General features: G+C 66.2%; 59 protein-coding genes (2 of these 59 running past the window's edge). 37 read left to right on the top strand and 22 right to left on the bottom strand.

Translation table 11 applies throughout. The annotated features are described in order from the left end of the window. From NF616_RS17665 to NF616_RS17655, 3 genes are all read left to right on the top strand, one after another. A protein-coding gene (locus NF616_RS17665; RefSeq protein ID WP_252274730.1) for an ATP-binding protein crosses the window boundary here: on the top strand, positions 1-411 show its final stretch. It extends 846 nt beyond the left edge of the window; the window shows 411 of its 1257 coding nt (coding positions 847-1257); its start codon lies off the left edge, out of view; the stop codon is at positions 409-411. Further along, positions 404-964 carry a response regulator transcription factor gene (locus tag NF616_RS17660; protein ID WP_252274728.1) on the top strand — a complete coding sequence of 187 codons (561 nt, stop codon included), beginning with the start codon at positions 404-406 and terminating at the stop codon, positions 962-964. The genes NF616_RS17665 and NF616_RS17660 overlap by 8 nt, the downstream gene beginning before the upstream one ends. Before the next feature lie 93 nt (positions 965-1057). Next, positions 1058-1999 (top strand): AEC family transporter, encoded by a 942-nt coding sequence (locus tag NF616_RS17655; protein WP_252274726.1) that lies wholly within the window; start codon positions 1058-1060, stop codon positions 1997-1999. 57 nt (positions 2000-2056) lie between these two features. Here the strand turns inward: NF616_RS17655 and NF616_RS17650 are convergent, their stop codons facing one another. From NF616_RS17650 to gatC, 6 genes are all read right to left on the bottom strand, one after another. Beyond that, positions 2057-2428 (bottom strand): carboxymuconolactone decarboxylase family protein, encoded by a 372-nt coding sequence (locus tag NF616_RS17650; RefSeq protein ID WP_252274725.1) that lies wholly within the window; start codon positions 2426-2428, stop codon positions 2057-2059. A 16-nt stretch (positions 2429-2444) separates the two neighbouring features. Beyond that, positions 2445-3530, bottom strand: coding sequence for a calcium/sodium antiporter (locus tag NF616_RS17645; RefSeq protein WP_252274723.1), 1086 nt, complete (start codon positions 3528-3530; stop codon positions 2445-2447). Positions 3531-3609: 79 nt separating this feature from the next. Further along, positions 3610-4056 carry a septal ring lytic transglycosylase RlpA family protein gene (locus NF616_RS17640; protein ID WP_252274721.1) on the bottom strand — a complete coding sequence of 149 codons (447 nt, stop codon included), beginning with the start codon at positions 4054-4056 and terminating at the stop codon, positions 3610-3612. A gap of 47 nt (positions 4057-4103) precedes the next feature. Beyond that, on the bottom strand, positions 4104-5552 hold the full coding sequence (gatB, locus tag NF616_RS17635; RefSeq protein WP_252274720.1) for an Asp-tRNA(Asn)/Glu-tRNA(Gln) amidotransferase subunit GatB: 1449 nt from the start codon (positions 5550-5552) through the stop codon (positions 4104-4106). Positions 5553-5644: 92 nt separating this feature from the next. After that, positions 5645-7096 (bottom strand): Asp-tRNA(Asn)/Glu-tRNA(Gln) amidotransferase subunit GatA, encoded by a 1452-nt coding sequence (gene gatA / locus NF616_RS17630; protein ID WP_252274717.1) that lies wholly within the window; start codon positions 7094-7096, stop codon positions 5645-5647. 16 nt (positions 7097-7112) lie between these two features. Next, positions 7113-7400, bottom strand: coding sequence for an Asp-tRNA(Asn)/Glu-tRNA(Gln) amidotransferase subunit GatC (gene gatC, locus NF616_RS17625; RefSeq protein ID WP_252274715.1), 288 nt, complete (start codon positions 7398-7400; stop codon positions 7113-7115). 219 nt (positions 7401-7619) lie between these two features. Here gatC and mreB point away from each other — a divergent pair, with 219 nt between their 5' ends. The 8 genes from mreB to tldD all read left to right on the top strand — a co-directional run bounded on the left by mreB (position 7620) and on the right by tldD (position 18586). Next, complete coding sequence (mreB, locus tag NF616_RS17620; RefSeq protein ID WP_021701292.1) at positions 7620-8657, top strand: rod shape-determining protein MreB; 1038 nt, start codon at positions 7620-7622, stop codon at positions 8655-8657. 128 nt (positions 8658-8785) lie between these two features. Further along, positions 8786-9751, top strand: coding sequence for a rod shape-determining protein MreC (gene mreC, locus NF616_RS17615; protein ID WP_252274714.1), 966 nt, complete (start codon positions 8786-8788; stop codon positions 9749-9751). Further along, a complete protein-coding gene (mreD, locus tag NF616_RS17610; protein ID WP_252275068.1) occupies positions 9751-10239 on the top strand; it encodes a rod shape-determining protein MreD in 489 nt (162 codons plus the stop codon). The genes mreC and mreD overlap by 1 nt, the downstream gene beginning before the upstream one ends. 41 nt (positions 10240-10280) lie before the next feature. Continuing rightward, positions 10281-10865 (top strand): Maf family protein, encoded by a 585-nt coding sequence (locus NF616_RS17605; protein WP_252274712.1) that lies wholly within the window; start codon positions 10281-10283, stop codon positions 10863-10865. 70 nt (positions 10866-10935) lie between these two features. Next, a complete protein-coding gene (rng, locus tag NF616_RS17600) occupies positions 10936-12393 on the top strand; it encodes a ribonuclease G (protein ID WP_252274710.1) in 1458 nt (485 codons plus the stop codon). Positions 12394-12406: 13 nt separating this feature from the next. After that, the gene (locus NF616_RS17595; protein ID WP_252274708.1) at positions 12407-16231 is read left to right on the top strand and encodes a YhdP family protein; all 3825 of its coding nucleotides are present in this window, start codon (positions 12407-12409) and stop codon (positions 16229-16231) included. A gap of 46 nt (positions 16232-16277) precedes the next feature. Further along, entirely contained in the window at positions 16278-17132 is an 855-nt protein-coding gene (locus NF616_RS17590) for a carbon-nitrogen hydrolase family protein (protein WP_252274707.1), read from the top strand. Then, positions 17129-18586, top strand: coding sequence for a metalloprotease TldD (tldD, locus tag NF616_RS17585; protein WP_252274705.1), 1458 nt, complete (start codon positions 17129-17131; stop codon positions 18584-18586). The genes NF616_RS17590 and tldD overlap by 4 nt, the downstream gene beginning before the upstream one ends. A gap of 45 nt (positions 18587-18631) precedes the next feature. Here the strand turns inward: tldD and yjgA are convergent, their stop codons facing one another. Then, positions 18632-19153: a ribosome biogenesis factor YjgA gene (gene yjgA / locus NF616_RS17580; protein WP_252274702.1), complete on the bottom strand. Its 522-nt coding sequence runs from the start codon at positions 19151-19153 to the stop codon at positions 18632-18634. A gap of 89 nt (positions 19154-19242) precedes the next feature. On the opposite strand from yjgA, the gene pmbA reads away from it, so the two are divergent. Beyond that, on the top strand, positions 19243-20589 hold the full coding sequence (pmbA, locus tag NF616_RS17575) for a metalloprotease PmbA (protein WP_252274699.1): 1347 nt from the start codon (positions 19243-19245) through the stop codon (positions 20587-20589). Positions 20590-20642: 53 nt separating this feature from the next. Here the strand turns inward: pmbA and NF616_RS17570 are convergent, their stop codons facing one another. From NF616_RS17570 to NF616_RS17525, 10 genes are all read right to left on the bottom strand, one after another. Beyond that, positions 20643-20915 carry an HPr family phosphocarrier protein gene (locus NF616_RS17570; protein ID WP_252274698.1) on the bottom strand — a complete coding sequence of 91 codons (273 nt, stop codon included), beginning with the start codon at positions 20913-20915 and terminating at the stop codon, positions 20643-20645. A gap of 8 nt (positions 20916-20923) precedes the next feature. Further along, positions 20924-21781: an RNase adapter RapZ gene (gene rapZ, locus NF616_RS17565; RefSeq protein ID WP_252274696.1), complete on the bottom strand. Its 858-nt coding sequence runs from the start codon at positions 21779-21781 to the stop codon at positions 20924-20926. A 13-nt stretch (positions 21782-21794) separates the two neighbouring features. After that, complete coding sequence (ptsN, locus tag NF616_RS17560) at positions 21795-22259, bottom strand: PTS IIA-like nitrogen regulatory protein PtsN (RefSeq protein WP_252274694.1); 465 nt, start codon at positions 22257-22259, stop codon at positions 21795-21797. A gap of 11 nt (positions 22260-22270) precedes the next feature. Then, entirely contained in the window at positions 22271-22579 is a 309-nt protein-coding gene (gene hpf, locus NF616_RS17555) for a ribosome hibernation-promoting factor, HPF/YfiA family (RefSeq protein ID WP_252274692.1), read from the bottom strand. Between the two features lie 157 nt (positions 22580-22736). Beyond that, the gene (locus NF616_RS17550; protein ID WP_252274690.1) at positions 22737-24239 is read right to left on the bottom strand and encodes an RNA polymerase factor sigma-54; all 1503 of its coding nucleotides are present in this window, start codon (positions 24237-24239) and stop codon (positions 22737-22739) included. Between the two features lie 140 nt (positions 24240-24379). Beyond that, entirely contained in the window at positions 24380-25105 is a 726-nt protein-coding gene (gene lptB / locus NF616_RS17545) for an LPS export ABC transporter ATP-binding protein (RefSeq protein WP_252274688.1), read from the bottom strand. Further along, a complete protein-coding gene (lptA, locus tag NF616_RS17540; RefSeq protein ID WP_252274686.1) occupies positions 25105-25650 on the bottom strand; it encodes a lipopolysaccharide transport periplasmic protein LptA in 546 nt (181 codons plus the stop codon). The genes lptB and lptA overlap by 1 nt, the downstream gene beginning before the upstream one ends. Then, complete coding sequence (gene lptC / locus NF616_RS17535) at positions 25637-26206, bottom strand: LPS export ABC transporter periplasmic protein LptC (RefSeq protein WP_252274684.1); 570 nt, start codon at positions 26204-26206, stop codon at positions 25637-25639. Before lptC ends, lptA begins: the two co-directional genes overlap by 14 nt. Positions 26207-26216: 10 nt before the next feature. Then, positions 26217-26741 carry a KdsC family phosphatase gene (locus NF616_RS17530; RefSeq protein ID WP_252274682.1) on the bottom strand — a complete coding sequence of 175 codons (525 nt, stop codon included), beginning with the start codon at positions 26739-26741 and terminating at the stop codon, positions 26217-26219. Then, the gene (locus tag NF616_RS17525) at positions 26742-27716 is read right to left on the bottom strand and encodes a KpsF/GutQ family sugar-phosphate isomerase (protein ID WP_286675105.1); all 975 of its coding nucleotides are present in this window, start codon (positions 27714-27716) and stop codon (positions 26742-26744) included. A 238-nt stretch (positions 27717-27954) separates the two neighbouring features. Here NF616_RS17525 and NF616_RS17520 point away from each other — a divergent pair, with 238 nt between their 5' ends. The 10 genes from NF616_RS17520 to hisC all read left to right on the top strand — a co-directional run bounded on the left by NF616_RS17520 (position 27955) and on the right by hisC (position 35926). Further along, positions 27955-28764, top strand: a complete 810-nt coding sequence (locus tag NF616_RS17520) for an ATP-binding cassette domain-containing protein (protein ID WP_252274680.1) — start codon at positions 27955-27957, stop codon at positions 28762-28764. Further along, positions 28764-29561 (top strand): lipid asymmetry maintenance ABC transporter permease subunit MlaE, encoded by a 798-nt coding sequence (gene mlaE / locus NF616_RS17515; RefSeq protein ID WP_252274679.1) that lies wholly within the window; start codon positions 28764-28766, stop codon positions 29559-29561. The genes NF616_RS17520 and mlaE overlap by 1 nt, the downstream gene beginning before the upstream one ends. Next, positions 29561-30028 carry an outer membrane lipid asymmetry maintenance protein MlaD gene (gene mlaD / locus NF616_RS17510; RefSeq protein WP_252274677.1) on the top strand — a complete coding sequence of 156 codons (468 nt, stop codon included), beginning with the start codon at positions 29561-29563 and terminating at the stop codon, positions 30026-30028. Before mlaE ends, mlaD begins: the two co-directional genes overlap by 1 nt. A gap of 2 nt (positions 30029-30030) precedes the next feature. Beyond that, complete coding sequence (locus NF616_RS17505) at positions 30031-30675, top strand: MlaC/ttg2D family ABC transporter substrate-binding protein (RefSeq protein ID WP_252275064.1); 645 nt, start codon at positions 30031-30033, stop codon at positions 30673-30675. Continuing rightward, on the top strand, positions 30672-30980 hold the full coding sequence (locus NF616_RS17500; RefSeq protein WP_252274675.1) for an STAS domain-containing protein: 309 nt from the start codon (positions 30672-30674) through the stop codon (positions 30978-30980). Before NF616_RS17505 ends, NF616_RS17500 begins: the two co-directional genes overlap by 4 nt. 175 nt (positions 30981-31155) lie before the next feature. After that, complete coding sequence (locus NF616_RS17495; RefSeq protein ID WP_137974937.1) at positions 31156-31395, top strand: BolA family protein; 240 nt, start codon at positions 31156-31158, stop codon at positions 31393-31395. Between the two features lie 13 nt (positions 31396-31408). Continuing rightward, the gene (gene murA / locus NF616_RS17490) at positions 31409-32674 is read left to right on the top strand and encodes a UDP-N-acetylglucosamine 1-carboxyvinyltransferase (protein WP_252274673.1); all 1266 of its coding nucleotides are present in this window, start codon (positions 31409-31411) and stop codon (positions 32672-32674) included. A 12-nt stretch (positions 32675-32686) separates the two neighbouring features. Further along, positions 32687-33322 carry an ATP phosphoribosyltransferase gene (hisG, locus tag NF616_RS17485; RefSeq protein ID WP_043309132.1) on the top strand — a complete coding sequence of 212 codons (636 nt, stop codon included), beginning with the start codon at positions 32687-32689 and terminating at the stop codon, positions 33320-33322. Between the two features lie 123 nt (positions 33323-33445). Then, positions 33446-34756, top strand: coding sequence for a histidinol dehydrogenase (gene hisD, locus NF616_RS17480; protein WP_252274672.1), 1311 nt, complete (start codon positions 33446-33448; stop codon positions 34754-34756). Between the two features lie 114 nt (positions 34757-34870). Further along, positions 34871-35926: a histidinol-phosphate transaminase gene (gene hisC / locus NF616_RS17475; RefSeq protein ID WP_252274670.1), complete on the top strand. Its 1056-nt coding sequence runs from the start codon at positions 34871-34873 to the stop codon at positions 35924-35926. Positions 35927-35963: 37 nt separating this feature from the next. Here hisC and algW read toward each other — a convergent pair whose 3' ends face one another. Next, positions 35964-37124: a Do family serine endopeptidase AlgW gene (gene algW, locus NF616_RS17470; protein ID WP_252274668.1), complete on the bottom strand. Its 1161-nt coding sequence runs from the start codon at positions 37122-37124 to the stop codon at positions 35964-35966. A 113-nt stretch (positions 37125-37237) separates the two neighbouring features. Between algW and NF616_RS17465 the strand changes: the two genes are divergently transcribed. The 3 genes from NF616_RS17465 to cysN all read left to right on the top strand — a co-directional run bounded on the left by NF616_RS17465 (position 37238) and on the right by cysN (position 41038). After that, positions 37238-37996: a Nif3-like dinuclear metal center hexameric protein gene (locus NF616_RS17465; RefSeq protein WP_252274667.1), complete on the top strand. Its 759-nt coding sequence runs from the start codon at positions 37238-37240 to the stop codon at positions 37994-37996. 219 nt (positions 37997-38215) lie between these two features. Then, the gene (gene cysD / locus NF616_RS17460) at positions 38216-39133 is read left to right on the top strand and encodes a sulfate adenylyltransferase subunit CysD (protein ID WP_252274665.1); all 918 of its coding nucleotides are present in this window, start codon (positions 38216-38218) and stop codon (positions 39131-39133) included. A gap of 12 nt (positions 39134-39145) precedes the next feature. Next, the gene (gene cysN / locus NF616_RS17455; RefSeq protein WP_252274664.1) at positions 39146-41038 is read left to right on the top strand and encodes a sulfate adenylyltransferase subunit CysN; all 1893 of its coding nucleotides are present in this window, start codon (positions 39146-39148) and stop codon (positions 41036-41038) included. 313 nt (positions 41039-41351) lie between these two features. On the opposite strand, the gene NF616_RS17450 is transcribed toward cysN, so the two are convergent. Further along, the gene (locus NF616_RS17450; RefSeq protein WP_252274662.1) at positions 41352-41786 is read right to left on the bottom strand and encodes a Z-ring associated ZapG family protein; all 435 of its coding nucleotides are present in this window, start codon (positions 41784-41786) and stop codon (positions 41352-41354) included. A gap of 131 nt (positions 41787-41917) precedes the next feature. Here NF616_RS17450 and NF616_RS17445 point away from each other — a divergent pair, with 131 nt between their 5' ends. The 3 genes from NF616_RS17445 to zapE all read left to right on the top strand — a co-directional run bounded on the left by NF616_RS17445 (position 41918) and on the right by zapE (position 45086). Beyond that, complete coding sequence (locus NF616_RS17445; protein ID WP_252275062.1) at positions 41918-42550, top strand: alpha/beta hydrolase; 633 nt, start codon at positions 41918-41920, stop codon at positions 42548-42550. A gap of 18 nt (positions 42551-42568) precedes the next feature. Further along, a complete protein-coding gene (locus NF616_RS17440) occupies positions 42569-43915 on the top strand; it encodes a tryptophan--tRNA ligase (protein ID WP_252274660.1) in 1347 nt (448 codons plus the stop codon). Positions 43916-43991: 76 nt separating this feature from the next. Further along, positions 43992-45086 carry a cell division protein ZapE gene (gene zapE / locus NF616_RS17435; protein WP_252274659.1) on the top strand — a complete coding sequence of 365 codons (1095 nt, stop codon included), beginning with the start codon at positions 43992-43994 and terminating at the stop codon, positions 45084-45086. A gap of 82 nt (positions 45087-45168) precedes the next feature. Here the strand turns inward: zapE and NF616_RS17430 are convergent, their stop codons facing one another. After that, the gene (locus NF616_RS17430; RefSeq protein ID WP_252275060.1) at positions 45169-46071 is read right to left on the bottom strand and encodes a GlxA family transcriptional regulator; all 903 of its coding nucleotides are present in this window, start codon (positions 46069-46071) and stop codon (positions 45169-45171) included. 219 nt (positions 46072-46290) lie between these two features. Between NF616_RS17430 and NF616_RS17425 the strand changes: the two genes are divergently transcribed. Both NF616_RS17425 and nfi read left to right on the top strand, forming a co-directional pair. Then, positions 46291-47427, top strand: a complete 1137-nt coding sequence (locus NF616_RS17425) for an acyl-CoA dehydrogenase family protein (RefSeq protein ID WP_252274657.1) — start codon at positions 46291-46293, stop codon at positions 47425-47427. 88 nt (positions 47428-47515) lie between these two features. Then, positions 47516-48220, top strand: coding sequence for a deoxyribonuclease V (gene nfi / locus NF616_RS17420; protein ID WP_252274655.1), 705 nt, complete (start codon positions 47516-47518; stop codon positions 48218-48220). Positions 48221-48223: 3 nt separating this feature from the next. Here the strand turns inward: nfi and NF616_RS17415 are convergent, their stop codons facing one another. After that, complete coding sequence (locus NF616_RS17415; protein ID WP_252274653.1) at positions 48224-49261, bottom strand: NADP(H)-dependent aldo-keto reductase; 1038 nt, start codon at positions 49259-49261, stop codon at positions 48224-48226. A 273-nt stretch (positions 49262-49534) separates the two neighbouring features. Here NF616_RS17415 and rplM point away from each other — a divergent pair, with 273 nt between their 5' ends. The 7 genes from rplM to NF616_RS17380 all read left to right on the top strand — a co-directional run bounded on the left by rplM (position 49535) and on the right by NF616_RS17380 (position 54336). Beyond that, a complete protein-coding gene (gene rplM / locus NF616_RS17410; protein ID WP_043309119.1) occupies positions 49535-49963 on the top strand; it encodes a 50S ribosomal protein L13 in 429 nt (142 codons plus the stop codon). 14 nt (positions 49964-49977) lie between these two features. Further along, a complete protein-coding gene (gene rpsI / locus NF616_RS17405) occupies positions 49978-50370 on the top strand; it encodes a 30S ribosomal protein S9 (protein WP_021701334.1) in 393 nt (130 codons plus the stop codon). A 251-nt stretch (positions 50371-50621) separates the two neighbouring features. Next, positions 50622-51215 (top strand): ubiquinol-cytochrome c reductase iron-sulfur subunit, encoded by a 594-nt coding sequence (gene petA, locus NF616_RS17400; protein ID WP_252274652.1) that lies wholly within the window; start codon positions 50622-50624, stop codon positions 51213-51215. Continuing rightward, complete coding sequence (locus NF616_RS17395) at positions 51215-52426, top strand: cytochrome b (RefSeq protein WP_252275058.1); 1212 nt, start codon at positions 51215-51217, stop codon at positions 52424-52426. Before petA ends, NF616_RS17395 begins: the two co-directional genes overlap by 1 nt. Next, positions 52426-53208 (top strand): cytochrome c1, encoded by a 783-nt coding sequence (locus NF616_RS17390; RefSeq protein WP_252274649.1) that lies wholly within the window; start codon positions 52426-52428, stop codon positions 53206-53208. Before NF616_RS17395 ends, NF616_RS17390 begins: the two co-directional genes overlap by 1 nt. 90 nt (positions 53209-53298) lie before the next feature. Then, a complete protein-coding gene (locus tag NF616_RS17385) occupies positions 53299-53916 on the top strand; it encodes a glutathione S-transferase N-terminal domain-containing protein (protein WP_252274647.1) in 618 nt (205 codons plus the stop codon). A gap of 15 nt (positions 53917-53931) precedes the next feature. After that, positions 53932-54336: a ClpXP protease specificity-enhancing factor gene (locus NF616_RS17380; RefSeq protein WP_252274645.1), complete on the top strand. Its 405-nt coding sequence runs from the start codon at positions 53932-53934 to the stop codon at positions 54334-54336. A 61-nt stretch (positions 54337-54397) separates the two neighbouring features. On the opposite strand, the gene NF616_RS17375 is transcribed toward NF616_RS17380, so the two are convergent. Beyond that, positions 54398-54507, bottom strand: partial view of a BON domain-containing protein gene (locus NF616_RS17375; protein ID WP_252274643.1) — the 3' end only. Its footprint extends 424 nt past the window's final position; 110 of the gene's 534 nt are visible here — the last part of the coding sequence; its start codon lies beyond the right edge, outside the window — the gene reads right to left on this strand; it ends in the stop codon at positions 54398-54400.

Here is a 54507-nt window from a genome sequence, read left to right as displayed (position 1 = left end):
GCGACGCTGAACCGCTGGCACCTGATGCGCCCCGAGGCCACCTACCGCTTCCAGTGCCTGGGCGCCGGCCCGGTGCCGCGCCTGCTGCCGCCTGCCGACCTGACCCAGGCCCTGCTCAACCTGCTGAACAACGCCGCCGACGCCTGCCCCGACAAGCTCGACATCCGCCTCGACTGGGACGAGCAGTGGACGCGGCTGAGCATCCGCGACCACGGTGCCGGCGTGCCGCTGGCCATCGCCGAGCAGATCGGCCGGCCGTTCTTCACCACCAAGGGCAAGGGCTTCGGCCTCGGCCTGTTCCTCAGCCAGGCCAGCGTGACGCGGGCCGGCGGCTCGGTGAAACTCTACAACCACGAAGAGGGCGGCACGCTGACGGAACTGTGCCTGCCCAGGGGAGACCATCATGTCTGACGAACAGCTCAACGAGCAGGAAGAACAACCGCACCTGCTGCTGGTGGACGACGATCCCACCTTCACCCGCGTCATGGCCCGCGCCATGGAGCGTCGCGGCCTGCGCGTGAGCGTGGCCAACTCGGCGGAGGAAGGCCTGGTCCTGGCCCGGGACGACCTGCCCGACTACGCGGTGCTCGACCTGAAGATGGAAGGCGATTCCGGTCTGGTGCTGCTGCCCAAGCTGCTGGAGCTGGATGCCGAGATGCGCGTGGTGATCCTCACCGGCTATTCGAGCATCGCCACCGCCGTGGAGGCGATCAAGCGCGGCGCCACCAACTACCTGTGCAAGCCGGCCGACGCCGACGATGTGCTCACCGCGCTGCTCTCCGAGCACGCCGACCTCACCACCCTGGTGCCGGAAAACCCCATGTCGGTGGACCGCCTGCAGTGGGAGCACATCCAGCGCGTGCTGTCCGAGCACGACGGCAACATCTCCGCCACCGCCCGCGCCCTCGGCATGCACCGCCGCACCCTGCAGCGCAAGTTGCAGAAGCGTCCGGTTCGGCGATAGAAGAGTCGGCGGATGCGTTCGCGTCCGCCGAATGCCCACGGTCCCGGCTGCAGCGGCTATCATTAGCTACCTAACCATGTAGTCAGGATTGTCATGTTCGACGTCTTCCAGCAGACCCTGGCCATCACCGCGCCGGTCTTCTCCATGCTGTTCCTCGGCATGGGCCTCAAGCGTCTGCGCCTGATCGACACGCACTTCATCAACACCGCGTCGGCGCTGGTGTTCCACGTCAGCATGCCGGTGATGCTGTTCCTCGCCATTCTCCACGCCGACCTCTCCACCGCGCTGCAGCCGACCCTGCTCGGCTATTTCGTGCTGGCCTCGGTGGCCGGTTTCCTGCTGGCGTGGGGCTGGGCGCTGCTGCGGGTGCCGCGGGCCGAGCGCGGTGTCTACGTGCAGGGCTCGTTCCGCGGCAACAACGGCATCGTCGGGCTGGCGCTGGCGACCAGCCTGTACGGCGAGTACGGCCTGTCGCTGGGCGGCATCCTCGGTGGCGTGGTGATCCTCTGCTACAACACCCTTTCGGTGATCGTGCTGGAGGTCTACAACCCGAACGCCAAGGCCAGCCCCTGGAGCATCCTCAAGAGCATCCTGAGCAACCCGCTGATCATCGGCGTGCTGGCGGCGATTCCCTTCGCCTATTGGCAGATTCGTCTGCCGGGGTGGCTGACCACCTCGGGCCAGTATCTGGCCGAGCTGACCCTGCCGCTGGCGCTGATCTGCATCGGCGGCACCCTGTCACTGGCCTCGTTGCGCGCCAGCGGCGCGGTGGCTGTGGGCGCGAGTCTGATGAAGATGGTCTGGCTGCCGATCCTGGCGACCGCCGGTGCCTTCTTCATAGGCTTTCGCGAGGCCGAGCTGGCCATCCTCTTCCTCTACTTCGCCAGCCCCACCGCGGCCGCCAGCTACGTGATGGCCCGCGCCTCCGGCGGCAACGCCGAGCTGGCGGCGGCGATCATCGTCATCACCACGTTGATGGCGGTGGTGACGACCAACCTCGGCCTGTTCGTGCTGCAGTGGGGCGGCTGGATCTGAGGTAGGGGCGCCGCGCGCACCGCCCGGGCGATTGGCGAGACGGCGCCATGGCACACCTTACGATTGCTGCTCGATCACTTCCTGGGCCGCGCGAAATGCGTCGATGGCCGCCGGTACGCCGGCGTACACGGCGCAGTGCAGCAGCGCCTCGCGGATTTCTTCCACGGTGCAGCCGTTGTTCAGCGCGCCGCGCACATGGCCCTTGAGCTCCTGCGGGCATTTCAGCGCCGTGAGGGTGGCGAGGGTGATCAGGCTGCGGGTCTTGCGGTCCAGGCCTTCGCGGGTCCAGACGCCACCCCAGGCGTGTTCGTTGACGAACTCCTGCAGCGGCCGGGTGAACTCGGTGGCATTGTTCAGGGCGCGGTCGACGAAGGCGTCGCCCATCACCTGCCGGCGAACCTGCTCGCCGGCGCTGGCGTTATCACTCATCTAAAAGCTCCGATCATCAGCGCTGGCGATGCCAGGCGCGGGCGCCGATCACCATCAGGGTGACGGCGGTCAGCGGCAGGACGAAGGTCAGCATGGCGTGCTGGAACGCGCCGAGCCAGGGCGCGCCGTTGCTGTTCATGATCAGGTAGGCGGTGTACAGCGCGTAGTAGGCGATGAACAGCGCACCTTCCCAACGGTTGATGCTGTAGCCGTTGAAGAAGATCGGCAGGCAGGCGATGGCCACCGCGATCATCACCGGGAAGTCGAAGGCCAGGGCGTTGGCCGCCACCGGGATGGCGGTCGGCGATACCAGCGAGGCCAGACCCAGCACGCAGAACAGGTTGAAGATGTTGCTGCCGACGATATTGCCCACGGCGATGTCACGCTCGCCCTTGAAGGCGGCCATCACCGAGGTGGCCAGTTCCGGCAGCGACGTGCCGACCGCGACCACCGTCAGGCCGATCACCAGTTCCGACATGCCCAGGGCGCGGGCCAGCTGCACGGCGCCCTCGACCAGGAAGTTTGAGCCGCCCACCAGCAGGGCCAGGCCGACGATCACCAGGCCGGCGTTGATCGCCCAGGCGTAGGGCTTGGGCGCGTCGTGCAGGCCGTACTCGGTGTCGAACTCGTCGGCGCCCGCGGTCTTGCTTTCGCGGCGGCTGCTGATGATGAGGAACGCGGTGTAGGCGACCACGCCGGCGAACAGCAGGGCGCCGTCCAGGCGGCTCAGGCTGCCGTCCCAGGCCAGGGCGAAGGTGAGCAGGCTGGCACCGATCATGATCGGCACGTCCAGGCGGATCAGCTGGCGCGACACCAGCAGCGGCGCCACCAGCGCGGTGATGCCGAGGATCAGTAGGACGTTGGCGATGTTGCTGCCGACCACGTTGCCGATGGCCAGGTCGCCGCTGCCGTTCCAGGCCGCCTGCACGCTGACCGCGGTTTCCGGCGCGCTGGTGCCGAACGCGACCACGGTCAGACCAATGATCAGGGGTGGAATGCCGAACTGTGCGGCGAGGCGCGCGGCGCCACGTACCAGCACCTCGGCGCCGACGACCAGCAGCACCAGGCCGGCGAGCAGATAGACGTAAGTCATGGGGGACATGCGGGGGCTCCTTGCACAAATCGGCACAGCATACCCAAGCCGGGCCGTTGCTCGCCCGCTTGGAGTGTTGCGTCTGGCTTCAGTCCAGGCTTTCCACGCGCACCTGGGCCACCCCGGCGCGCAGCATGCCGAGCTCCCGGGCGGCGGCCTGGGTCAGGTCGATCAGGCGCCCGCGGGTGTGTGGGCCGCGGTCGGTGATGCGCACCACCACCGAGCGATCGTTGGCCAGGTTGGTGACCTTCACCCGCGTGCCGAACGGCAGCTCGCGGTGGGCGGCGGTGAGGGCGTTGTTGTTCAACCGTTCGCCATTGGCGGTGCGCCGGCCGTGGTGGCGCGAGGCGTAGTAGGAGGCCTTGCCCTTGGCGCGGTAGCTCGGCTTGGGGGCGGCCGCTTCGACAGGCGCGGACGGCTCGACCGAGGGTTGGCCGTGCGGCGCCGGCGTGGGCGGCGGACGCTGCCCGGTGGGCTGGCTGGCGCAACCGGCCAGCAGCGCCAGGGGCAGGAGGAGGGTCACGATCTTGCGCATGGCGGCTCCCGAAAAGAAGAACGCCGGGGCATCCCGGCGTTGCGCTCTCAGCCTTCGAGCTTCTTCTTCAGCAGTTCGTTCACCTGGCCCGGATTGGCCTTGCCCTTGGAAGCCTTCATGGCCTGGCCGACGAAGAAGCCGAACATCTTGCCGCGCTTGGCCTCGTCGCTGGCGCGGTACTGCTCGACCTGCTCGGCGTTGGCTGCGAGCACTTCGTCGAGCATCTTCTCGATGGCGCCAGAGTCGGTCACCTGCTTCAGGCCCTTGGCCTCGATGATGGCATCGGCGGACTCGCCGCTACCCTCGGCCATGGCCTCGAACACCATCTTGGCGATCTTGCCGCTGATGGTGTTGTCCTTGATGCGCAGGATCATGCCACCGAGCTGCTCGGCGGACACCGGCGACTGTTCGATCTCCAGGTTGTCCTTGTTGAGCAGGCTGGACAGCTCGCCCATCACCCAGTTGGCGGCCAGCTTGGCGTCGCCACAGGTCTTTTCGACGGCTTCGAAGTAGTCGGCCAGCTCGCGGCTCGCGCTCAATACGCTGGCGTCGTAGGTGGACAGGCCGAACTGTGACTCGAAGCGCTCGCGCTTCTGTGTCGGCAGTTCCGGCAGTTGGCCGCGTACTTCGTCGAGGAAGCTCTGCTCAATCACCACCGGCAGCAGGTCCGGGCAGGGGAAGTAACGGTAGTCGTTGGCTTCTTCCTTGCTGCGCATGGAGCGGGTCTGATCCTTGTTCGGGTCGTACAGGCGGGTTTCCTGCACCACCTTGCCGCCGTCCTCGATCAGCTCGATCTGGCGCTGCACTTCGTGGTTGATCGCCTTTTCGATAAAGCGGAACGAATTGACGTTCTTGATCTCCGCGCGGGTGCCAAACTCGGCCTGGCCTTTCGGTCGTACCGAAACGTTGCAGTCGCAGCGCAGCGAGCCTTCGGCCATGTTGCCGTCGCAGATGCCCAGGTAGCGCACCAGGGCGTGGATGGCCTTCACATAGGCTACGGCTTCCTTGGCCGAACGGATATCCGGCTCGGAGACGATTTCCAACAGTGGGGTGCCGGCGCGGTTCAGGTCGATGCCGCTCATGCCATGGAAGTCTTCGTGCAGGCTCTTGCCGGCGTCTTCCTCCAGGTGCGCGCGGGTGATGCCGATGCGCTTGACGGTGCCGTCTTCCAGGGTGATGTCCAGATGCCCCTTGCCGACGATGGGGTCGTCCATCTGGCTGGTCTGGTAGCCCTTGGGCAGGTCCGGGTAGAAGTAGTTCTTGCGGGCGAAGATGTTCTTCGGCGCGATATACGCGTCGATGGCCAGGCCGAACTTGCAGGCCATGCGCACGGCTTCGGCGTTGAGCACCGGCAGGGTGCCGGGCATGCCGAGGTCGATCAGGCTGGCCTGGGTGTTGGGCTCGGCGCCGAAGGTGGTGGCGCTGCCAGAGAAAATCTTCGACTGGGTGCTGAGCTGAGCGTGGATCTCAAGCCCGATCACGGTTTCCCATTGCATGTGCGTGTTCCTCAATCCTGTGTGGCCTGCGGCAATCCTCTCCCGCCCCTGTGAAGGGGCGAGGGGGCGGGGCCGCATGGCTTCGCCATGACTTAAAAGCCGGCCGGGGCGCGAGTGTGCCAGTCGGATACTTGCTGGTACTGGTGCGCCACGTTGAGCAGGCGACCTTCCTGGAAGTAGGGGGCGAGCAGCTGCACGCCGACCGGCAGGCCGTCGACGAAGCCGGCGGGCATGGACAGGCCCGGGATGCCGGCGAGGTTGGCGGTGATGGTGTAGATGTCTTCCAGGTAGGCCGAGACCGGATCGGCGCTCTTCTCGCCGAGCTTCCAGGCCGGGTTCGGCGTGGTCGGGCCGAGGATCAGGTCGACGTCGTTGAACGCGGCGACGAAGTCGTTCTTGATCAGGCGGCGGATCTGCTGGGCCTTGATGTAGTAGGCGTCGTAGTAGCCGGCGGACAGGGCGTAGGTGCCGACCATGATGCGGCGTTTGACTTCCGCGCCGAAACCTTCGCCGCGCGAGCGCTTGTACAGGTCTTCGAGGTTGACCGGGTTCTCGCAGCGGTAGCCGAAGCGCACGCCGTCGAAGCGCGACAGGTTGGAGCTGGCCTCGGCCGGCGCGATCACGTAGTAGGCGGGAATCGCGTGCTGCATGTTCGGCAGGCTGATGTCCTTGACGGTCGCGCCGAGCTTCTTCAGCTCCTCGACCACCGCCAGCACGGCGTCGGCGATGCGGCTGTCGAGGCCGGCGCCGAAGTATTCCTTGGGTAGGCCGATGCGCAGGCCGGCCAGCGGTTGGCTCAGGGCCGCCAGGTAGTCATCGACCGGCTGATCGACGCTGGTCGAGTCCTTGGGATCGAAGCCGGCCATGGCCTGCAGCATCAGTGCGCAATCCTCGGCGGTGCGGGCCAGCGGGCCGCCCTGATCGAGGCTGGAGGCGTAAGCGATCATGCCCCAGCGGGAGACGCGGCCGTAGGTCGGCTTGATCCCGGTGAGGTTGGTCAGCGCGGCGGGCTGGCGGATCGAACCGCCGGTGTCGGTGCCGGTGGCGGCCGGCAGCAGGCGCGCGGCCACGGCGGCGGCGGAGCCACCGGAGGAGCCGCCCGGCACGCGGGTCAGGTCCCAGGGGTTCTTCACCGCGCCGTAGTGGCTGGACTCGTTGGCCGAGCCCATGGCGAACTCGTCCATGTTCAGCTTGCCCAGGGTGACGCTGCCGGCGGCGGCCAGCTTGTCGACCACGGTGGCGTCGTAGGGCGCCTTGAAGCCGGTGAGGATCTTCGAGCCGCAACTGGTCAGCACGCCATGGGTGCAGAACAGGTCCTTGTGGCCGATCGGCGCGCCGAGCAGGGCGCCGCTCTCGCCGGCGGCGCGGCGGGCGTCGGCAGCCTTGGCCTGCTCGCGCGCCAGGTCGGCGGTCACGGTGATGAAGCTGTTCAGCTGCGGGTCGAGCTGGGCGATGCGCGCCAGCAGGCTTTCGGTCAGCTCGACGGAGGAGAAGGTCTTGTCCTTCAGGCCGCGGGCGATCTCGGCCAGGGTCATTTGATGCATGGGAAACCCTTTCCTTTTATTCGATGACTTTCGGCACGAGGAACAGGCCGCTTTCCACGGCCGGAGCGACCGCCTGGTAAGCGTCGCGCTGGTTCTGCTCGGTGACGGCGTCGGCGCGCAGGCGCTGGGTGGCTTCCAGCGGGTGGGCCAGGGGCTCGATGCCGCTGGTGTCGACCGCCTGCATGGCGTCGACCAGGCCGAGGATGCTGTTGAGGGTGGCGGTGGTCTGCGGAATCTCGCCTTCGCTCAGGCCGAGGCGGGCCAGATGGGCAATTTTTTCCACGTCGGAGCGTTCGAGCGCCATCGTGTTTCTCCAGGAATCGAGCGGGTGACCGGGCGGAAGCAGGCGGGGAACGGTTGCCGCGCGGGGCGGTCAGATGCCGCGTTTTGTGGGCTGCAAGGCCCGGAAAAGCGGGCAATTTAGCATAGACGGCGCCTTGCCCAAAAGGCCGCTCGTTGTTAGAGTTTGCCGCACTTTTTTACCCAGCGTTTTCACCACGCTCCCTCTAGGGTTCATCTCCACATGTTCAAGAAACTGCGTGGCATGTTCTCCAGCGATCTGTCGATCGACCTGGGCACTGCCAATACCCTGATCTATGTCCGCGAGCGCGGTATCGTGCTGAACGAGCCTTCCGTGGTCGCCATTCGCAGCAGCGGCAACCAGAAGAGTGTGGTCGCCGTCGGTACCGAGGCCAAGCGCATGCTGGGCCGTACCCCGGGCAACATTTCCGCCATCCGCCCGATGAAGGACGGCGTGATCGCCGACTTCAGCGTCTGCGAGAAGATGCTGCAGTACTTCATCAACAAGGTGCACGAGAACAGCTTCCTGCAGCCCTCGCCACGCGTGCTGATCTGCGTGCCGTGCAAGTCGACCCAGGTCGAGCGCCGCGCCATCCGCGAATCCGCCCTCGGCGCCGGCGCCCGTGAAGTGTTCCTGATCGAAGAGCCGATGGCCGCCGCCATCGGTGCCGGCCTGCCGGTCGAAGAGGCCCGCGGTTCGATGGTCGTCGACATCGGCGGTGGCACCACCGAAATCGCCCTGATCTCGCTGAACGGCGTGGTCTACGCCGAATCCGTGCGCGTCGGTGGCGACCGCTTCGACGAAGCTATCATCACCTACGTGCGCCGCAACTACGGCTCGCTGATCGGCGAATCCACCGCCGAGCGCATCAAGCAGGAAATCGGCACCGCCTACGCCGGTGGCGACGTGCGTGAAGTCGACGTCCGCGGCCGCAACCTGGCCGAAGGCGTACCGCGCAGCTTCACCCTGAACTCCAACGAGGTGCTGGAGGCTCTGCAGGAGTCCCTGGCGACCATCGTTCAGGCCGTGAAGAGCGCCCTGGAACAGTCCCCGCCCGAGCTGGCCTCGGACATCGCCGAGCGCGGCCTGGTGCTGACCGGCGGTGGCGCCCTGCTGCGCGACCTGGACAAGCTGCTGGCTCAGGAAACCGGTCTGCCGGTGATCGTCGCCGAAGACCCGCTGACCTGCGTGGCGCGCGGCGGTGGCCGTGCCCTGGAGATGATGGACCGTCACTCCATGGATCTGCTGTCCACCGAGTGACAGTGCCCGTGGTATACCGAAGCCGGAAGCCGAACCTTCCGGCTTTGTGTTTTCTAGCCGCCAGCTGAAGGGGATTCGCCATCAAACCGCTATTCGCCAAGGGACCGTCGCTGGGCGTACGACTGCTGGTGCTGGTCGTGCTTTCCGTCGCGCTGATGGTGGTGGATGCGCGTTTCGAGGTGCTCCAGCCGCTGCGTACCCAGGTCGGCCTGATCACCGAGCCGGCCTACCGCGTCGCGCGCCTGCCGGTGACCCTGTGGGAAGGCGTGACCCAGCAGTTCAGCAGCCGCAGCGAACTGATGGCGGAGAACGAGAAGCTCAAGGCCGAGGGGCTGCTGATGCAGGGCCGGCTGCAGAAGCTGGCGACCCTCACCGAACAGAACGTGCGCCTGCGCGAGCTGCTGAATTCCGCCGCGCTGGTCGACGAGCGCGTGCTGGTCACCGAGCTGATCGGCGTCGATCCCAATCCGTTCACCCACCGCATCCTGATCGACAAGGGCGAGCGCGACGGCGTGTTCCTCGGCCAGCCGGTGCTCGACGCCCGCGGCCTGATGGGCCAGGTGGTCGAGGTGATGCCCTACACCGCCCGCGTGCTGCTGCTCACCGACACCAACCACAGCATCCCGGTGCAGGTGAACCGCAACGGCCTGCGCGCCATCGCCGCCGGCACCGGCAACCCGGAGCGTCTGGAGCTGCGCCACGTGGCCGACACGGCGGATATAAAAGAGGGCGATCTGCTGGTCAGCTCCGGCATGGGCCAGCGCTTCCCGGCCGGCTATCCGGTGGCCACGGTCAAGGAAGTGGTGCACGACTCCGGCCAGCCCTTCGCCATTGTCCGCGCCGTGCCCACCGCGGCGCTCAATCGCAGCCGCTACATGCTGCTGGTGTTCACCGACGAGCGCACGCCTGAAGAGCGCGCCACCGAGGCGGCCCAGGCCCAGGAAGCGGCCGACCGCGAGGCCGCCGGCGAGCCTGCGCCCGCCACGCCGGTGCAGCCGGAAGCGGCACCCAGCGCCCCGACACCGGCGCAACCGGCGGCCGCTCCGGCGCCTGCCACCCCCGCCGCTCCGGCCGTCGAACGGGAGAATCAATGATGGTCCAGGCCAAGGCACGCAACGGCTGGATGATCTGGGCCAGCCTCCTGCTCGGTCTGCTGCTCAGCGTGGCGCCACTGCCGCAATTCATGGAGATCGGCCGCCCGCTGTGGCTGGCGCTGTTCCTCTCCTACTGGGTGCTGGCCCTGCCGCACCGCATCGGCATGATCACCGCGTGGTCCGTCGGCCTGATCGAGGACGTGCTGTATGGCTCGCTGCTCGGGCAGAACGCGCTGATCCTCACGCTGATCGTGTTCCTGGTCCTCTCGCTGCAGCGGCGTCTGCAGATGTTCCCCATGTGGCAGCAGAGCCTGGTGCTGCTGGTGGTGTTCGGCATCGCCCAGCTGGTGCAGCTGTGGCTCAACGCGCTGACCGGCAACCGGCCGCCGACCCTGGCCTTCGTGCTGCCGGCGCTGATCAGCGCCTTGCTCTGGCCCTGGGTGTTCGCCATCCTGCGCTGGCTGCAACTGCGATTCGGCGTGCGCTGAGCGCGCCTTTCCCCTCCATTCCTGCGACAGGGAGATGTCTCATGGCCATGCTTCACCTGGCCTCGGGTTCCCCCCGCCGGCGCGAGCTGCTGGCGCAGATCGGTGTGCCCTTCGTCACGCTAATCGCCTCCATCGATGAAACGGCATTGCCCGGCGAGCCCGCGGAGCGCTATGTAGAGCGTCTGGCGTGGGAAAAGGCGCAGGCCGGTCTGACGACCCTAAAAGACAAGGACCAGGCCGTGGTGCTGGGCGCCGACACCGCCGTGGTGCTCGACGGACGCATCCTCGGCAAGCCGGAGAGCCGCGCCGATGGGCTGGCGACGCTGGCCGCGCTGTCCGGGCGCGAGCATCAGGTGCTGACCGCCGTGGCGCTGGTCGATGCGCAGCGCGTCGAGTCGCGGGTGGTGGCCAGCCGGGTACGTTTCCGCGCGCTGCGCCCCGGCGAGGCCGAGGCGTACTGGGACACCGGCGAGCCGCGGGACAAGGCGGGCAGCTATGGTATTCAAGGGCTGGCGGCGGTGTTCGTCAGCCAGCTCGAGGGCAGCTATTCGGCCGTGGTCGGCCTGCCGCTGTGCGAAACCGCGCAGTTGCTGGAGAAGTTCGGGATTCCATGCTGGCAGGCCTGACCTGCCGGACCCAATCAGAGCGTATGGCGGCGGCCCCTGGCCAGCAGTCGCGCCGTGCAGAGTAGGACGCATGAGCGAAGAGATCCTGATCAACATCACGCCGATGGAGTCGCGCGTGGCGGTGGTGGAAAACGGCGTGCTGCAGGAGGTGCATGTCGAGCGCACGCAGAAGCGCGGCATCGTCGGCAATATCTACAAGGGCAAGGTGGTGCGGGTGCTGCCGGGCATGCAGGCGGCCTTCGTCGACATCGGCCTGGATCGCGCGGCCTTCATCCACGCCGCGGAGATTTCCAACCGCGAGGGCAGCGCCGTGGAGTCCATCGGCGCCCTGGTCCACGAGGGCCAGAGCCTGGTGGTGCAGGTGACCAAGGACCCGATCGGCACCAAGGGCGCGCGTCTGACCACGCACCTGTCGATCCCGTCCCGCTACCTCGTCTACATGCCGCGCACCGCTCACGTCGGCATCTCGCTGAAGATCGAGGATGAAGGCGAGCGCGAACGCCTCAAGCAGGTGGTGGCCGACTGCGTCGCCGCCGAAGGCATCGAGGAGGCCGGCGGTTTCATCCTGCGCACCGCGGCCGAAGGCGCCGGCCAGGACGAGATCCTGGTCGACATCCGCTATCTGCGCCGCCTGTGGGAGCAGATCGCCGCCCAGATGAAGACCGCGCCGACGCCCTCGGTGATCTACGAGGACCTGTCCCTGGCGCTGCGCACCCTGCGCGACCTGGTCAACCCGAAGATCGAGAAGATCCGCATCGACTCGAGGGAGACCTTCGGCAAGATCACCCAGTTCGTCGACGAGCTGATGCCGGAAATCGCCGATCGCCTGGAGCATTATCCCGGCGAGCGGCCGATCTTCGACCTGTACGGCGTCGAGGACGAAATCCAGCGCGCCCTGGAGCGCAAGGTGCCGCTGAAGTCCGGCGGCTACCTGGTGGTCGACCCGGCCGAGGCGATGTCGACCATCGACGTCAACACCGGCGCCTTCGTCGGCCACCGCACCCTCGAGGAAACCATCTTCAAGACCAACCTCGAGGCCGCCACCGCCATCGCCCGCCAGCTGCGCCTGCGCAACCTGGGCGGGATCATCATTATCGACTTCATCGACATGGAGGACGGCGAACACCAGCGCCAGGTCCTGCGCACGCTGGAAAAGCAGCTGGAGCGCGACCATGCCAAGACCAACATCATCGGCATCACCGAGCTGGGCCTGGTGCAGATGACGCGCAAGCGCACCCGCGAGAGCCTCGAGCAGGTGCTGTGCGAGCCGTGCAGCGCCTGCCAGGGCCGCGGCAAGCTGAAGACGCCGGAGACCATCTGCTACGAGATCTTCCGCGAGATCCTGCGCGAGGCCCGTGCCTACCAGGCCGAGGGCTACCTGGTGCTGGCCAACCAGAAGGTGGTCGACCGCCTGCTCGACGAGGAATCGGGCAACGTCGCCGATCTGGAGGCCTTCATCGGCCGCACCATCAAGTTCCAGGTGGAGAGCATGTATTCCCAGGAACAGTACGATGTGGTGCTGCTCTGAGCCGGGGCGCTGAATGAGCCTGCTCGCCCGCCTGCTGCGCTGGGCGCTGGGGCTCTGTGCCCTGGTGCTGGTACTCGCCGCGCTCTATGTGAGCCTCGGGCGCCAGATGGTGCCGCTGGTGGCCGAATACCGCGACGAGATCGAGACCCGCGCCGCCACGGCGCTCGACATGCCGCTGTCGATCGGCAGCCTGGAAGGCGGCTGGCGCGGTCTGGCCCCCGTTCTCACCGCCCATGACGTGCTGCTGGGCAAGGGCGACAGCGCCGTGCGCCTGGATCAGGTGCGGGTGGTGCCGGCGGTGCTGGACAGCCTGCTGGCGCGCCAGCCGCGCCTGGCCAATCTGCAGGTCGAAGGGCTGCAACTGAGCCTGCGCCAGGACGCCGAAGGACGCTGGACGGTGGAAGGGCTGCCGCGCCGCGATCCGCCCAAGCCGCTGGACCCGCAGCGGCTGATCGACGGCCTGAAGATGGTGCAGAAGGTCTCGCTGCTCGGCAGCCAGTTGACCTTCGAGCCGTTCGAGCAGGAGCCGCTGAGCCTCACCTACATCGACCTGACCCTGCGCAGCGGCAACGTGCGGCAGCGCCTGGACGGCCGCCTGCGCCTGCCGGATGGCCAGCCGTTGGCCCTCGACCTGCACGTGCGCCTGGACGAGAGGGACTGGCGCGCCAGTTCAGCCGAGGCCTACCTGAGCCTGCCGCAGAGCGACTGGGCGGCCTGGCTGCCCAAGGGGCTGACCCGCGACTGGACGCTGGAAAATGCTCGCGCCGGCGGTGAGTTCTGGGTGGAGTGGGTGGACGGTGGCCTGCAACGTGGCGCCGCCCGCCTGCACGCGCCGCAGGTGCGTGGCGCCTACGCCGAGCGTGCGCCGGTGGAGCTCAGCAACATCGGATTGAGCGCCTATTTCGAGCGTCGCGCCGACGGATTCGACCTGCTGGTCGACGCCCTGGCCCTGAGTCTGGGCGAGACCCGCTGGGGCGAAGTGCAGCTGGCGCTGACCCAGCAGCTGGACGCGGCGGGCCAGGTGGAACGCTGGGGGCTGTCCGCCGATCGCCTCGACCTCACGCCCCTGACGCCGCTGATCCTGGCCGTCGCACCGCTACCGGACAAGGCCGCCGAGGTACTCGGCGCGCTGCGGCCCCGCGGCACGCTGCGCAACCTGCAGCTGGACTATCGCCCGCAACTGACGGATGCCAAGCGCGTGCAGTTCTCCAGCAACCTCGAACAGGTCAGCATCGGCGCCTGGCAGGGCGTGCCGGCGGTGGAGAACGCCAGCGGCAGCGTGCGCGGCGACCTCGGCGGCGGCGAAGGCCTGGCCGCCAGCGAGAACTTCGGCCTGCACTTCCCCAATCTGTTTCCCGAGATGTGGCACTACCGCCAGGCGGGCGCCCGCCTGCTGTGGGAACTCAACGACGAGGGGCTGACCCTGCAGAGCCCGTACCTGCAGGTGGTGGGCGAAGAGGGCCGGATCGCCGGCGACTTCCTGGTGCGGATGAGGAAGGACCCGGAGCAGGAGGACTACATGGACCTGCGCGTCGGCCTGCAGGACGGCGACGCGCTGAAGGCCAAGAAGTATCTGCCGACGCGCTCGCCCGGCCTCAGCCCGCAGCTAGCCGAGTGGCTGCAGACGGCGATTCGTGCCGGGCATATCGATGACGGCTGGTTCCAGTATCAGGGCTCGCTGGCCAAGGACGCGGCCGATGCCGCGCGCAGCATCAGCCTGTACTTCCGGGTGGATGGCGCCGAACTGGCCTTCCAGCCCGGCTGGCCGGCGCTGCGCGAAGCCCGCGGCGAGGTGCTGATCGAGGACGACGGGGTCGACGTACGGGTGCCCGAAGGCGTCATCCTCGACAGCCGCGTGCGCGACGTGGTGGTCGCCATTCCCAAGTCCGCCAACGGCCAGCCGCCTCGCCTGGCCCTGAACGGCGAGCTGGACAGCAGCCTGCCGGACGCGCTGAAGATCCTGCAGGAGGCGCCGATCGGCACCGCCGACATCTTCGCCGGCTGGCAGGGCAAGGGGCCGCTGAGCGGCAAGCTCAAGCTGGACATTCCGCTGGCCAAGGGACAGAAGCCCCAGGTGCAGGTGGACTTCGCCACCGAGGGCGCGCAACTGCAGATCGCCACGCCCAAGCTGGACCTCAGCCAGATCAAGGGCGCCTTTCGCTTCAACACCGCCACCGGTCTCAGCGCTCCGGACATCCGCGCTCGTGCCCTGGGCCATGCGGTGCGTGGTCGTGCGCTGGCCGAGGGTGCGCGCGGCAACGCCCGCACCCGCATCGAGGTCAGTGGCAAGGCGCCGCTGGCGCAGCTCACCGGCTGGCTGGGCGTCACCCAGCCGCTGCCGCTCAAGGGCGAGATCCCTTACACGCTCGACCTGGCATTGGATGGCAACGACAGCCAGCTGCGCATCGCGTCCGACCTCAAGGGCCTGGCCGTGGAACTGCCGCCACCGTTCGCCAAGGCGGCCGGCGACGCCCGCCCCAGCACTTGGCGCATGACCCTGCAGGGCGAAGAGCGGCGCTACTGGCTGGATTACGGTCAAGTGGCCAGCCTGGCGCTGGCCGCGCCGGCGGGACAGATGCTGCAAGGGCGGGGCGAACTGCGCCTGGGTGGCGAACCGGCCAGGTTGCCCTCGGAGCCGGGGCTGCGCGTGACCGGCCGTATCGAAGAGCTGGACTGGAATGCCTGGCAGGCCGCCGCCAAGCCTTACCTGGGGCTGGCCGGCGATGGCCAGAACCGGCGCTTTTTCCGTGGCGCCGATCTCGCCATCGGGCGCTTCAATGGCTTCGGTACCCAGGTCGACCGGCTCGGCGTCAAGCTGGCTCGCGCCGAGGCCGGCTGGCAGCTCGACCTGAGCAGTGCGTTGCTGGAGGGGCGGGTCGGTCTGCCGGATACCAAGGATGCGCCCATCGTTCTCGACCTGGCGCGCCTGAGCTTCCCGCCGGCCGAGCCTCACAAGGCCGACGAGCCGGAACCGGACAAGCCGGACCTGCTGGCCGCCGTAGACCCGCGGGAGATTCCCGCGCTGGATGTGCGCATCGCCAGGGTGATGCAGGGCGATGCCCTGGTCGGTGCCTGGGCGCTCAAGGCGCGGCCGACACCCCGGGGCGTGCGCTTCAGCGATCTGGCGCTGGAACTCAAGGGTCTGAAGCTGGGGGGCGAGCTGGGTTGGGAGGGAGAACCGGAGTCCAGTAGCAGCTGGTACAAGGGGCGCATCGAGGGCGGCAATCTGGCCGACGTGTTGAGCGCCTGGGGCTATGCGCCCAGCGCCACCAGCCAGCGCTTCCGTCTAGACGCCGACATCCGCTGGCCGGGCTCGCCGGCCTGGATCAGCCTCGAGCGAATGTCCGGCAGCCTGGACGCCAGCCTGCGCAAGGGCCAGTTCGTCGAGGTACAGGGCTCGGCTTCCGCCCTGCGCGTGTTCGGCCTGCTCAACTTCAATTCCATCGGCCGGCGCCTGCGCCTGGACTTCTCCGACCTGCTCGGCAAGGGCCTCAGCTACGACACCACCAAGGCGCTGCTGGTCGGCCGGGATGGCGTGTTCCAGACCCGCGAGCCGTTGCGGGTGGTCGGCCCGTCCAGCACGCTGGAGCTGAACGGTACCCTGGACATGGCCCGCGACCAGATCGATGCCAAGCTGCTGGTGACCCTGCCGGTGACCAACAACCTGCCGCTGGCCGCGCTGATCGTCGGCGCCCCGGCCGTCGGCGGCGCGCTGTTCGTAGCCGACAAGCTGCTCGGCGACAAGGTCGCCCGCTTCGCCAGCGTGCAGTACAAGGTCAAGGGCCCCTGGCAGAACCCGGAAATCAGCTTCGACAAGCCCTTCGAGAAACCGCGGTGACCTCATGCCCGGCAACATGCGCTAGCATGCGTGGAAGGAGGCTTGCATGTCCCTCGCCGTAATCCAGATGGTCAGCCAGGACGACGTCCTGGCCAATCTCGCCGCCGCGCGTCGCCTGCTGCAGCAGGCCGCCGAGTCCGGCGCGCGCCTCGCCGTGCTGCCGGAAAATTTCGCCGCCATGGGCCGCCGCGACCTAGCGGCCCTTGGCCGCGCCGAGGCCGAGGGCAGCGGACCGATCCTGCCCTGGTTGAAAGGCACCGCCCGCGACCTCGGCCTGTGGATCGTCGCCGGTACCCTTCCGCTGCCACCGGACGGGCGTCCCGACGCCAAGGCCCATGCCTGCTCGCTGCTGATCGACAGTCAGGGACAGGTCGCCGCGCGCTACGACAAGCTGCACCTGTTTGACGTCGACGTGGCCGATGCCCGCGGGCGCTACCGTGAGTCGGACGACTTCGCCTTCGGCGAGCGCGTGGTGGTGGCCGACACACCGGTCGGCCGACTCGGCCTGACGGTGTGCTACGACCTGCGCTTTGCCGAACTCTACAGCCGGCTGCGCGAGGCCGGTGCCGAACTGATCAGTGCCCCGGCGGCCTTCACCGCCGTCACCGGCGCGGCCCACTGGCAGGTGCTGACCCGCGCCCGCGCCATCGAAACCCAGTGCTACGTGCTGGCGGCGGGGCAGGGCGGCAGCCATCCGGGTGGTCGCGAGACCTTCGGCCACTCGGCGATCATCGACCCCTGGGGCCGGGTGCTCGCCGAGCGGCCCGCTGGCGAGGCGGTGCTGCTGGCCAGCCGCGACGCCGCCGAGCAAGAGGCGATCCGCCAGCGCATGCCGGTGGCCCGCCACAGACGATTCATCGCGCCGGAGCATCCCAATCCGGCGCTTACGGAGCAGTCATGAACGATATCCTCGGCCGCGTCGGCGGCCACCTGCTGAGCCCCGGCAACCTGACCATCGAGCAGCTGCCGGCGATCCTCGGCGAATTGGTCGGCCCCGGCATCGATGCCGCCGACCTGTATTTCCAGAGCCAGGTCTCCGAGTCCTGGGTGCTGGAAGACGGCATCGTCAAGGAAGGCAGCTTCAACCTCGACCAGGGCGTGGGCGTGCGTGCCCAGTCCGGCGAGAAGACCGGCTTCGCCTACAGCAACGCCATCCATGCCGAGGCGCTCGGCCAGGCCGCCCGCGCGGCTCGCTCGATCGCCCGCGCCGGCCAGCAGGGCAAGGTGCAGGCCTTCGCCAGCCCGGTGGTGACCGCGCTCTACGCTCAGGACAACCCGCTGGAGGTGCTGGAGCGTGCCGAGAAGGTCGAGCTGCTCAAGCGCATCGACCGCGCCACCCGTGCGCTGGACCCGCGCATCAAGCAGGTCACGGTGAGCCTGGCCGGCGTCTGGGACCAGGTGCTGGTGGCCGCCAGCGATGGCAGCCTGGGCGCCGATATCCGCCCGCTGGTGCGCTTCAACGTCGGCGTGATCGTCGAGCACAACGGCCGCCGCGAGCGCGGCGGCCACGGTGGCGGCGGGCGCACCGACTACCGCTATTTCCTCGAGCGTGACGGCAACGGTGAGGAACGCGCCATGGGTTACGCCCGCGAGGCGCTGCGCCAGGCTCTGGTCAACCTCGAGGCCATGCCCGCGCCGGCCGGCACCCTGCCGGTGGTGATGGGCGCCGGCTGGTCCGGCGTGCTGCTGCACGAGGCGGTCGGCCACGGCCTGGAAGGCGACTTCAACCGCAAGGGCAGTTCCGCCTACAGCGGGCGCATCGGCCAGCAGGTGGCCTCGAGCCTGTGCACCATCGTCGACGACGGCACCCTGGCCGGGCGCCGCGGCTCGCTGAGCCTGGACGACGAGGGAACGCCGACCCAGTGCACCACGCTGATCGAGAACGGCGTGCTCAAGGGCTATATGCAGGACAAGCTCAACGCGCGCCTGATGGGCGTGGCGCCGACCGGCAACGGCCGCCGCGAGTCGTACTCGCACCTGCCGATGCCGCGCATGACCAACACCTACATGCTGGCGGGCGAGAGCGACCCGGAAGAAATCATCCGTTCGGTGAAGAAGGGCATCTACTGCGCCAACCTCGGCGGCGGCCAGGTCGACATCACCAGCGGCAAGTTCGTGTTCTCCACCAGCGAGGCCTATCTGATCGAAGACGGCAGGATCACCGCGCCGGTCAAGGGCGCCACGCTGATCGGCAACGGTCCGGAGGCGATGAGCAAGGTATCCATGGTCGGCAACGACCTGGCGCTGGACAGCGGCGTGGGCACCTGCGGCAAGGACGGCCAGTCGGTGCCGGTGGGCGTCGGTCAGCCGACCCTGAAGATCGACGCCATCACCGTGGGCGGCACCGGCGCCTGAGGCCGGACGAGAGGGCGCCCGGATTCGCTCCGGGAGCGGGAAAGGTTAACGCAGGCCGCGCTGGACCTCGTCCAGGTCGCGGATGTACTTGAAGACCTTGCGCGCAGCGGCTGGCGGTTTGTTTCGCGCCGCCTCGTGCTGGGCATGACGGATCAGGCTGCGCAGATGCTGGCGGTCGGTTTCGGGGTAGTCGACGACGAAGCTTTCCAGGGTGTCGTCGTCACCGGCGATCAGGCGGTCGCGCCAGCGCTCGAGGGCGTGGAAGCGCTCGTTGTATTCGCGGGTGGAGCTGTCGACCTGGTCGATCAGGGCGGTGATCGCCTCGATGTCCTGGTCGCGCATGAGCTTGCCGATGAACTGGATATGCCGCTTCTTGGCGGCATTGGCGGTGTGCTTCGGGGCTTCGGCCAGGGCCTTGCGCAGGTTGTCGCTGAGCGGCAGCTTGGCGATCAGCTCGGGCTTGAGCGTGGTCAGGCGGGCACCGAGATCCTGCAGGGCGTGCAGCTCGCGCTTGATCTGGGTCTTGCTCTTCTCGCCGGAGAAGTCTTCGTCGTAAGAATCAGCCATGGGGGCGGTCCGGATGGAAACGCCGCCATGATAACCAGTCAGGGAGGGCCTGTCCGCAGCAGACCGGCCGCCCGTAGTTGGAGTGCAGCATGAGTTCAGCACAAGCAGTGGGCCCGCAGGCCCTGCCGGATCTGCAGACGCAGGTCGAGCAGATCATCGCCGAGGCGCGTCGTCAGGGCGCCAGCGCCTGCGAGGTGGCGGTGTCGATGGAGCAGGGGCTGTCCACCACGGTGCGCCAGGGCGAGGTCGAGACGGTGGAATTCAACCGCGACCAGGGCTTCGGCATCACCTTGTACGTGGGCCAGCGCAAGGGCTCGGCCAGCACCTCCGCCAGTGGCGACGAAGCCATCCGCGAGACGGTGGCGGCGGCCCTGGCCATCGCCAAGCACGCCTCCGAGGACGACTGTGCCGGCCTGGCCGACGCCGCGCTGATGGCGCGTGACATGCCGGACATGGACCTGTTCCACCCCTGGGCGATCAGCCCCGAGCAGGCCGTGGAGCGGGCCCTGGCCTGCGAGGCGGCGGCCTTCGCCACCGACACGCGCATCAGCAATGCCGACGGTACCAGCCTGAGCACCCACCAGGGCTGCCGGGTCTACGGCAACAGCCACGGTTTCATCGGCGGCTACGCCAGCACCCGCCACAGCCTGAGCTGCGTGATGATCGCCGAGGGCGAGGGGCAGATGCAGCGCGACTATTGGTACGACGTCAGCCGCCAGGGGGAGCTGCTGGCCGACCCGGCGCGGATCGGCCGCCTGGCCGCCGAGCGCAGCGTGGCCCGCCTCGGCGCCCGCCCGGTGCCGACTTGCGAGGTGCCGGTGCTGTTCGCGCCGGAATTGGCCACCGGGCTGTTCGGCCATTTCCTCGCCGCCATCTCCGGTGGCAACCTCTACCGCCACTCCTCCTTCCTCGAGGGTGCGCTCGGCCAGCGCCTGTTCCCTGAGTGGCTGAGCCTCGATGAGCGCCCACACATCCCGCGCGCCATGGGCAGCGCCACCTTCGATGGCGACGGCTTGGCGACCTACGCCAAGCCGTTCGTCGATGGCGGCGAGCTGGTTTCCTACATCCTCGGCACCTATTCCGGACGCAAGCTGGGCCTGCCCAGCACGGCCAACTCGGGCGGCGTGCACAACCTGTTCGTCAGCCATGGTGACGAGGATCAGCAGGCGCTGCTGCGGCGCATGGGGCGCGGGCTGCTGGTGACCGAGCTGATGGGGCAGGGCCTCAACCTGGTGACCGGCGACTACTCGCGCGGCGCCGCCGGCTTCTGGGTGGAGAACGGCGAGATCCAGTTCCCGGTGCAGGAAGTCACCATCGCCGGCAATCTGCGCGACATGTTCCGCCAGATCGTTGCGGTGGGCAGCGACCTAGAGCTGCGCGGCAACATCCGCACCGGCTCGGTGCTCATCGAGCGGATGACGGTGGCTGGCAGCTGATCACGGCGCAAACGAGAAAGGGGCCCGAAGGCCCCTTTTTCATGCGCGGGTGTTCACTCGCCTTCGTCGAACTTGTTGTCGATCAGTGCGACCAGGGCGTCCAGCGCCTCCTCGGCGCGTTCGCCCTCGCTGGACAGATGCAGCGCGGTGCCCTTGCCGGCGGCCAGCATCATCACCGCCATGATGCTCTTGCCGTCCACCTGGCTCTCCGGCGAGCGGCCGACGCGGACCTGGCAGGGGAAGCCGCTGGCCACGCCGACGAACTTGGCGGCGGCCCGGGCGTGCAGGCCGAGCTTGTTGATGATGGTGATCTCGCGGGTGGGCATCGCAGTCCTTAGCCGAGGTCGCGGTGGCGAACCTGGACGTTCTTCAATATGGGTTTCAGCGCTTCGCCCAGACGGTTGGCCAGGTACACCGAGCGATGATGGCCGCCGGTGCAGCCGATGGCGATGGTCACATAGGAACGGTTGCTGGCGGCGAAGCGCGGCAGCCACTTGTTCAGGTAGGCCAGGATGTCTTGGTACATCTCCTCGACATCGGGCTGCGCGGCAAGGTACTCGGCCACTGGCGCCTCAAGGCCCGACATGTCGCGCAGGTCGGGCTTCCAGTACGGGTTGGGCAGGCAGCGCACGTCGAACACCAGGTCGGCGTCCACCGGCATGCCGCGCTTGAAGCCGAACGATTCGATCAGGAAGGCGGTGCCCGGTTCCGGCTTGTTGAGCAGGCGCAGCTTGATGGTGTCACGCAGCTGGTAGAGGTTGAGGTGCGTGGTGTCGATCTTCAGATCGGCGAGATCGGTAATGGGCGCGAGCAGTGCCGCTTCGTCATGGATGGCTTCGGCCAGCGCGCGGCTCTCGTTGGTCAGCGGGTGGCGCCGCCGGGTCTCGGAAAAGCGCTTGAGCAGTGTGTCCTCGTCGGCATCGAGATAGAGCACGTCGCACTGGATATGGCGGGCGCGCACTTCGTCAAGCAGTTCGGGAAAGCGCTTGAGCTGGCTGGGCAGGTTGCGCGCATCCACCGACACGGCGACCTGCGGGTGCAACAGCTCGGTCTGCAGCAACGCACGCTCGGCCAGATCGGGCAGGAGGCCGGCGGGCAGGTTGTCGATGCAGTAGAAGCCGTTGTCTTCCAGAACGTCGAGGGCAGTGCTCTTGCCCGAGCCGGAACGACCGCTGACGATGATCAGACGCATGGCGCCCCCGTGCTCAGTGGCCGCTCTGGACGTCGACCACGACCTGGTAGAGGCTCTCGCTGCTCTGGGCCTGGCGCAGGCGTTCACGCACCTCGCTGCGGTCGAGCATGCTGGCGATCTGGCGCAGCAGCTCCAGGTGCTCGTCGGTGGCGGCCTCGGGGACCAGCAGGACGAACAGCAGGTCCACCGGGGCGCCGTCGATGGCGTCGAAGTCCACCGCTGCGTCCAGGTGCAGCACGGCGCTGATCGGCGCCTGGCAGCCCGGCAGACGGCAGTGGGGAATGGCGATGCCGTTGCCGAAGCCGGTGGAGCCGAGCTTCTCGCGGGCGATCAGGTTTTCGAAGATGTCCTGGGTGTCCAGGTCGGGAAGGTCGCGGGCGACCAGGTTGGCGATCTGTTCGAGTACGCGCTTCTTGCTGCCTCCCGGCACGTTCACCAGGGAACGTGCGGGAGTCAGGATGGTTTCGAGTCGAATCATTCTGGAGGTTTTCAGCGAGCCGTGGTGCCTTGCAGGCGGTCCAGCTGCTTTTCCTTGTGCTTGATCAGTTGACGGTCGAGTTTGTCGGCCAAGAGGTCGATGGCGGCATACATGTCTTCATGTTCGGCGTTGGCCACCACTTCGCGGCCGGCCACGTGCAGGGTGGCTTCGATCTTCTGCTTGAGCTTCTCGACCTCCATGATGACCTGCACGTTGGTGATCTTGTCGAAATGGCGCTCCAGTCGGCTGAGCTTCTCGCCGACATAGTCGCGCAGGGCGTCGGTCACATCCAGTTGATGTCCACTGATGTTGACTTGCATAACGCATCTCCTTGTTGCCTTGTGTAAGAGACAGGCTATCGGGCCTGCCGCCGTAACACGTTGGCTGGAGGGCTGGTGCACTGCGGGCCTTTTCGCTTCCCCGGCAGGGTATCTGGCGCTCGATACGGTGGTGCAGAAGCCTTCCGCTCAGGGCCGCTTACATCAATCGCTTGCGTTCGCTGGACGGCGCTATGCCGAGGGATTCGCGGTACTTGGCGACAGTGCGGCGGGCTACCTGAATGCCCTGTGCCTCCAGTAAACCAGCGATCTTGCTGTCGCTCAACGGCTTTTTCGCGTTTTCCGCGGCCACCAGTTTCTTGATGATGGCGCGGATCGCGGTGGACGAGCATTCGCCCCCTTCGGCAGTGCTGACGTGGCTGGAGAAGAAGTATTTCAGCTCGTAGATGCCACGCGGGGTGTGCATGAACTTCTGCGTGGTGACGCGGGAGATGGTCGACTCGTGCATGCCCACCGCCTCGGCGATATCGTGCAGAACCAGCGGCTTCATCGCCTCGTCGCCATAGTCGAGGAAGCCGCGCTGGTGCTCGACGATCTGCGTCGCCACCTTCATCAGCGTCTCGTTGCGGCTCTGCAGGCTCTTGATGAACCAGCGCGCCTCCTGCAGCTGATTGCGCATGAAGGTGTTGTCGGCGCTGGAGTCGGCGCGGCGGACGAAGCCGGCGTACTGCGGGTTGACCCGCAGGCGCGGCACCGCTTCCTGGTTCAGCTCGACCAGCCAGCGATCATTGTGCTTGCGCACGATCACGTCCGGCACCACGTATTCCGGCTCGCTGGCCTCGATCTGCGAGCCCGGGCGCGGGTTGAGGCTCTGGATCAGTTCGATGACCTGGCGCAGCTCGTCTTCCTTGAGCTTCATGCGGCGCATCAGCTGGCTGTAGTCGCGGCCGCCGAGCAGGTCGAGGTGATCGCCCGCCAGGCGCTGGGCCTCGGCCAGCCACGGCGTGCCGTTCGGCAGCTGGCGCAGTTGCAGGAGGAGGCACTCGCGCAGGTCGCGGGCGCCGATGCCCGCCGGTTCGAAGTGCTGGATGCGGTGCAGCACGGCCTCGACTTCGTCGGCTTCGACCTCCAGTTCGGGATCGAAGGACTCGACGATCTCGTCGATGCTTTCTTCGAGGTAGCCCTGGTTGTTGATGCAGTCGATGATGGTGACGCCGATCAGCTTGTCCTTGTCGGACATGGGCACCAGGTTGAGCTGCCACAGCAGGTGGCTCTGCAGGCTCTCGCCAGCCGAGGTCCGGGTGGTGAAGTCCCACTCGTCATCGTCGCTGGAGGGCAGGCTGCTGGCGCTGGTCTGGTAGACGTCTTCCCAGGCCGTGTCGACCGGCAGCTCGCTGGGGATGCGGTCGTGCCATTCGCCGTCCTCGGCGCCCTCGCTGTTGTTCACCGCGACGGTGCTGTCCTGGAAGCTGCTGCTGTCCTGCTGGGGCTGCCCATTTTGCTCGGCGGCGTCCGCCATCGGGTCGGAGTTGTCGAAGTCTTCGCCTTCCTCCTGGCGCTCCAGCATGGGATTGGATTCCAGCGCTTCCTGGATTTCCTGCTGCAGGTCCAGGGTGGAGAGCTGGAGGAGGCGGATGGCCTGTTGCAGCTGCGGAGTCATCGTCAGCTGCTGGCCCATCTTGAGGACTAGCGACGGTTTCATGGTGCGGGGCTGGGTACCTTGTTCACTTGCCGGCGCGCGGCGCCATCCACTGCAGAGCGGAAGGCCGCCCTAGGAAGCAAATTATATGCCTGACCTTGAAGGATTCCAGTCTTTTGCGCAAGCCCCGCATGGGGCTCGGCTCACAGGCGGAACTCGTGTCCCAGATAGACTTCCTTGACCAGCTGGTTGGCCAGGATGGTGTCGGCGTCGCCTTCGGCGATCAGCTGGCCGTCGTTGACGATATAGGCGGTCTCGCAGATATCCAGGGTCTCACGGACGTTGTGATCGGTGATCAGCACGCCTATGCCCTTCGCCTTGAGGTGATGGATGATCTGCTTGATGTCGCCGACCGAGATCGGGTCCACGCCGGCGAAGGGTTCGTCGAGCAAGATGAACTTGGGCTCGGTGGCCAGGGCGCGGGCGATCTCGGCGCGGCGCCGCTCGCCGCCGGACAGGCTCATGCCCAGGCTGTCGCGGATGTGGCTGATGTGGAATTCCTGCAGCAGGGCTTCCAGCGCCTTCTCGCGGCCGGCGCGATCGAGGTCCTTGCGGGTCTCGAGGATAGCCATGATGTTGTCGGCCACGGTCAGCTTGCGGAAGATCGAGGCCTCCTGCGGCAGATAGCCGATACCGGAGCGGGCGCGGCCGTGCATCGGCTGATGGCTGATGTCCTGACTGTCGATCAGCACGCGGCCCTGATCGGCCTGGACCAGGCCGACGATCATGTAGAAACAGGTGGTCTTGCCGGCGCCGTTGGGACCGAGCAGGCCGACGATCTGGCCGCTGTCGATGGACAGGCTGACGTCGCGGACCACCTGGCGGCCCTTGTAGGCCTTGGCCAGGTGCTGGGCTTTGAGAGTCGCCATTACTGCGCCTGCTCCGCTTGCCCGTCTTTCTTGCGCGGCTGCAGGATCATGTCGATGCGCGGTCGCGGCACCGAAACGTTGCTGCCCGTGGCACGGCCGGCGTTCACGATCTGGCGCTGGGTGTCGTAGACGATCTTCTCGCCCTCGAAGGTGTTGCCCTGCTGGATCACCTTGGCCTGATCGATCAGCACGATGCGCTCGTTGCTCGCGTAGTATTGGATGGTCAGGCCATAGGCCTTGACGATGTCCTTGTCGGCGGAAGGCTTTTGCTCGTAGTAGGCGGGTTTGCCCACCGAGGTGAAGACCTCGATCTCGCCGTTGGCGTCCTGGGTGATGGTCACGGTATCACCGGTGATCTTCAGGGTGCCCTGGGTGATCACCACGCCGCCGCGGTACACGGCCACGCCTTGCTTGTCGTCCAGTTCCGCGCTGTCCGCCTGAACGCGGATCGGCTGGTCGCGGTCGCTGGGCAGCGCCCAGGCGCAGGCGCTTCCGAGCGCGGCGCCCAGGCTGAGCAGTAGGGGGAAGGTTTTAACGAACCTCATGCTGGCCTCTTACGTTGGACAGCAGGTTGATCCTGCCGTCGTTCATGTACGCTTTCATTCCCTGTGCCGTGGTCACCCCGTTGGCGGCCTCGATTCTAACGGCTTGCTGGGTCTGCGCATATTCCTCGTCGGGGAATACGGTGACCCGGCTGCTGGTGATCACGGTCGGGCGGTTCTTGGCATCGGTGCGGGCGATGCGCACGTTGTCAATCAGCTCGACCTGCTTGCCCTCCGGGCCGACTTCGCCCTTGTCGCTACGCACGTGCCAGGGGTATTGGGTGCCGCGGTAGAGGTGCAGGTCCGGCTTGTCCACCAGGGTCACGTCGCTGGCCTTGAGGTGCTCCAGCTTGCTGGCGGTCATCTCGTAGCGCAGCTTGCCGTCTTCCTGGAACTGCTGGGTACTGGCGCCGACCACGTAGAAGTCGATGGCATTGGCGGCCTCGGCGGCGGCGCGGCGCTCCATGAAACTCTCGGGGCGGACGTTCCAGTAGCCGAGCGCACCGACCAGGGCGACCGCCAGCAGGCCTATCAGGTAATTGCGCAGTTTGCCGTTCATGGACTCAATCCTAGAGGTAAGCGGCCTGGGCGGCTTCCAGAGTGCCCTGGGCGCGCATTATCAATTCGCAGAATTCGCGCGCGGCGCCCTCGCCGCCACGGGCCTGGGTCACGCCGTGGGCGTGCTGACGGACGAAGCCGTCGGCGCTGGCCACGGCCATGCCGAGGCCGACACGGCGGATGACCGGCAGATCGGGCAGGTCGTCGCCCAGGTAGGCCACTTGATCGTAGCTCAGGCCCAGCTCGCCGAGCAGTTCGTCGAGCACGACCAGCTTGTCCTCGCGGCCCTGGTACAGGTGCTGGATGCCGAGATTCTGCGCGCGGCGCTCGACCACCGGAGTCTTGCGGCCGCTGATGATGGCGGTGCGCACCCCGGAATTGATCAGCATCTTGATGCCGTGGCCGTCCAGGGTATTGAAGGTCTTGAATTCACTGCCGTCGACGAGGAAGTACAGCTTGCCGTCGGTCAGCACGCCATCGACGTCGAAGATGGCCAGTTTCACGTCCTTGGCGCGTTGCAGCAGGTCGGCAGACATTTACATCACTCCGGCGCGCAGCAGGTCGTGCATGTTGAGGGCGCCAACCGGGCGGTCCTCGTCATCCACCACCACCAGCGCGTTGATCTTGTGGTCTTCCATGATCTTCAGGGCCTCGGCGGCGAGCATCTCGGCGCGGGCGGTCTTGCCGTGCAGGGTCATCACCTGATCGATGCTGGCGTCGCGCACATCGATGCCCTTGTCCAGGGTGCGGCGCAGGTCGCCGTCGGTGAAGATGCCGGCCAGCGTGCCGTCGGCCTCGACGATCACCGTCATGCCCAGGCCCTTGCGAGTCATCTCCAGCAGCGCCTCGCGCAACGAGGTGCCGCGCTGCACCAGCGGCAGGCGCGGGCCTTCGTGCATCACATTCTCCACCTTGAGCAGCAGGCGGCGACCCAGGGCGCCGCCTGGGTGAGAGAAGGCGAAGTCTTCGGCGGTGAAGCCGCGGGCTTCCAGCAGGGCGATGGCCAGGGCGTCGCCGAGTACCAGGGATGCGGTGGTGGAGGAGGTCGGGGCCAGGTTCAGCGGGCAGGCTTCCTGGGCGACGCGGGCGTCCAGATTGACCTCGGCAGCCTTGGCCAGCGGCGACTCGGGGTTGCCGGTCATGCTGATCATCTGGATGCCCAGGCGCTTGATCAGCGGTAGGAGGGTGACGATCTCGGCGGTGGAGCCCGAATTGGACAGGGCCAGCACCACGTCGTCCTTGGTGATCATGCCCATGTCGCCGTGACTGGCCTCGGCCGGATGGACGAAGAAGGCCGGGGTGCCGGTGCTGGCCAGCGTGGCGGCGATCTTGTTGCCGATATGACCGGACTTGCCCATGCCTACCACGACCACGCGGCCTTTGCAGGTCAGGATCATCTCGCAGGCGCGGACGAAATCGGCGTCGATGCGGCCGAGCAGGTCGCTCACGGCGGCGGCTTCGAGGCGGATGGTGCGCTGGGCGGACTGGATCAGGTCGCTGGTCTGGCTCATGAAAATGTCGTGGGCGGAAAAAGGGAGCGAGTATAACTGGAATGGCATCCGGGCTCACCTGCGTCGCTCCCGCTGCGTGACTTTTTGGACCAATTGTTATGAAAAGGTTGCAGCGGCTTGGGCGCCAATGCCCGCCGGTGCTATATTTCGCGCCCTGTTCGGCCTGACCGCGGGCGCCAGGTATCCCCGCTGCGGGATTCGGCGTCTGACCAGGAAGGTCGTGTAACAAGGAGTTGAGATGAGCGCCGAAAATGCCTACGCCGTCGAATTGAAGGGCCTGACCTTCAAGCGGGGTGTGCGCACTATCTTCGAGAATGTCGACATCCGCATTCCGCGCGGCAAGGTCACCGGCATCATGGGGCCGTCCGGCTGCGGCAAGACCACCCTGCTGCGGCTGATCGCCGCCCAGCTCAGGCCGCAAGGCGGCGAGGTATGGGTCAACGGGCAGAATCTGCCGAGCCTGTCGCGTGCCGAGCTGTTCGACATGCGCAAGCAATTCGGCGTGCTGTTCCAGAGCGGTGCGCTGTTCACCGATCTCGACGTGTTCGAGAACGTCGCCTTCCCGCTGCGGGTGCACACCAAGCTCTCCGACGAGATGATCCGCGACATCGTGCTGATGAAGCTGCAGGCCGTGGGCCTGCGGGGCGCCGTCGAGCTGATGCCGGACGAGCTGTCCGGGGGCATGAAGCGTCGCGTGGCGCTGGCGCGTGCCATCGCGCTCGATCCGCAGATCCTCATGTACGACGAGCCGTTCGTCGGCCAGGACCCCATCGCCATGGGTGTGCTGGTCCGCCTGATCCGCCTGCTCAATGACGCGCTCGGCCTGACCAGTATCGTGGTCTCCCACGATCTGGCGGAAACCGCCAGCATCGCCGACTACATCTATGTGGTGGGTGATGGCCAGGTACTGGGGCAGGGCACGCCGGCCGAGCTGAAGAATTCCGATAATCCGCGCATCCAGCAGTTCATGAAGGGCATTCCGGACGGTCCGGTGCCCTTCCACTATCCGGCGCCGGATTATCTCGACGATTTGCTGGGAGTGCGCTGATGCGTAGGAAATCCCTCGTGGAGCGCGTGCGCCTGCTCGGTCGCGCCGGTATCGACGTGGTTCAGGCCATGGGGCGCTCGACCCTCTTCCTGCTCAGCTCGCTGTTCGGGCGCAGCGGCCTGCGTAACGGCAGCCAGCTGCTGATTCGCCAGCTGTACTCGGTGGGCGTGCTGTCGCTGCCGATCATCGTGGTCGCCGGGCTGTTCATCGGCATGGTGCTGGCCCTGCAGGGTTACAACATCCTTACCAGCTATGGTTCGGAGCAGGCGGTGGGGCAGATGGTCGCCCTGACCCTGCTGCGCGAGCTCGGCCCGGTGGTGACCGGCCTGCTGTTCGCCGGCCGCGCAGGCTCGGCGCTGACCGCCGAAATCGGCAACATGAAGTCGACCGAGCAGCTGTCCAGCCTGGAAATGATCGGCGTCGACCCGCTCAAATACATCATCGCCCCGCGCCTGTGGGCCGGCTTCATCTCCATGCCCCTGCTGGCCGCCATCTTCAGCGTGGTCGGTATCTGGGGCGGCGCGATGGTCGCCGTCGACTGGCTGGGCGTCTACGAAGGCTCGTTCTGGTCGAACATGCAGAACAGCGTGCAATTCACCGAGGACGTGCTCAACGGCGTGGTCAAGAGCATGGTGTTCGCCTTCGTAGTGACCTGGATCGCCGTGTTCCAGGGCTATGACTGCGAGCCGACCTCGGAAGGGATCAGCCGCGCGACCACCAAGACCGTGGTCTATGGCTCCCTGGCCGTGCTCGGCCTCGACTTTATTCTGACCGCCCTGATGTTTGGAGATCTCTGATGCAAAGCCGCTCCCTGGAAATCGGCGTCGGCCTGTTCCTGCTGGCCGGATTGCTGGCGCTGCTGCTGCTCGCCCTGCGGGTCAGCGGTTTGTCGGCCGCCAGCTCGAGTGACACCTACCGGCTTTATGCGAACTTCGACAATATCGCCGGTCTTACCGTAAGGGCCAAGGTCACCATGGCCGGCGTGACCATCGGCAAGGTCACTGCCATCGACCTGGACCGCGACAGCTACACCGGCCGCGTGACCATGGAGGTCGAGAAGCGGGTGGACAACCTGCCGGCCGACTCCACGGCCTCGATCCTCACCGCCGGCCTGCTGGGCGAGAAGTACATCGGCATCAGCGTGGGCGGCGAAGAAGACCTGCTCAAGGATGGCAACACCATCCATGACACCCAGTCTTCGCTGGTGCTGGAGGATCTGATCGGCAAATTCCTGATGAACTCGGTGAATAAGGAAAGCAAATGAACATCGCCAACTCCCTGCGCCGCGGACTGCTGATTCTGCTGGCCTGCCTGCCGCTGGCGGCCATGGCCGCCCCGAGCGCCCACGACGTGGTGAAGAAGACCACCGACGAGTTGCTCGCCGACCTGGAGGCCAACCGCGCCACCTACAAGCAGAATCCTGAGGCGTTCTACGACACGCTGGAGCGCATCCTAGGCCCGGTGGTGGACAGCGAAGGCATTTCGCGCAGCATCATGACCGTCAAATACTCGCGCAAGGCCAGCGACGCGCAGATCAAGCGCTTCGAGGAGAACTTCAAGCGCGGCCTGATGCAGTTCTATGGCAACGCCCTACTCGAGTACGACAACCAGGACATCCGCGTGCTGCCGGCCAAGGCCGATGGCGACGACCGCGCCAGCGTCGGCATGGAGGTCAAGGACAGCAAGGGCACCCTCTATCCCGTGTCCTACACCATGGTGCGGATCGACGGTCAGTGGAAGCTGCGCAACGTGATCATCAACGGTATCAACGTCGGCAAGCTGTTCCGCGATCAGTTCGCCGATACCATGCAGCGCAATGGCGACGATCTGGACAAGACCATCGATGGCTGGGGTGCGGTGGTGGCCAAGGCCAAGGAAAGCGCCGACGGCCAGAAGGCAGGCGGTCAATGAGCAACGCCTCCATCCGCCAAGGTGCGGAGGGCGAATTGCTGCTCGGCGGCGTGCTCGACTATCGCAGCGGGCCGTCGCTGCGCGAGCAGGGTGGCGAGCTGATCCGCGCCAGCGCCGCGTCTGCGCTGGTGCTGGACTGTGCGGGCGTGGAGAAGTCCAGCAGCGTCGGTCTGTCGCTGCTGCTGGCATTCATGCGCGATGCCCGGGCCGCCGGCAAGTCGGTCGCGGTACGTGCACTGCCGGAAGACATGCAGGGCATCGCCCGGGTTTCCGGCCTGCACGAGCTGCTCGGCCTGCCGGCCTGAGTTCCGCACGCAGGCGGCTTCTCGCCCGGATTCACGGCTCGAGGTCGCTCGGGTCCTGATCGCGTCAAGGCCCTCCGTCTGCCGGGCTTCGCAGGCGGGGGGCTTTTTTGTATGATTGCCGACCCGCGAGCCCTGGCCCGCCCATGAATTCTTTTGTGCCGATCGAGGTTTGAGCATGCAGGCCGTAGAAGTTAAGAACCTCCTGGAGGCCAAGCTGCCCAACACCCGCGTCGAGGTAGAGGGCGAGGGCTGCAACTTTCAGCTGAACCTGATCAGCGACGAGCTGGCCGCCCTCAGCCCGGTCAAGCGCCAGCAACAGATTTACGCCCACCTCAACGAGTGGATCGCCAGTGGTGCCATCCACGCCGTGACCATGAAATTCTTCAGCCAGGCCGCCTGGGCCGAGCGTTCGTGAGCCCGAGATTCGAATGGACAAACTGATCATCACCGGCGGTATCCGCCTCGACGGCGAAATCCGCATTTCCGGCGCGAAGAACTCCGCGCTGCCGATTCTCGCCGCCACCCTGCTGGCCGACACCCCGGTCACCGTGTGCAACCTGCCGCACCTGCACGACATCACCACCATGATCGAGCTGTTCGGTCGCATGGGCGTGCAGCCGATCATCGACGAGAAACTGTCCGTCGAAGTCGACGCCAGCAGCATCAAGACCCTGGTCGCGCCCTATGAGCTGGTGAAGACCATGCGCGCCTCGATCCTGGTGCTCGGCCCGATGGTCGCGCGCTTCGGCGAGGCCGAAGTGGCCCTGCCCGGTGGCTGCGCCATCGGCTCGCGCCCGGTCGACCTGCACATCCGCGGCCTCGAAGCCATGGGCGCCGAGATCCTGGTGGAGGGTGGCTACATCAAGGCCAAGGCCCCGGCGGGCGGCCTGCGTGGCGCGCACTTCTTCTTCGATATCGTCAGCGTGACCGGTACCGAGAACATCATGATGGCCGCGTCCCTGGCCAAGGGTCGCACCGTGCTGGAAAACGCCGCGCGCGAGCCGGAGGTGGTCGATCTGGCCAACTTCCTCAACGCCATGGGCGCCAAGATCAGCGGCGCCGGCACCGACACCATCGTTATCGAGGGAGTCGAGCGCCTCGGTGGTGGTCGCTACAGCGTGATGCCCGACCGTATCGAGACCGGCACCTACCTGGTGGCCGCCGCCGCCACCGGTGGCCGTGTGAAGTTGAAGGACACCGATCCGACCATCCTCGAGGCCGTGCTGGCCAAGCTGCAGGAAGCTGGCGCCGAGATCAACATCGGCAAGGACTGGATCGAGCTGGACATGAAGGGCAAGCGTCCGAAGGCCGTCAACGTCCGCACCGCACCGTACCCGGCGTTCCCGACCGACATGCAGGCCCAGTTCATCTCTCTCAACGCCATCGCCGAGGGCACCGGCACCGTGATCGAGACGGTGTTCGAGAACCGCTTCATGCACGTCTACGAGATGAACCGCATGGGCGCTCAGATCCTGGTCGAGGGCAACACCGCCATCGTCACCGGCGTGCCGGCGCTCAAGGGCGCTCCGGTCATGGCAACCGACCTGCGTGCCTCCGCCAGCCTGGTGATCGCCGCGCTGGTGGCCGAGGGCGAGACCCTGATCGACCGCATCTACCACATCGACCGTGGTTACGAGTGCATCGAGGAAAAACTGCAGTTGCTCGGCGCCAAGATCCGCCGCGTGCCGGGCTAGTAAGGGCGTTTCATGCTGACCATCGCGCTGTCCAAGGGCCGCATCCTCGACGACACCCTGCCGCTGCTCGCCGCGGCAGGTATCGAGCCGACCGAGAATCCGGAAAAGAGCCGCAAACTGATCATCCCGACTACTCAGGATGACGTGCAGCTGCTGATCGTGCGCGCCACCGACGTGCCGACCTACGTCGAGCACGGCGCCGCCGACCTCGGCGTGGCCGGCAAGGACGTGCTGATGGAGTACGGCGGCCAGGGCCTGTACGAGCCGCTCGACCTGCAGATCGCCAACTGCAAGCTAATGACCGCCGGCAAGGTCGGCGCGCCGGAGCCGAAAGGCCGCCTGCGCGTCGCCACCAAGTTCGTCAATGTCGCCAAGCGTTACTACGCCGAGCAGGGGCGTCAGGTCGACGTGATCAAACTGTACGGCTCGATGGAGCTAGCCCCGCTGGTGGGTCTGGCCGACAAGATCATCGACGTGGTCGACACCGGCAACACGCTGCGTGCCAACGGCCTGGAGCCCCAGGAGCTGATCGCCCACATCAGCTCGCGACTGATCGTCAACAAGGCCTCGATGAAGATGCAGCATGGCCGCATCCAGGCGCTGATCGAGACCCTGCGTGGCGCCGTCGAGGCGCGACACCAAAGCTGATACCTCCAGTGCGGCCCTGCGCCGCACGCGCCTATCCGTGTCATAGCCAGAATTCTCAGGTGCCCGCGCGGAGCGGCTGGTACTCTACGGGCGCCTGAGCAATAGCCAATCAAGAGGCCCGCTATGACCGCTTCCGTTGCCATCCGCCGACTCAATGCCGCTGACCAGGATTTCGCTCGACACCTGGATCATCTGCTGAGCTGGGAAAGCGTTTCGGACGATGCGGTCAATCATCGCGTGCTGGAGATCATCGACGCCGTGCGTGCGCGTGGCGACGCCGCCGTGGTCGAGTACACCCAGCGCTTCGACGGCGTCGAGGCGCAGTCCATGGCCGAGCTGATCCTGCCGCGCGAGCGCCTGGAGCTGGCCCTGACCCGCATCAGCGCCGAGCAGCGCGCGGCGCTGGAGAAGGCCGCGGAACGCGTGCGTCTGTACCACGAGCGGCAGAAGCAGGATTCCTGGACCTACACCGAGGCCGACGGCACGGTGCTGGGGCAGAAGGTCACCCCTCTGGATCGCGCCGGCCTATACGTGCCGGGCGGTAAGGCCTCTTACCCGTCCTCGGTACTGATGAACGCCATCCCGGCCAAGGTCGCCGGCGTGCCGGAAGTGGTCATGGTGGTGCCGACCCCGCGTGGTGAGATCAACGAGATCGTCCTCGCCGCGGCCTGCGTGGCCGGGGTCGACCGCGTGTTCACCATCGGTGGTGCCCAGGCCGTGGCCGCGCTGGCCTACGGCACCGAGAGCGTGCCGCCGGTGGACAAGATCGTCGGCCCGGGCAACATCTATGTCGCCACGGCCAAGCGCCACGTGTTCGGCAAGGTCGGCATCGACATGATCGCCGGCCCGTCGGAGATCCTCGTGGTCTGCGATGGCCAGACCGACCCGGACTGGATCGCCATGGACCTGTTCTCCCAGGCCGAGCACGACGAGGACGCCCAGGCCATCCTGGTCAGCCCGGATGCCGCCTTCCTCGATCGCGTGGCCGAGAGCATCGCCAAGCTGCTGCCGACCCTGGAGCGCGAGAGCATCGCCCGCACCTCCATCGAGGGCCGCGGCGCGCTGATTCAGGTCGCCGACATGGCCCAGGCCATCGAGGTGGCCAACCGCATCGCGCCGGAACACCTGGAGCTGTCGGTGGAGAACCCCGAGCAGTACCTGCCGCAGATCCGCCATGCCGGTGCCATCTTCATGGGCCGCTACACCGCGGAGGCGCTGGGCGACTACTGCGCGGGACCGAACCACGTGCTGCCGACCTCCGGCACCGCGCGCTTCTCCTCGCCGCTGGGCGTGTATGACTTCCAGAAGCGCTCGTCGATCATCCACTGCTCGGCCGAGGGTGCGTCCGAGCTGGGCAAGGTCGCCTCCGTGCTGGCCCGTGGCGAGTCGCTGACCGCGCATGCGCGCAGCGCCGAGTACCGCATCAAGCCCTGATGGCTGCTTTGTAGGGTGGGCAACGCTTTGCGTGTCCACCGTTTTGTCCGGTGGAAAACGCTTCGCGGTTTTCCACCCTACGCAAACTGAATGAATTCGAGGAGAGAAGGGCAGATGAGCAAATTCTGGAGCCCCTTCGTCAAGGACCTGGTGCCCTACGTGCCGGGTGAGCAACCCAAGCTGGCCAAGCTGGTCAAGCTCAACACCAACGAGAACCCCTACGGTCCGTCGCCCAAGGCGGTTGCGGCCATGCAGGCCGAGCTGGGCGACAATCTGCGCCTGTACCCGGACCCGAACAGCGATCGCCTCAAGCAGGCGGTGGCCGCCTACTACGACGTGAGCACTGCCCAGGTGTTCGTCGGCAACGGCTCCGACGAGGTGCTGGCGCACGCCTTCCACGGGCTGTTCCAGCACGGCAGTGCGCTGCTGTTCCCGGACGTCACCTACAGCTTCTATCCGGTCTACTGCGGTCTGTACGGCGTGCCCTACGAGGCTCTGGCGCTGGACGAGCAGTTCCAGATCCGCGTGGAAGACTACGCGCGGCCCAACGGCGGGATCATCTTCCCCAACCCCAACGCGCCGACCGGCTGCCTGTTGCCGCTGGAGGCCGTCGAACGCCTGCTGCAGGGCAGCCCGGACAGCGTGGTGGTGGTGGACGAGGCCTACATCGACTTCGGTGGCGAGACGGCGATCAAGCTGGTCGACCGCTATCCGAACCTGCTGGTGACCCAGACCCTGTCGAAGTCGCGCTCGCTGGCCGGTCTGCGGGTCGGCATCGCGGTCGGTCATCCGGACCTGATCGAGGCGCTGGAGCGGGTCAAGAACAGCTTCAACTCCTATCCGCTGGACCGCATGGCCATCGTCGGTGCGGCGGCGGCGTTCGAGGACGAGGTGTACTTCCGCGAGACCTGCCAGAAGGTCATCGACAGCCGCGAGCAACTGGTCGCAGAGCTCGAGGGCCGGGGCTTCGAGGTGCTGCCCTCGGCGGCCAACTTCGTCTTTGCCCGCCACCCGCAGAAGGATGCCGGCGAGCTGGCCGCGGCCCTGCGCGAGCACGGGGTGATCGTGCGGCACTTCAAGCAGGCGCGCATCGCCCAGTTCCTGCGCATCACCATCGGCAACCCGGAACAGAACCAGGCGTTGCTCGACGCACTCGGCCAGGTTCTCTGAGCCGAAACGAAAAAGGCGCCCCGCGGGGCGCCTTTTTTCATGGCTGCTGAGGCTGTGGCTTCACCTCGACCGGCGGGCGTACGCCGATCTCGGCGGTCAGCTTCATGACCTTGCCGTTGCGCAGCACTTCGATCGTTAGCTGGTCGCCCGGCTGGGCGCGTGCCACCTGGTTCATCGAGCGGCGGCCGTCCACCGCCGCCTCGTCGCCGATCCTGAGGATCAGGTCGCCCGGCTGCAGCCCGGCCTTCTGCGCCGGACCGCCGCGGTACAGGCCGGCGACCAGGATGCCGGCACGACCCTGCAGGCCGAAGGACTCGGCCAGCTCCGGGGTCAGCGGCTGCACCTCGATGCCCAGCCAGCCGCGAATCACCTGGCCGCGCTCGATGATCGCCTTCATCACCTCGCGGGCCAGCTTGACCGGAATGGCGAAGCCGATGCCCTGCGAGCCACCGGACTTGGAGAAGATCGCCGTGTTGATACCGATCAGGTTGCCGTGGGCGTCCACCAGCGCACCGCCGGAATTGCCCGGGTTGATCGCCGCGTCGGTCTGGATGAAGTCCTCGTAGGTGTTCAGGCCCAGCTGGTTGCGGCCGGTGGCGCTGATGATGCCCATGGTCACCGTCTGGCCGACGCCGAAAGGGTTGCCGATGGCCAGGGTGACGTCGCCGATCTGGATCTGGTCGGAGCGGCCGAGGGTGATCGCCGGCAGGTTCTCCAGGTCGATCTTGAGCACCGCGAGATCGGTCTCCGGGTCGCTGCCGATCAGCCGGGCCAGGGTCTCGCGGCCGTCCTTGAGCGCCACCACGATCTGGTCGGCGTCGCTGACCACGTGATTGTTGGTCAGCAGGTAGCCCTCGCGGCTCATGATAACCGCCGACCCCAGGCTCGATTCCATGCGCCGCTGCTTGGGCAGGTTGTCGCCGAAGAAGCGGCGGAACACCGGGTCTTCCAGTAGCGGGTGGCCGGACTTGCTCGCCACTTTGGTGGTGTACAGGTTGGCCACCGCCGGCGCGGCGCGGCTCACGGCGTCGGCGTAGGACACCGGGCCTTCCTGGGCGATGCCGTAGCGCGGCGCCTGCTGCAGGTGCACCTCGTTGCCGGGCAGGCCGACCCACTGGGGATAGCGCTGGATCAGCAGCAGTGCCAGCAAAAGACCGACGACCAGGGGCCAGCCGAGAAAGCGCAGGGCCTTGAGCATTGCAGAGAAATCCTGAGGTTGCGGGGGCCGGAGTCGGCCCTTAAGGTGGCGGCATTATAGAGGCGTCGCCGTCCCGAAGGGCAGCGCCGGCAACAGCTTGACGAGGATTTTTCATGGCCATCGCCCTGACCACCCTGGTGGATGAAGCCGACCGTTTTCTCAGTGCCGCGCGCATCTCCGACTACTGCCCCAACGGTCTGCAGGTCGAGGGACGGCCGCAGGTGCGGCGCATCGTCAGCGGCGTGACTGCCAGCCAGGCGCTGCTCGATGCCGCGGTAGAGGCCGAGGCCGACGTGGTGCTGGTGCATCACGGCTATTTCTGGAAGGGCGAGGACGCCCGCATCACCGGCATGAAGCGCCGCCGCCTGCAGACCCTGCTGGGCAACGACATCAGCCTGCTGGCCTACCATCTGCCGCTGGACGTGCACCCGGAGGTGGGCAACAACGTCCAGCTGGCGCGCCAGCTCGACATCACCGTGGAAGGCCCGCTCGACCCGAACAACCCCAAAGTGGTCGGCCTGCTCGGCTCGCTGGCCGAGCCCGTGAGCGCGCGCGATTTCGCCCGCCGCGTGCAGGAGGTGCTGGGCCGCGAGCCGCTGCTGGTGGAGGGGCAGGGCATGGTGCGCAAGGTCGGCTGGTGCACCGGCGGCGGCCAGGGTTACATCGACACTGCCATCGCCGCCGGGGTGGACCTGTTCCTCACCGGCGAGGCCTCCGAGCAGACCTTCCACAGTGCGCGCGAGAATGGCGTGAGCTTCATCGCCGCCGGCCATCACGCCACCGAGCGCTATGGCGTGCAGGCGCTGGGCGATTACCTGGCGCGGCGCTTCGCCGTTGAGCACCTGTTCATCGATTGCCCGAACCCGGTTTGACGCGGTGGTAGAGCCGAGACGGGCTGGTGCGTTTTGGCGAGGCCACCGCCGCCGGTACGGCGAATCGGAGTAGGTGAATCGGCCCGAACGGCACTGATTTTCGGGCATAAAACTAGATCGTTTCGTTCTAACCGGGCGCCTCAATAGAAGGAGGTGCTGTGCTAGAGTGCGCGCTCGTCCACGGCCCGCCGGCCGTCCACACCTGACCTGTGATAAGCCATGCTCGACAAACTGACGCACCTGAAACAGCTCGAGGCAGAAAGCATCCACATCATTCGTGAGGTGGCCGCCGAGTTCGACAACCCGGTGATGCTGTACTCCATCGGCAAAGATTCCGCGGTGATGCTGCACCTCGCCCGCAAGGCCTTCTTCCCCGGCAAGCTGCCGTTCCCGGTGCTGCATGTCGACACCCGCTGGAAGTTCCAGGACATGTACCGCTTCCGCGAGAAGATGGTCGGCGAGTACGGCCTGGACCTGCTCACCCACATCAACCCCGATGGCGTGGCGCAGGACATGAATCCCTTCACCTACGGCAGTGCCAAGCACACCGACGTGATGAAGACCGAGGGCCTCAAGCAGGCGCTGGACAAGTACGGTTTCGACGCCGCCTTCGGCGGGGCCCGTCGCGACGAGGAGAAGTCCCGCGCCAAGGAGCGCGTCTACTCCTTCCGCGACAGCAAGCACCGCTGGGACCCGAAGAACCAGCGCCCCGAGCTGTGGAACGTGTACAACGGCAAGGTCAAGAAGGGCGAGTCGATCCGCGTGTTCCCGCTGTCCAACTGGACCGAGCTGGACATCTGGCAGTACATCTACCTGGAGCAGATCCCGATCGTGCCGCTGTACTTCGCCGCCGAGCGCGAAGTGATCGAAATGAACGGCGCGCTGATCATGATCGACGACGAGCGCATCCTCGAGCACCTGACCCCCGAGCAGAAGGCCAGCATCACCAAGAAGATGGTGCGCTTCCGTACCCTCGGCTGCTACCCGCTGACCGGCGCGGTGGAGTCCACCGCGACCACGCTGCCGGAAATCATCCAGGAAATGCTCCTGACCAAGACCAGCGAACGCCAGGGTCGGGTCATCGACCACGACCAGGCCGGTTCGATGGAAGAAAAGAAACGTCAGGGCTACTTCTAAGGTTCTCGCACCATGTCGCATCAATCCGATCTGATCAGCGAGGACATCCTCGCCTACCTGGCCCAGCACGAGCGCAAGGAACTGCTGCGCTTCCTCACCTGCGGCAACGTCGACGACGGCAAGAGCACCCTGATCGGGCGCCTGCTGCACGACTCCAAGATGATCTACGAAGACCACCTGGAGGCCATCACCAAGGACTCCAAGAAGGTCGGCACCACCGGTGACGACGTCGACCTGGCGTTGCTGGTGGACGGCCTGCAGGCCGAGCGCGAGCAGGGCATCACCATCGACGTGGCCTACCGCTACTTCTCGACCGCCAAGCGCAAGTTCATCATCGCCGACACCCCCGGCCACGAGCAGTACACCCGCAACATGGCCACCGGTGCGTCCACCTGCGACCTGGCCATCATCCTGATCGACGCCCGCTACGGCGTGCAGACCCAGACCAAGCGCCACAGCTTCATCGCCTCGCTGCTGGGCATCAAGCACATCGTCGTCGCCATCAACAAGATGGACCTCAAGGACTTCGACCAGGGCGTGTTCGAGCAGATCAAGGCCGACTACCTGGCCTTCGCCGAGAAGATCAAGCTGAACGCCAGCTCGCTGCACTTCGTGCCCATGTCGGCGCTGAAGGGCGACAACGTGGTCAACAAGTCCGAGCGCTCGCCCTGGTATACCGGCCAGTCGCTGATGGAGATTCTCGAGACCGTCGAGATCGCCGCCGACCGCAACCTCGACGACATGCGCTTCCCGGTGCAGTACGTCAACCGCCCGAACCTGAACTTCCGCGGCTTCGCCGGCACCCTGGCCAGCGGCGTGGTGCGCAAGGGTGATGCGGTGCTGGCACTGCCGTCCGGCAAGGGCAGCAAGGTCAAGTCCATCGTCACCTTCGAGGGCGAGCTGGAGCAGGCCGGCCCGGGCCAGGCCATCACCCTGACCCTGGAAGACGAGATCGACGTTTCCCGCGGCGACATGCTGGTGCATGCCGACAACCGCCCGCAGGTCACCGACGGCTTCGAGGCGATGCTGGTGTGGATGGCCGAGGAGCCGATGCTCCCGGGCAAGAAGTACGACATCAAGCGCGCCACCAGCTACGTGCCGGGCTCGATCCCGAGCATCGTCCACAAGGTCGACGTCAACACCCTGGAAGAGGCCGCCGCCAGCAGCCTGCAGCTGAACGAGATCGCCAGGGTCAAGGTTGCCCTCGACGCACCCATCGCCCTCGACGGCTACGGGCAGAACCGCACCACCGGCGCCTTCATCGTCATCGACCGCCTGACCAATGGCACCGTCGGCGCCGGCATGATCATCGCCGCGCCGCAGTCGGGTGGTGGTCATCGCGACACCGTCGGCCACGTCAGCAGCGACGAGCGCGCCGCGCGCTTCGGTCAGCAGCCTGCCACCGTGCTGTTCAGCGGCCTGTCCGGCGCCGGCAAGAGCACCCTGGCCTATGCCGTGGAGCGCAAGCTGTTCGACATGGGCCGTGCCGTGTACGTGCTGGATGGCCAAAACCTGCGCCACGACCTGAACAAGGGCCTGCCGCAGGACCGCGCCGGTCGTACCGAGAACTGGCGCCGCGCCGCCCACGTTGCCCGTCAGTTCAACGAGGCAGGCCTGCTGACCCTTGCCGCCTTCGTCGCCCCGGATGCCGAGGGCCGCGAGCAGGCCAAGGCGCTGATCGGTGCCGATCGCCTGATCACCGTGTATGTCCAGGCTTCGCCGGCGGCCTGCCGCGAGCGCGATCCCCAGGGCCTGTATGCCGCCGGTGGCGACAACATCCCGGGCGAGTCCTTCCCCTACGACGTACCGCTGAACGCCGATCTGGTGATCGACACCCAGTCTGTGCCGGTGGAGGAGGGCGTCAAGCAGGTGCTCGATCTGCTGCGTGCCCGCGGCGCGATCTGATCGGAGCGCTCACGGAAAGCCCCGCCTGATGCGGGGCTTTTTCTTTTCCGCAGGCCCGCACGCCGCACTCTTCCACGCGTAGGGCGCGCCGTGCGCACCAAGGCGTTTTGCTCATGGCTTCGCGTGCTGCGTCAGAATCTGAACGCGCACGAAACCGCTCGGTGCAGGCGTACTCGTTTTAGGGCTCAAACGCGGTCCGGTTTTCGCCAATACATGCGGCGCCCCCTGCGTTGAGTGTGTCTCCGTCAGACGGCACATAAATCCCGGCCAAGAAAAAGCCCCGCATCGGCGGGGCTTCTCGTTCGGGCGCTAATCAGCGCTTGAGGCCGAAGGTCTCGTCCAGGGTGCCGGGGGAGTCCGGCTCCTTCGGCGCGTAGTCCTTGGGCGCCTCGTTGCTCCTCGGCGGAGTCAGGCGTTCGCGCGGGGCCTTGCCGTCTTCGGTATGAAGTGCGGCGAGCAGGCGCTGGCGGGTCAGTTCGTCGGCGGCCAGGCGGTTGGCGCCCTGGGACAGATGCTCCTGCACGTCCTGGTAGCTCTGGGTCAGCTTCTTCACCAGGCTGGCGGTGGTGTTGAAGTGGGTCACCACTTCGCTCTGGTAGCTGTCGAAGCGCTGCTGCATTTCGTCCAGCTGGCGCTGGGTGCGGTTGGGGGCTGCGTTGGGTAGCAGGCGCGCCGCCAGGAAGCCGATGGCGACGCCGACCAGCAACGCGAGGGCGGGCAGCAGCCAGGGGGTGAGCGATTGTTCCACGAGTCCTTCCTCTGAAAGCGGCTTTGTTTTACGGTAGCGGCTCTCGCCGGCGCTGTATACCGCGGCTTAGCCTGTTGTGCGATGTGCCTAACCAAGACGTGTCGACCCTGCCCCGGGTCACGGAGTTCCTGCTGTTGATCCGCGAAAATCCCCTCTCCATCGACGGCCCGTGCGGCCCGCTCGAGGCCCTGCTGTGTGAAGTGCCGGACGCCCGCGGCGTCGCCCTGATCTGCCATCCCAACCCTGTGCGGGGCGGCACCATGCTCAACAAGGTGGTCTCCACCCTACAGCGTGCGGTGCGCGACATGGGCTACCACACCCTGCGCTTCAACTACCGCGGCGTCGGCGCCAGCGCCGGCAGCCACGACATGGGCACGGGCGAGGTGGACGACGCCGAGACGGTGGCGCACTGGTTGCGCGAAAAGTACCCCCAGTTGCCGCTGAGCCTGCTCGGCTTCTCCTTCGGCGGCTTCGTCGCCGCAGCCCTGGGCGGGCGCCTGGAGGATCAAGGTGTCGCCATTCCCAGGCTGTTCATGGTCGCGCCGGCGGTGCATCGCCTGCTGGCGCCCGAGCACCTGCCGCAGGGGGGCGAACTGGTGGTGGTGCAGCCTGAGCAGGACGAGGTGGTGGAGCCCGAGTCGGTCTACGCCTGGTCCGCCGCGCTATCCCGTGCCCACGAACTGCTGAAGGTGGCAGAATGCGGCCACTTTTTTCACGGCAAGCTGCCCGAGCTGAAAGAGCTGGTCCAGCCCCGTCTCCAATAAGTTGAAGCGAACAGCCAGATGACCACCCGTATCCTCACCGGTATCACCACCACCGGCACCCCGCACCTGGGCAATTACGCCGGTGCGATCCGCCCGGCCATCGTCGCCAGCCGCGCCGCCGACGCCGATTCCTTCTATTTCCTCGCCGACTACCACGCGCTGATCAAGTGCGACGACCCGGCGCGTATCCAGCGTTCTCGCCTGGAGATCGCCGCCACCTGGCTGGCGCTGGGGCTGGATACCGACAAGGCGACCTTCTACCGCCAGTCCGACATCCCCGAGATTCCCGAACTGTGCTGGCTGCTCACCTGCGTCGCCGGCAAGGGCCTGCTCAACCGCGCGCATGCCTACAAGGCCTCGGTGGACAAGAACGTCGAGCAGGGCGAAGACCCGGACGCCGGCGTGACCATGGGCCTGTTCAGCTACCCGGTGCTGATGGCGGCGGACATCCTGATGTTCAACGCGCACAAGGTGCCGGTCGGCCGCGACCAGATCCAGCACGTGGAGATGGCGCGCGATATCGGTCAGCGCTTCAACCACCTCTTCGGTGCAGGCAAGGAGCTATTCACCCTGCCCGAAGCGGTGATCGAGGAAGAAGTGGCAACCCTGCCTGGCCTCGACGGCCGCAAGATGAGCAAGAGCTACGACAACACCATCCCGCTGTTCGGCAGTGCCAAGCAGCTGAAGGAGGCGATCGCGCGCATCGTCACCGACTCCAAACTGCCGGGCGAGCCGAAGGACGCCGACGGCTCGCACCTGTTCACCCTGTACCAGGCCTTTGCCACCCAAGCCCAGCAGGCGGAGTTCCGTGCCGAGCTGGAAGGCGGCCTGGCCTGGGGCGAGGCGAAGAATCGGCTGTACCAACTGCTGGAAAACGAACTGGGCGAGGCCCGCGAGCGTTACAACGCGCTGATCGCCAAGCCGGCCGACCTGGAAGATATCCTCCTGGCTGGCGCGGCTAAGGCGCGCAAGATCGCCACGCCGTTCCTCGGCGAGCTGCGCGAGGCCGTGGGCCTGCGCTCTTTCCGCGAGCAGGTGCAGAGCGCCTCCGGCGAGAAGAAAAAGGCGGCCAAGAGCGCGCGCTTCGTCAGCTTCCGCGACGACGACGGCAGCTTCCGCTTCCGCCTGTTGGACGCCGCCGGCGAGCAGCTGCTGCTGTCGAAATCCTTTGCCGACGGCAAGGCCGCCGGCCAGGCCAGCAAGCGCCTGCAGTCCGGCGAGACGCTGGATGTGCGCGCCGAGGGCCAGGCCTTCTCCGTGTGGCTGGATGGCGAATCGGTCGGCAATAGTCCGGCCTTTGCCGACGCCGCCGCTCTGGATGTCGCCATTGCCCGCCTGCGCGAGGCGCTCGCCCCGCAGGAATGACGCGCACGGCGTGATTGCCAAGCAACGGGGCCGTCGCTAAAGTGACCGCCCCGTTTTTGTTACCGAAGTTCCCAGAATGACCCCTCTTGAGCGCTATCAGGCCGATCTGAAGCGGCCGGACTTCTTTTACGACGCCGCGCAGGAAAATGCCGTGCGCCACCTGCAGCGGCTCTACGACGATCTCGTCAGCGAGTCGCAGTCGTCCTCCGGCCTGCTCGGCAAATTGTTCGGCAAGAAGCGCCAGGCCCCGGTCAGAGGCCTCTACTTCTGGGGCGGTGTCGGCCGTGGCAAGACCTATCTGGTCGACACCTTCTTCGACGCGCTGCCCTTCGAACAGAAGATGCGCACCCACTTCCACCGCTTCATGAAGCGCGTCCACGAGGAGATGAAGACCCTCAAGGGCGAGAAGAACCCGCTGACCATCATCGGCAAGCGCTTCGCCGACGAGGCGCGGGTGATCTGCTTCGACGAGTTCTTCGTCAGCGACATCACCGACGCCATGATCCTCGCCACCCTGCTGGAAGAGCTGTTCAAGAACGGTGTGAGCCTGGTGGCCACCTCCAACATCGTGCCGGACGGCCTGTACAAGGACGGTCTGCAGCGTGCGCGCTTCCTGCCGGCGATCGCCCTGCTCAAGGAGCACACCGAGATCGTCAACGTCGACAGCGGCGTGGACTACCGCCTGCGCGCGCTGGAGCAGGCCGAGCTGTTCCACTTCCCACTGGGCCCGGCGGCCGAGGAGAGCCTGCAGAAGAGCTTCCGCAGCCTGTTGCCGGACTGCCAGCACATGGTGGAGAACGAGGCGCTGACCATCGAGAACCGCACGATCAACGCGGTGCGGGTCTGCGAAGACGTGGCCTGGTTCGAGTTCCGCGAACTGTGCGACGGCCCCCGCAGCCAGAACGACTACATCGAGCTGGGCAAGCTGTTCCATGCGGTGATCCTGGCCAACGTCGAGCAGATGAGCGTGGCCAAGGACGACATGGCGCGGCGCTTCATCAACCTGGTGGACGAGTTCTACGACCGCAACGTCAAGCTGATCATCTCCGCCGAGGTGGAGCTGAAGGACCTGTACAGCGGCGGTCGCCTGAACTTCGAGTTCCAGCGCACCCTGAGCCGCCTGCTGGAGATGCAGTCGCACGAGTTCCTGTCGCGCCCGCACCGGCCCTGACCGGCTGAGGCTGGAAAGAAAAAGGGCTGCCCACGGGCAGCCCTTTTTGCGTTTAGGCGGTTTGTGATCGGGCGACCTGCGGTCAGGCGCTTTCCTTGTGCTGGAACTGGCGGCGGTACTGGTTCGGCGACAGCCCGGCGTGCTGGCGGAACAGGCGGGCGAAGAAGCTGGCGTCGTCGTAGCCCACTTCGTAGCTGATGGTCTTGATGCTCTTGCGGGTGGCCGACAGCAGACCCTTGGCCGTCTCGATGCGCAAACGCTGCAGGTAGTGCAGCGGCTTGTCGCCGGTTGCGCTTTGGAATCTCCGCATAAAGTTGCGGATGCTCATGCCGTGCTGGCGCGCCACGTCCTCGATACGGAATTTCTCGGCGAAGTGTTCCTCCAGCCACTGCTGCACCTGGAGGATGGCCACGTCCTGGTGCAGTTTCTGGCCGCCGAAACCGATGCGGCCCGGGCTGTAGCTCCGCTGGGTCTCGTAGAGGATGTCGCGGGCCACGCCCTGGGCGATGCCGGCGCCGCAGTAGCGCTCGATCAGGTAGATATAGAGATCGCAGGCCGAGGTGACGCCGCCGGCGCAGTACAGGTTGTCGGCATCCGACAGGTGCTTGTCCTGGTTCAGCAGGACCTGGGGAAAGCGCTCGGCGAATTCGCGGAAAAAGCGCCAGTAGGTAGTCGCCTCCTTGCCGTCGAGCAGGCCGGCCTGGGCCATCCAGAACACCCCGGTGGCCTCGCCGCAGATGGCGCTGCCGGCGGCATGCCGCTCGCGCAGCCAGGGCAACACTTCGGGGCAGCGCTGGCAGAGTACGTCGAAGTCGCCCCAGAAGGCCGGCAGGATGATCACCTCGGCCTCGCCCAGGCGGCCGTCCACCGGGATCACCGCCTCGCTGAAGCTGGTCACCGCCTGGCCATCCGGGCTGACCACGCGGATCTGGAAGGCCGAAGCCGTGCCCAGTCCCTGTTGCTTGCCATGGCGCAGCCCGGCCATGTGAAAGAAGTCCCGGGCCTGCATCAGGGTGGCGGCGAAGACGCCATCGGTGGCGAGCAGGGCGATGCGTGTGGGCGACATGTCTATTGTTCTTATGTGGTTAAACGGTCATCGTCTGGCTGGATCGTCTTATTTTTTGTCGCAAGTGTCCAGTGTCGATGGCGCGGGCGCTGACCTAGAGTGGGGCCACCCAACGATCACTCAGAAGCAGGTGTAACAATGATTCCAAGAACCCTGTTCAGCTCCGAGCACGAGCTGTTCCGCGAGTCCGTGCGCAAGTTCTTCGAGCAGGAGGCGGTGCCCTTCCATGCCCAGTGGGAGAAGGACGGTCACATCGACCGCGCCCTGTGGAACAAGGCCGGCGAGGCCGGCATGCTCTGTTCGCACCTGCCCGAGGAGTACGGCGGCATGGGCGCCGACTTCCTCTACAGCGCCGTGGTCATCGAGGAGCAGTCGCGCCTGGGCCTGTCCGGCGTCGGCTTCTCGCTGCACTCGGACATCGTCGCGCCCTACATCCTCCACTACGGCTCGGAGGAGCAGAAGCTGCACTACCTGCCCAAGCTGGTGAGCGGCGAGATGGTCACCGCCATCGCCATGACCGAACCGGGCACCGGCTCCGACCTGCAGGGCGTGAAGACCACCGCCGTGCTGGATGGCGACGAGTACGTGATCAACGGCTCGAAGACCTTCATCACCAACGGCTGGCTGGCCGACCTGGTGATCGTCGTGGCCAAGACCGACCCGAAGGCCGGCGCCAAGGGCATCAGCCTGTTCCTGGTGGAGGCCGACACCCCGGGCTTCTCCAAGGGCAAGCGTCTGGAGAAGGTCGGCATGAAGGCTCAGGACACTTCCGAGCTGTTCTTCCAGGACGTGCGCATTCCCAAGGCCAACCTGCTCGGCAAGGAAGGCCTGGGCTTCGTCTACCTGATGCAGGAGCTGCCACAGGAGCGCCTGACCGTGGGCGTCGGCGCGATCGCCTCGGCCGAGGCGGCGCTGCAGTGGACCCTGGACTACACCCGCGACCGCAAGGCCTTTGGCCGTCCGGTGGCGGACTTCCAGAACACCCGTTTCAAGCTGGCCGAGATGGCCACCGAGATCCAGGTCGGTCGCGTCTTCGTCGACCGCTGCCTGGAGCTGCACCTGAACAGGAAACTCGATGTGCCGACCGCGGCGATGCTCAAGTACTGGGGCACCGACCTGCAGTGCAAGGTGATCGACGAGTGCGTGCAGCTGCACGGCGGCTACGGCTACATGTGGGAGTATCCGATCGCCCGCGCCTGGGCCGACTCGCGGGTGCAGCGCATCTACGCCGGCACCAACGAGATCATGAAGGAAATCATCTCGCGGGCGCTGTGAGCCCGCCCGGTTCGCCTGCGGTCGCCGCGGGCGAACCCGCCTCCTGCTTCGCCGGTCTACCGGTCCTGAGTCCGGACCGGAGCCCGCGATGTCCACTTCGCCTTTCACCGACTGGGACGGCACTGCGCAACAGGCGCGTGTGCTGCAGAGCACGCTGGCCCAGCGGGTGGTGTTGCGCGATGACTTCGTCACGCCGCGCCTGATCGCCGGGGTCGACGTCGGTTTCGAAGAGCAGGGCACCATCACCCTGGCCGCCGCCGTGCTGCTCGACGCGAACAGCCTGCAGCCCGTGGCCCACAGCGTGGCGCGCATCCCCACCAGCATGCCGTATGTCCCGGGACTGCTGTCCTTTCGTGAGCTGCCGGCGGTGCTCCAGGCGCTGCGTGAATTGCCACACGCGCCCGATCTGATCTACTGCGACGGCCTGGGCATCGCCCACCCGCGTCGGCTCGGCATTGCCGCGCACCTGGGCGTGGTGACCGGCCTGCCGACCATCGGCGTGGCCAAGAAGATCCTCGTCGGCAAGCACGAGGAGCTGGCGCCGACCAAGGGCGCACGCGTGCCGCTGGTGCATGCCGGCGAACAGGTCGGCTGGATGCTACGCAGCAAGGACAGGGTCAAGCCGCTGGTCGTCTCGCCCGGGCACCGGGTGAGTCTGGCCAGCGCCGTCGAGCTGGTGCTGGCGTGCTGTCGCGGTTATCGCCTGCCCGAACCGACCCGGCTGGCGGATCGGCTGGCGTCGCGGCGCGGCGAGATGCCGGCGCTCATGAGCGCGCCGGATCTGTTCGGCTGAGCCTCAGGGTGCGGGGTTGGGCTGCTCGCGGTGGATGGCCTCAATCGCGGCCAGCAGTTCCTCGCTCATCTCCAGCTCCAGGCTGGCGAGGTTGCTGTCCAACTGCTCCAGGCTAGTGGCGCCAATGATGTTGCTGGTGACGAAGGGCTGGCGGGTGACGAAGGCCAGGGCCATCTGCGCCGGGTCCAGGCCGTGCTCGCGCGCCAGGCGCACGTAGCGGTCGCAGGCCGCCAGGGATTGCGGGTTGGTGTAGCGCGAGAAGCGGCTGAACAGGGTGATGCGAGCGTTGGCCGGGCGGGCGCCGTTCTCGTATTTGCCGGAGAGCATGCCGAAGGCCAGCGGCGAGTACGCCAGCAGGCCGCACTGTTCGCGCATCACCACCTCGGCCAAGCCCACCTCGAAACTGCGGTTGAGCAGGTTGTAGGGGTTCTGGATCGATACCGCACGCGGCAGGCCCAAGCTGTCGGCCAGCTGCAGGAATTTCATGGTGCCCCAGGCCGTCTCGTTGGACAGGCCGATGTGGCGGATTTTGCCGGCCTTGACCTGCTCGCCGAGGGCCTCGAGGGTCTCCTGCAGCGGGGTGAAGTCCTTTTCCTGGTGACGGTAGCCGAGCTGGCCGAAGAAGTTGGTGCTGCGCTCCGGCCAGTGCAGCTGGTAGAGGTCGATCCAGTCGGTCTGCAGGCGCTTCAGGCTCTCGTCCAGCGCCGCGACGATGTGCTGGCGGTTGTGCTTCAGCTGGCCGTCGCGGATGTGGCTGATGCCGTTGCCGGGGCCGGCGACCTTGCTTGCCAGGATCCAGTCGGCGCGGTTGCCGCGGGCCTTGAAATAGTTGCCGACGATACGCTCGGTGGCGCCATAGGTCTCGGCGCGCGGCGGTACCGGGTACATCTCGGCGGTGTCGAGGAAGTTGATGCCGGCGGCGCGAGCACGGTCGATCTGGGCGAAACCCTCGGCCTCGCTGTTCTGCTCGCCCCAGGTCATGCTGCCCAGGCAGAGGGCGCTGACGCTGATGTCGCTGCGCCCCAGTTGACGGTATTCCATGTTCGCTCCTCGTGCTGACTGAGCGGGGCATGATAAAGCAGGTTGCGTTTTTCGCCGCAATCGGCATAATTCCGCGGCTTTCTCGGCGGGGATGCCTAGCCTGCTGGGAAAGAAGGTGGGGATGCCTAGCCCACCGAAACCCCCGCCGTAGCGGACGCGCTGACCCGAGCCCCCGACAGCGTCTGTTTCCGGCTGCCTTGACCTTGTCAAAGCGAGCACCATTCAGTAAGATCCGCCGTCTTATTTTCAGGGCGGCCCCTGAGGCTATAGCGAATGAAGACTTTTACTGCAAAACCGGAAACCGTTAAGCGCGACTGGTACGTCGTCGACGCTGCCGGCCAGACCCTGGGTCGTCTGGCTACCGAAATCGCCAGCCGTCTGCGCGGCAAGCACAAGCCGGAATACACCCCGCACGTTGACACCGGCGACTACATCGTCGTTATCAACGCCGAGCAGGTGCGTGTCACCGGCGCCAAGACCAGCGACAAGATGTACTACTCGCACTCCGGCTTCCCGGGTGGCATCAAGGAAATCAGCTTCGAGAAGCTGATCGCCAAGGCCCCCGAGCGCGTGATCGAGACCGCGGTCAAGGGCATGCTGCCGAAGAACCCGCTGGGTCGCGACATGTATCGCAAGCTGAAGGTGTACAAGGGTGCCAACCACCCGCACGCCGCTCAGCAGCCCCAAGAACTGAAGATTTAACGGAATAGTTCACTATGTCGGCGACTCAAAACTACGGCACTGGCCGTCGCAAGACCGCAACCGCGCGCGTATTCCTGCGCCCGGGCACTGGCAAGATCTCCATCAACAACCGCAGCCTGGATAACTTCTTCGGCCGCGAGACCGCTCGCATGGTCGTGCGTCAGCCGCTGGAGCTGACCGAGACCACCGAGAAGTTCGACATCTACGTCACCGTTCTCGGTGGTGGTGTCAGCGGTCAGGCTGGTGCCATCCGTCACGGCATCACCCGCGCTCTGATCGAGTACGACGAGAGCCTGCGCAGCCCGCTGCGTAAAGCCGGCTACGTCACTCGTGACGCCCGCGAAGTCGAGCGTAAGAAAGTGGGTCTGCGCAAAGCGCGTAAGCGTCCGCAGTACTCCAAGCGTTAATTCGCTGCTACGTTCAAAGACGCCCAGTTCCTGCCGGAGCTGGGCGTTTTTTATTGCCTTCGATTTTCTCTGCGACAACCTGTCGCATTGGTGGAAGGCCCGATCTGCAAGGGCTGCGACCATTTTGTATCGGGTAATTACCTTGTCAGAAAAGGGGGTTTTCTTTACCATTCGGCAAATTTTTGTGCGGCCCGATTTATTACTTAGTAGAGGCCTGACAACAGGCCACAAAGCTGATGGGAGACGACTGAATGAGCAATGACGGCGTGAATGCAGGCCGGCGTCGCTTCCTGGTAGCGGCCACTTCGGTGGTTGGTGCTGCCGGAGCGGTGGGGGCTGCGACTCCGTTCGTGGGGTCATGGTTCCCCAGTGCCAAGGCCAAGGCGGCCGGCGCACCGGTGAAAGTGAATATCGCCAAGGTCGAGCCCGGCCAGCAGATGATTGCCGAATGGCGTGGTCAGCCGGTCTTCATCGTGCGCCGCACCGAAGAGATCCTGGCCAACCTGACCAAGATCGAAGGCAGCGTCGCCGATCCGGAATCCGCCGCTTCCGTGCAGCCGGAGTACGTAGACAAGAAGACGCGCGCGATCAAGCCGGAAATCCTGGTGCTGGTCGGCCTGTGCACACACCTGGGCTGCTCGCCGTCCTTCCGTCCCGAAGTGGCCCCGGCCGACCTCGGTCCGGAGTGGGTCGGTGGCTATTTCTGCCCGTGCCACGGCTCCCGTTACGACATGGCGGGTCGTGTCTACAAGGCCCAGCCCGCGCCGCTGAACCTGCCGGTTCCGCCGCATTCCTACGAGTCCGATGACGTCATCATCGTCGGCGTGGACCAGGAGAAAGCATGATGGAAAAATTCATGGCCTGGATCGATGCGCGCTTCCCCGCGACCCAGATGTGGGAAGACCATCTGAGCAAGTACTACGCTCCGAAGAACTTCAACTTCTTCTATTTCTTCGGCTCGCTGGCCCTGCTGGTGCTGGTCAACCAGATCCTCACCGGCATCTGGCTGACCATGAGCTTCACTCCGTCCGCCGAGGAAGCCTTCGCTTCCGTCGAGTACATCATGCGCGACGTGGAGTTCGGCTGGATCATCCGCTACCTGCACTCCACCGGTGCTTCCGCGTTCTTCGTGGTGGTCTACCTGCACATGTTCCGCGGTCTGCTCTACGGCTCCTACCAGAAGCCGCGCGAGCTGGTGTGGATCTTCGGCATGCTGATCTACCTGTGCCTGATGGCCGAAGCCTTCATGGGCTACCTGCTGCCGTGGGGCCAGATGTCCTACTGGGGCGCCCAGGTGATCATCTCGCTGTTCGGTGCTATCCCGTTGATCGGCGACGACCTGACCCAGTGGATCCGCGGTGACTACCTGATCTCCGGCATCACCCTGAACCGCTTCTTCGCCCTGCACGTGATCGCCCTGCCGATCGTCCTGCTCGGCCTGGTCGTGCTGCACATTCTGGCGCTGCACGAAGTCGGCTCGAACAACCCGGACGGCGTGGACATCAAGAAGCACAAGGACGAGAACGGCGTACCGCTGGACGGCATCGCCTTCCACCCGTACTACACCGTGAAGGACATCGTCGGTGTCGTGGTCTTCCTGTTCGTCTTCTGCGCCGTGGTGTTCTTCTTCCCGGAGATGGGCGGCTACTTCCTCGAGAAGCCGAACTTCGAGCAGGCCAACCCGTTCAAGACCCCCGAGCACATCGCCCCGGTGTGGTACTTCACCCCCTTCTACGCCATCCTACGCGCCGTGCCGGACAAGCTGCTGGGTGTGATCGCCATGGGCGCCGCCATCGCCATTCTGTTCGTCCTGCCGTGGCTCGACCGTAGCCCGGTCAGGTCCATGCGCTACAAGGGCTGGATGAGCAAGATCTGGCTGGTGGTGTTCTGCATCTCCTTCGTGATCCTTGGCGTGCTGGGCGTGCTGGCGCCGACTCCGGGTCGTACCCTGCTGTCGCAGATCTGCACCGCGCTGTATTTCGCCTACTTCATCCTGATGCCGTTCTACACCCGGATGGAGAAGACTAAACCGGTTCCGGAAAGGGTGACTGGCTGATGAAGAAGCTATTTGCTGCATTTGTACTGACCGCTCTGCCGGCCTTCACCTTCGCTGCCGGTGGCCATGGCGTCGAGCTGGACAAGGTCGACATCGACCTGACCGACAAGGCCGCCCTGCAGGATGGTGCGCGCACTTTCGCCAACTACTGCATGGGTTGCCACGGCGCCAAGTTCCAACGTTACGAGCGCGTGGCCGACGACATCGGCATCCCGCACGAGCTGATGCTGGAGAACCTGGTGTTCACCGGTGCCAAGATCGGCGACCACATGAAGATCGGCATGAAGCCGGAAGATGCCAAGTCCTGGTTCGGTGCCGCTCCGCCCGACCTGACCCTGGTCGCCCGCGTGCGTGGCACCGACTGGCTGTATACCTACCTGCGCACCTTCTACGAGGACCCGACCCGTCCGCTGGGCTCCAACAACAAGGTGTTCCCGAACGTGGGCATGCCCAACGTGCTGGTCGGCCTGCAGGGTCGCCAGGTCGTTGGTTGCAAGCAGGTTCAGGTGGTCGAGAACGGCAAGAAGCAGTACGACCCGCTGACCGGCGCGCCGATCACCCACGAAGCCTGTGATCAGCTGACCATCATGCCGAAGACCGGCACGCTGACCGAGGCGGAGTTCGACGAGAAGGTACACAACCTGGTGACCTTCCTCGCCTACTCGGCCAACCCGGTCAAGCTGGAAAGCCAGCGCATCGGTACCTACGTGCTGCTGTACCTGGCCTTCTTCTTCGTGTTCGCCTATCTGCTGAAGCGCGAATACTGGAAGGACGTCCACTGATACATCGCGTTACCGCTGTAGACGCACGCGCCCCTCAAGGGCGCGTGCGTCTTTCTGTTTCTGCCATATCGAAAACCCAGGAGGGGCGCCATGGCCGCGACCAATAAGCTGGCCTGCTATTCCGACCCTGCCGATCACTATTGCCATCGTGTGCGACTGGTGCTGGCCGTGAAAGGCGTCAGCGCCGAGATCATCGATGTTCAGGCCGGGCGCTGCCCGCCCAAGCTGGCCGAGGCCAATCCCTATGGCGGCGTGCCGACCCTGGTCGATCGCGACCTGGCCCTGTACGAATCCACCGTGGTGATGGAGTATCTCGACGAGCGCTACCCCCATCCGCCGCTGTTGCCGGTGTATCCGGTGGACCGCGCCAAGAGCCGCCTGCTGATGCACCGCATCCAGCGCGACTGGTGCAAGCTGGTCGATCAGATCCTCGATTCGCGCACCAAGGAGGCCGAGCGTGCCGTCGCACGCAAGGAGTTGCGCGAGAGCCTGACCGGCGTGTCGCCGCTGTTCGCCGACAAGCCATTCTTCCTCAGCGACGAACTGAGCCTGGTGGACTGCTGCCTGCTGCCGATCCTCTGGCGCCTGCCGAAGCTGGGCATCGAGCTGCCGCGTCCGGCCAAGCCGCTGCTGGATTACATGGACAGGGTGTTCGCCAGCGAGGCCTTCCAGGCCAGCCTGTCCACCGTCGAGCGCGACATGCGCTGAGCCGAGGAGACCGAGATGAACTCCAGTCGTCCCTATCTGGTACGCGCCCTTTACGAGTGGATCGTCGACAACGATTGCACCCCGCACCTGCTGGTCAACGCCGAGTTTCCGGGCGTGAGCGTGCCGGCAGGCTATGCCAGCGACGGCCAGATCGTGCTCAACGTCTCGCCCAGCGCCGTGCGCAATCTGCACATGGACAACGAGGCGGTCAGCTTCGAGGGGCGCTTCGGGGGTGTAGCCCACAGCCTGTATATCCCCTCGGCCGCCATGCTGGCGATCTATGCCCGGGAAAACGGCCAGGGCATGGTCTTCGAGCTGGAGCCGCCGGTGGATGATGACGAGGAAGGTCCGGAGCCCGACGGCGACGGTCCCGAGCCGCCACGCCCCAGCGGCAGGCCCAGTCTTAAAGTGGTCAAGTAACAACGAAAAAGGCGATCCGAGGATCGCCTTTTTCGTATGCGCGGGTACGAAGCCGCAGCGGTCAGTTGGTGTACTGGTACAGCTGGATGATCTTCTGTACGCCGGAGACGCCCTGCACCAGGCTGGTGGCGGCGGCGCCCTCGGCGCGACTGACGATGCCCAGCAGGTAGA

It is taken from the genome of Pseudomonas subflava, from assembly GCF_023823685.1.
Taxonomy (GTDB): Bacteria; Pseudomonadota; Gammaproteobacteria; order Pseudomonadales; family Pseudomonadaceae; genus Aquipseudomonas; species Aquipseudomonas subflava.
Note: the sequence above shows the minus strand (reverse complement) of the source record. Positions and strands in the feature narration are given on the sequence as shown.

Coding starts and splice junctions, on each gene's coding strand:
- yjgA (WP_252274702.1), bottom strand. CDS start 19,153: ATGGCTGATTCTTACGACGAAGACTTCTCCGGCGAGAAGAGCAAGACC.
- gatC (WP_252274715.1), bottom strand. CDS start 7,400: ATGGCGCTCGAACGCTCCGACGTGGAAAAAATTGCCCATCTGGCCCGC.
- rpsI (WP_021701334.1), top strand. CDS start 49,978: ATGTCGGCGACTCAAAACTACGGCACTGGCCGTCGCAAGACCGCAACC.
- NF616_RS17395 (WP_252275058.1), top strand. CDS start 51,215: ATGGAAAAATTCATGGCCTGGATCGATGCGCGCTTCCCCGCGACCCAG.
- NF616_RS17645 (WP_252274723.1), bottom strand. CDS start 3,530: ATGTCCCCCATGACTTACGTCTATCTGCTCGCCGGCCTGGTGCTGCTG.
- NF616_RS17440 (WP_252274660.1), top strand. CDS start 42,569: ATGACCACCCGTATCCTCACCGGTATCACCACCACCGGCACCCCGCAC.
- pmbA (WP_252274699.1), top strand. CDS start 19,243: ATGAGTTCAGCACAAGCAGTGGGCCCGCAGGCCCTGCCGGATCTGCAG.
- nfi (WP_252274655.1), top strand. CDS start 47,516: ATGTCCACTTCGCCTTTCACCGACTGGGACGGCACTGCGCAACAGGCG.
- petA (WP_252274652.1), top strand. CDS start 50,622: ATGAGCAATGACGGCGTGAATGCAGGCCGGCGTCGCTTCCTGGTAGCG.
- rplM (WP_043309119.1), top strand. CDS start 49,535: ATGAAGACTTTTACTGCAAAACCGGAAACCGTTAAGCGCGACTGGTAC.
- algW (WP_252274668.1), bottom strand. CDS start 37,124: ATGCTCAAGGCCCTGCGCTTTCTCGGCTGGCCCCTGGTCGTCGGTCTT.
- NF616_RS17430 (WP_252275060.1), bottom strand. CDS start 46,071: ATGGCCGGGCTGCGCCATGGCAAGCAACAGGGACTGGGCACGGCTTCG.
- NF616_RS17495 (WP_137974937.1), top strand. CDS start 31,156: ATGCAGGCCGTAGAAGTTAAGAACCTCCTGGAGGCCAAGCTGCCCAAC.
- lptA (WP_252274686.1), bottom strand. CDS start 25,650: ATGAGGTTCGTTAAAACCTTCCCCCTACTGCTCAGCCTGGGCGCCGCG.
- NF616_RS17570 (WP_252274698.1), bottom strand. CDS start 20,915: ATGCCCACCCGCGAGATCACCATCATCAACAAGCTCGGCCTGCACGCC.
- NF616_RS17550 (WP_252274690.1), bottom strand. CDS start 24,239: ATGAAACCGTCGCTAGTCCTCAAGATGGGCCAGCAGCTGACGATGACT.
- NF616_RS17655 (WP_252274726.1), top strand. CDS start 1,058: ATGTTCGACGTCTTCCAGCAGACCCTGGCCATCACCGCGCCGGTCTTC.
- NF616_RS17500 (WP_252274675.1), top strand. CDS start 30,672: ATGAGCAACGCCTCCATCCGCCAAGGTGCGGAGGGCGAATTGCTGCTC.
- hisG (WP_043309132.1), top strand. CDS start 32,687: ATGCTGACCATCGCGCTGTCCAAGGGCCGCATCCTCGACGACACCCTG.
- NF616_RS17525 (WP_286675105.1), bottom strand. CDS start 27,716: ATGAGCCAGACCAGCGACCTGATCCAGTCCGCCCAGCGCACCATCCGC.
- NF616_RS17660 (WP_252274728.1), top strand. CDS start 404: ATGTCTGACGAACAGCTCAACGAGCAGGAAGAACAACCGCACCTGCTG.
- lptC (WP_252274684.1), bottom strand. CDS start 26,206: ATGAACGGCAAACTGCGCAATTACCTGATAGGCCTGCTGGCGGTCGCC.
- mlaD (WP_252274677.1), top strand. CDS start 29,561: ATGCAAAGCCGCTCCCTGGAAATCGGCGTCGGCCTGTTCCTGCTGGCC.
- cysN (WP_252274664.1), top strand. CDS start 39,146: ATGTCGCATCAATCCGATCTGATCAGCGAGGACATCCTCGCCTACCTG.
- rng (WP_252274710.1), top strand. CDS start 10,936: ATGAGCGAAGAGATCCTGATCAACATCACGCCGATGGAGTCGCGCGTG.
- NF616_RS17605 (WP_252274712.1), top strand. CDS start 10,281: ATGGCCATGCTTCACCTGGCCTCGGGTTCCCCCCGCCGGCGCGAGCTG.
- lptB (WP_252274688.1), bottom strand. CDS start 25,105: ATGGCGACTCTCAAAGCCCAGCACCTGGCCAAGGCCTACAAGGGCCGC.
- murA (WP_252274673.1), top strand. CDS start 31,409: ATGGACAAACTGATCATCACCGGCGGTATCCGCCTCGACGGCGAAATC.
- NF616_RS17530 (WP_252274682.1), bottom strand. CDS start 26,741: ATGTCTGCCGACCTGCTGCAACGCGCCAAGGACGTGAAACTGGCCATC.
- zapE (WP_252274659.1), top strand. CDS start 43,992: ATGACCCCTCTTGAGCGCTATCAGGCCGATCTGAAGCGGCCGGACTTC.
- hisC (WP_252274670.1), top strand. CDS start 34,871: ATGAGCAAATTCTGGAGCCCCTTCGTCAAGGACCTGGTGCCCTACGTG.
- NF616_RS17590 (WP_252274707.1), top strand. CDS start 16,278: ATGTCCCTCGCCGTAATCCAGATGGTCAGCCAGGACGACGTCCTGGCC.
- mreD (WP_252275068.1), top strand. CDS start 9,751: ATGGTCCAGGCCAAGGCACGCAACGGCTGGATGATCTGGGCCAGCCTC.
- rapZ (WP_252274696.1), bottom strand. CDS start 21,781: ATGCGTCTGATCATCGTCAGCGGTCGTTCCGGCTCGGGCAAGAGCACT.
- NF616_RS17380 (WP_252274645.1), top strand. CDS start 53,932: ATGAACTCCAGTCGTCCCTATCTGGTACGCGCCCTTTACGAGTGGATC.
- NF616_RS17650 (WP_252274725.1), bottom strand. CDS start 2,428: ATGAGTGATAACGCCAGCGCCGGCGAGCAGGTTCGCCGGCAGGTGATG.
- cysD (WP_252274665.1), top strand. CDS start 38,216: ATGCTCGACAAACTGACGCACCTGAAACAGCTCGAGGCAGAAAGCATC.
- NF616_RS17415 (WP_252274653.1), bottom strand. CDS start 49,261: ATGGAATACCGTCAACTGGGGCGCAGCGACATCAGCGTCAGCGCCCTC.
- hisD (WP_252274672.1), top strand. CDS start 33,446: ATGACCGCTTCCGTTGCCATCCGCCGACTCAATGCCGCTGACCAGGAT.
- NF616_RS17425 (WP_252274657.1), top strand. CDS start 46,291: ATGATTCCAAGAACCCTGTTCAGCTCCGAGCACGAGCTGTTCCGCGAG.
- mreB (WP_021701292.1), top strand. CDS start 7,620: ATGTTCAAGAAACTGCGTGGCATGTTCTCCAGCGATCTGTCGATCGAC.
- NF616_RS17520 (WP_252274680.1), top strand. CDS start 27,955: ATGAGCGCCGAAAATGCCTACGCCGTCGAATTGAAGGGCCTGACCTTC.
- ptsN (WP_252274694.1), bottom strand. CDS start 22,259: ATGATTCGACTCGAAACCATCCTGACTCCCGCACGTTCCCTGGTGAAC.
- NF616_RS17465 (WP_252274667.1), top strand. CDS start 37,238: ATGGCCATCGCCCTGACCACCCTGGTGGATGAAGCCGACCGTTTTCTC.
- mlaE (WP_252274679.1), top strand. CDS start 28,764: ATGCGTAGGAAATCCCTCGTGGAGCGCGTGCGCCTGCTCGGTCGCGCC.
- NF616_RS17595 (WP_252274708.1), top strand. CDS start 12,407: ATGAGCCTGCTCGCCCGCCTGCTGCGCTGGGCGCTGGGGCTCTGTGCC.
- gatA (WP_252274717.1), bottom strand. CDS start 7,096: ATGCATCAAATGACCCTGGCCGAGATCGCCCGCGGCCTGAAGGACAAG.
- NF616_RS17640 (WP_252274721.1), bottom strand. CDS start 4,056: ATGCGCAAGATCGTGACCCTCCTCCTGCCCCTGGCGCTGCTGGCCGGT.
- hpf (WP_252274692.1), bottom strand. CDS start 22,579: ATGCAAGTCAACATCAGTGGACATCAACTGGATGTGACCGACGCCCTG.
- gatB (WP_252274720.1), bottom strand. CDS start 5,552: ATGCAATGGGAAACCGTGATCGGGCTTGAGATCCACGCTCAGCTCAGC.
- NF616_RS17390 (WP_252274649.1), top strand. CDS start 52,426: ATGAAGAAGCTATTTGCTGCATTTGTACTGACCGCTCTGCCGGCCTTC.
- tldD (WP_252274705.1), top strand. CDS start 17,129: ATGAACGATATCCTCGGCCGCGTCGGCGGCCACCTGCTGAGCCCCGGC.
- NF616_RS17385 (WP_252274647.1), top strand. CDS start 53,299: ATGGCCGCGACCAATAAGCTGGCCTGCTATTCCGACCCTGCCGATCAC.